Raw genomic sequence first — 57063 nt, 5'->3', positions numbered from 1 at the left:
CGGCGACCTACCGTAGGTCGTTTTTTGCCCCCCTCAGACTACCTATTATACAGGGCTGTGCTTCGGCTCTCCAACCGATCAGTCAGGACGAAGTAAATAAATGCTTATCTTTGGCTTGCCTTGTAGCTTAGGCTGCGGGATCACGGCCCATCCGTGAGCAGATTCATTATCATCAAGTACACATCAGAGATGAAGAAACTTATCGCTATCATGGCACTGGCGGGGATCACATCTTCCCTGTCTGCGCAGACCCCCAAGGAGACTAAGGACAGCATCCAGCCCAACGTCTTCACGACCGTCAAGGATGCTCGCATCACTTCGATCAAGAACCAAGCAAACTCCGGGACTTGCTGGGCATATTCGGCTCAGAGCTTCCTCGAAGACGAGCTCATCCGTATCGGTAAGGGCGAGTATGACCTCTCGGAAATGTTCGTCGTCAGCCACTCCTACAGAGACAAGGGTCGTAAGTATGTCCGCCTGCACGGCAAGCTGAACTTCGCTCAGGGTGGATCCTTCTACGATGTACTCTACGTACTGAAGAACTACGGAGCTGTCCCTCAGGCTATCCTCCCCGGGCTCAACTACGGCACGACGAAGAATCAGCACGGAGAGATGGAGACTGGTCTCAAGGCCTTCCTCGACGCTATCGTCAGCAACCCCAACGGCAAGCTCTCCTCAGCTTGGTATCCCGCCTACGAGTCGATCATCGACCAGTACCTCGGCAAGCTCCCCGAAAGCTTCACCTTCAACGGCAAGAAGTACACCCCTCAGAGCTATGCTAAGGAACTTGGCCTCAACGCCGACGACTATGTATCGCTGACCTCCTTCACGCACCACCCCTTCTACAGCAAGTTCGCCCTCGAGATCGAAGACAACTGGCGCTGGGCTGAATCCTACAACCTCCCCATCGACGAACTCATGCGCACGATGGAGTACGCTATCGACAAGGGCTACACCATCGCTTGGGGCTCTGATGTGAGCGAGAAGGGCTTCACCCGTGACGGGATCGCTGTCCTAGCCGACGTCGAAGAGATCGAAACGAAGGGCTCCGACCAGGCTCGCTGGATCGGTCTGAACTACTCCGACAAGCAGCGCCTGCTGACTCAGCTCATCCATTCGGCTAACGTACCTGAAGTCAATCCTACTCAGGAGTACCGCCAGAAGGGCTTTGACAACTACGAACTCACCGACGACCACGGTATGGTCATCTACGGGATCGCAAAGAATCAACTCGGCCGAAAGTTCTTCATGGTAAAGAACTCTTGGGGTGAGGCAGGTGCCTACAAGGGTATCTGGTACGCTTCGTACAACTTCGTCAAGGGTAAGACGATGAACATCGTACTCCACCGCTCGGCTCTCCCCGATGACATCGCCAAGAAGCTCGGCATCAAGAATAAGTAAGAGCTCCCTCGAGAGCGCTTAGCTCGATACAGCGAGAGGCCATCCGTACTACTACGGGTGGCCTCTCCTCGTCTTAGCCCCTTCGAGATAAGAACTTTATGGATATTCTTTGACGAGGGGATATACCGCATTCTACCTAGCTTCCATGGGGGTCCCCTAGGGAAAATAATTACAAACGTCAAAAAGTACTTGGTGGAGTAAAATAATTTAACGTATATTTGCAGTGTGTTTTTCATGGTATTAGATTTAAGGTTAACGAAGAGAATTGGCTGTCGGGAGACAGTCAATTCTTGTTTTATGCCCCTAGTACCATCTACCCAGCTGTAGCCGTAGATCTAGCCTTGACCCAACGAAGGCTAGGCTATCCGACGAAGCACCCACTTCCCCTTTAGGATATATCGGATAATGAGTAACTTTGCGCAAACCCTAGAGAAGACCTCCAAGCACGATCGCTCTTCTCTAGGGCGTATAAATACAGCACTAACGTAATGGCACAGAGTAACCAAAACCCATTAGTCGCTGAGGTATGCGCCTCCAAGCGACACGATAAAGCTCTCATCCTAGTCACCTTCGGTAGCACCTACGAAGGACCACACAAGACCTTCGCTACCCTGCGTCAAGCCTTCGCTGAGAACTTCCCCGACCGAGACATATATATGGCCTTCACCTCCAAGTTCTGCATCCGCCGATGGAAGGAGAAGACCGGTGAGGAATACTACACCACTGACAAGTGGCTCGAGGCTATAGGAGAAGCCGGCTATCGTGCTGTCAGTATCCAGTCGCTACACGTCATCCCAGGGCTAGAGTACTCGTTCATCGGTGACCGCTATGTCCCGCAGTTCCACCGACTCTACCCACACATCCCCACCACAATCGGCGTACCCCTTCTGTGGAGCCAAGCCGATATAGAGCGTGTCGGAGACTGCCTCTATTCCCTCTTCAGAGAGCGTCTCGAGCGTGGGGAAGCCCTCGTACTCATGGGGCATGGCAACAACACCGATAAGCACCCCGAAGCCAATGGTCGCTACCGCCGTCTCCATGACTATCTGCAGAAGCGCCACCCACGTATCCTCATCGGGACGGTAGACTTCGAGGATATGCTCTTCGAGGACGTCGCCGAGCGACTCCAAGAAGTGTGTCCCGAGGGAACGACGATCAATCTCCTCCCACTGATGTCTGTAGCTGGAGACCATGCACTCAATGACATGGCAGGCGACGAAGAGGAAGATACCCCTCTGGAGGAACAGAGCTGGAAGATACGCTTCCGTGCTCTTGGCTATCGTGTCGATGAGGAGCATTGCCACCTACATGGACTAGCAGACTTCGCCCCACTTCGCCAGATCTGGCTAGACCATCTGATGGCAGCAGAGCGGGAGCAGTAACCCCGCCTAAGCACGAGAAGTACGTATATCTGTGTATCCAATTCCCCTGACTATGAATAAGCGTCTCTATCTACTCCTCCTAGCTCTTACCCTGGGACTAGAGCCTGCTGGAGCCATGCACATCATGGAGGGATTTATTCCCATGAAGTGGTGCATCATCTGGTATCTGATCGCCCTACCCTTCGTAGTGCTTAGCTACCGCTTCGTAGCTCGTATCGTGAAGGCTTCTCCCCGTATGAAGAGCACCTTCGCCCTCTCAGCAGCCTACACCTTCATCCTATCTGCACTGAAGGTACCTTCGGTAGCAGGGAGTAGCTCACACCTGACGGGTACGACGCTCGGGACACTAGCTATCGGCCCGATGGCTATGCCCCTCGTCGGGACGATCGTCCTGCTCTTCCAGGCACTTCTCTTAGCCCATGGTGGGATCAGCACCCTAGGGGCGAATATCTTCTCTCTATCTATAGCAGGTCCCTTCGTAGCCTATGCACTCTACCGCATCTTCATGGGGCTGAGACTCCACAGAAATGTGGTGATCTTCGTCGCTACCTTCTGTGGCTCTATGGCTACCTATATAGTGACCTCCTTCCAGCTCGCCTTTGTCTATCCTGACGCCGTCTCAGGTATCATGGGAGCAGCGTGGAAGTTCCTCGGGATCTTCGCCATCACGCAGGTCCCTCTCTCGATCATCGAAGGGATCCTCACCGTCGTAGTCATCGGACTGCTGGACAAGAGTCAAGTCAATACCTCCGTCTACATGGGTGGAGTGAAGGAAGAGGCTCAGACGAAGAAGAGCCTTCGCCCTCAGGTCATCCTCCTCAGTATCCTCGGAGCTATCTGCCTAGCACTACCCATCCTAGCAGGGATCTTCGATATCGGTACAGGTACCGATGATCAGGCAGGGGACATGATCGGTCACCTTACCCCAGGCTTCAGCCCAACGCCCTTCTGGGAGAGCTTCGAGCCCTCGGAATTAGGCGAACCCCTCCTCTTCGCTCTACAGGTAGCCATAGGCATCGCCCTCTTCGCCTGGGGTTACTATCAGCTGGTCTATAAGAAGCGCCTCAAGAAGGAGCACGAAGAGCACATCTAATGTCGCATACACAGAGCTGCTCGCTACGGCCTAGTCTGCGTAGGGAGCAGGCATACTTTGTCCTTTGTCTCCTTGCCCTTGGAGTCGCCTTAGTGCTCCAGCATACGCTTCAGCTCCTCGCCTTCGCTGTCCTTATCTACGGGCTAGCCTTCCGCTACTATGGGGAGCGACGTAGGGGCTTAGTGCGCCGAGTCCTTATCCTCGCTGGCTTCATCTCACTCTCTATCCTACCTCTTGCTCTTGGTCGAGGAGACCCCTCCTCGCTCCTCCTTGATCTGGGGGGATGGGGCTTCACCCGTGACGGGCTTCATGTAGCGATCAAGACTTGGCTCAGATGCCTAGCATCCGTTGGGTCAATGATCCTTCTGCTCCAGCTCCTACCACTACATCGTCTCTATGCGGTACTACGTAGCCTGGGTATCCCCAAGCTCTTCATTGACCTCGTCGAACTGACCTATCGCTATATCTTCGTTCTTGAGGAGACGGCGGGACAGATCCGCCTAGCACAGACGAGCCGTCTGGGCTATCAAGGAGGGATACAGCGATGCATCCAGCACTTCGGGATGCTTCTCTCACGCACCTTCGTCCTCAGCCAAGTAGAGTCCGATAAGCTCTATCTCGGATTGGTCTCTCGGGGCTATGAAGATGAGCCCCTCCATCAGCCTGTAGAAGGTGGAGCTACTCTAGACAAGACTCCCGTGCTTCGCCTTGAAGGGATCTCCTTCGTCTACGAAGATGGATACGAGGCGCTACGCGCCCTCTCCCTCTCTATCCATAGAGGAGAGCGCATAGCTCTGATCGGACACAATGGGGCTGGGAAGTCCACCCTCTTCCTTCTCCTCTCGGGTCTACAGCAGAGCTGGCAAGGGGAACTCTATCTTCACGGGAAGCTCATCACCCCTCAGGAGCGAGTAGCCCTGCGCCGTCGTGTCGCTCTGGTTCTACAGAACTCCAACTATCAGCTCTTCACCCCTTCCGTCGAGGATGAACTATCCTTCGGACTAAAGAACATGGGTCTGGAGGGAGAAGCGCTCCACCTGCGCCTCGAGGAACTCCTCACCGAGTACCAGCTCCTTGACCTGCGCCACAAAGCTCCACATGAACTTAGCGAAGGGCAGAAGAAATGGGTAGCCCTAGCTGCCGTCCTTGCTACAGCCCCCGAGATCATCATCCTAGACGAACCGACAGCAGCACTTGATGCACTCTATACCGAGCGTGTACTGGAGCTCCTAGATCGTCTCCACGAGCGAGGGAAGACGGTCATCGTCTCCACGCACGACATGGATCTGGGGTATCAGTTCGCCGACCGTGTACTCCTCCTCGCTAAGGGGAAGCTCCTCGCTGACCGCCCTGCACTAGAGCTGTGGCAGGATAGAGAGCTACTTACCTCAGCACACATCCCTCAGCCTTGGGCGCTACGCTCTGCAAAGGCACCTCTGCATCACCCTGCTAGCTTCCCCCAGGGAGAGAAGCACTATCACCTACCCCTCTTCCTCTCAGCAGAAGAGCTCCCCATCCTATTCATCGGAGGGGGACGAGGTGTCTGGCGCAAGGCTCAGGGGCTTATCGACCGACACATCCCCTTCACCATACTCTCCCCCACCCTCTGCCCCGAGCTAGAGGCGTACGAAGGTAAGGGACTCTTCCGCTGGATACGACAGCGGTATACCGGCGTGGAGGATCTATCTCCAGCCCGCATCATTGTCCTCGGGATAGGTGATCCCGAAGAAGAGCGAGCGATCGCTGACCGACTTGCCTCGGAGGGCTACCTCTTCTCTCTGCTCAGTGATCCCCAGCGGGGGAACATCCAGTTCGGAGCCACAGCCCACCGAGAGGGCGTCACACTCTCAGTCCACAGCGACTACCGCTTGCCCGAGATCACCCAGAGCTTGAAGGAGGCTTGGGTCAAAGACCTACCAGCGGGTATCGGGGCACATCTAGAAGAGCTAGCCCAGCTAAGAGTCGCCCTACTCGAGGCACCAGAGGGAGAGGCGAAGGACCGCCTACGCAAAGCCTACACCGAAAAGAAAGAATCACTACTGCAAGATACGATCCATGATCGGACTCATTAGCATCAACCACAAGACCGCTTCACTATCCCGCCGAGAGCAATTCGCCCTCTGCGAAGAGGAGGCGGTACAGCTCATCGACCTATGGAAGAGCGAAGAGGGGCTCCTCGGCGGACTCGTACTCTCTACATGCAATCGTCTAGAGATCTACTATGAAGCTCCATCACGCATCACCTCGGAGCAAGAGACTCGACTCATCCGTAGCCTCTACCGCTTCAAGAAGGTGCGCCACCTCGGCGATGAATCCATCTTCGAGACACGCCAGCATCAGGAGGCGATCAAGCACCTCTTCCGTCTGGCCTGTGGGCTCGAGTCGATGGTCTTAGGAGAGACACAGATCCTGGGACAACTCAAGGAAGCCTTCCGCCTCGCTACAAGCCATAGTCAGAGCACCTCAGTCCTCTCCCGACTCTGTCACAAAGCCTTCGAGACAGCGAAGAAGGTACGTAGCGAATATCTACTCTCTGCCACCCCCATCTCCGCAGGTGCTGCAGCGGTAGACTACCTCCATCATAACGCCTCAGACTTCCTACAGCAGCCGGTGCTCATCCTCGGAGCAGGTCAGATGGCCGAAGCTATAGCTCAGCGCCTACAGGAGCTTCAGCACCCTGAGGTCAGCGTATACAATCGCACGGGCTCACGTGCCGAGCTCTTTGCCACGAAGCACCATATCGCTCAGGTCTTCTCTGAGGATAGGCTCTCCGAAGCACTCCGATCAGCGACCATCATCTTCGTAGCTACCTCTTCCCTCACCCCCATCATCACTGAGGAGGTCGTCCCTCACACCCCTCGGGAGACAAGGCACTTCTTCGACATGGCTGTCCCCCGCAATGTCGATCCGTCTCTAGAAGAGCTACCAAGCATCCGACTCTATACCATCGATGACCTCAGAGGCCAGCAGTACCTCTCTAAGGAGAAGGCTCATCAGGATGAAGAGATCCAGAGCTATCTCCAAGCGATGACCCAAGACTTCATCGCCTGGTGCGATGCAGCCGAAGTTCGTGAAGTCATCGGGCTAGTCCAGCAGGTCTCTCACCAGCTTCTCCAGAAGGAGCTCGCTCACCTGCCCCACGAACTGACGGAAAGGGAGCGAGAGCTCGTCACCCGATGGGATGAGCACTTGCGTACGACCTATACGACGGCTATCGTCTCTTCGCTACGTGAACTCAGCGAAGAGACAGGGCTCAAGATCTACTCCGAAGCTACCCTACAGCTATTCTCTCATATCCAAAGCAAACTACCTCAGCATGACGCATAGGACGCTCATCTTAGGCTCTCGAGGGAGCCAACTAGCCCTACGCCAAAGCGAGCTCGTACGAGAAGCTCTACTCAGTGCCCACCCCGATCTCCTGATCGAGATCAAGATCATCAAGACCAAGGGTGATAAGCTACAGCACCTCGCTCTGGATGCTTCTGGAGACAAGGGGCTCTTCACTGGGGAGCTAGAGGCCTCACTCCGTCGGGGAGAGATCGACCTAGCAGTGCATAGCCTCAAGGATCTCCCTGTAGATCCAGCCGAAGGTACGTGTCTCGCAGCTTACCTCCCTCGAGCAGTCACCCATGACACCCTCATCGGCCCCTGCCCCCTAGAGTCTCTACCCGAAGGGGCTGTCGTAGGCACCTCGAGTAAGCGTAGAGCCTACCAGATAGCTCTTCACTATCCACACCTACGCACCGAGCCCATCCGAGGCAATGTGGAGACCCGTATCGGGAAGGTCCACTCTGGACTCTTCGATGCCACGCTCCTTGCCGAAGCCGGGCTCTCTCGCCTAGGGATGGATGAGCTCGAGCGCTACCCCATCAAGGAGGCAGTCATCGTCCCTGCTCCAGGGCAAGCAGCCATCGCTGTACAGACCCGTATCGATGATACGGAGCTACACAGCCTCCTAGAGAGCATCCATGATGCCAAGACCGAGCGAGAGGTGACGATCGAGCGAAGCCTACTGAAGCGACTGGGTGGAGGCTGTGCCCTCCCTCTAGGCTGTGTCTGCCATATCACAGATGATCAAGCAGAGCTCCGAGTCTTCTATGCTAGTAGTTCGGGAGAGAAGCACTACAAGGCCAAGCACACCGTCCCTCTATCGGAGATCGATCGCCTCCTTGATCACCTCACCGACGAACTAAGAAGCATCACTACAGCATGAGCACCGTATACCTAGTAGGAGCAGGACCAGGTGATCCCAAGCTCCTCACCCGTAGAGCCCATGAGCTCATCACTACCGCCGAAGTCATCGTCTACGATGCCCTCGTCTCCCCCAGCATCCTCGCCCTCATTCCCGAGGGAACTAAGCTATACCATGTCGGTAAGCGCTATGGAGCTCATTCGCTCAAGCAGGCAGAGATCAACGACCTACTCATTGAACTAGGGACAGCTGACCTAGGTAGGGTCGTACGCCTCAAGGGTGGCGATCCCTTCGTCTTCGCTCATGGAGGAGAAGAGATGACAGCCCTTCGTGAAGCTGGCATACCCTACGAGATCGTACCCGGGATCACAGCAGGTCTTGCTGCCCCAGCCTACTTCGACATCCCCCTCACCCATCGAGGACTCAGTCGCTCCTTCACCTGCCTTACAGCGCACACTGAGGATGGAGAGCTACCTGACTTCGACTGGACTAGCCTAGCTCGACTCTCGGGGACGCTGGTCTTCTATATGGGGGTAAGGCAAGTGGCTCAGATCAGCCAGGCCCTCATCGCAGCAGGGATGTCCACCTCTACCCCTGCTGCTCTACTAAGCCGAGGTACGACACCCCAGCAAAGCCTACTAGTGCGCACCCTAGGGGCGTTCACCGATACGTCGGAGGACTTCTCTGCGTACGCTCCTGCGCTCTTCATGATCGGTGAAGTCCTACAATTCGCCGAAGGGCGCACCTCTCTCCCACTCTCGGGGAAGAAGGTCATCGTGACTCGAGCCCGACACCAAGCCTCTGTCCTTCAGGAAGCGCTGGAGGAGAAGGGCGCCGAGGCTTATCTCCTTCCCACGATCCAGCTTACCCCTAATGAGGAGGTCAAGACGGAGCTTGAGACGACCCTCGAGAGCTTACCGAGCTACGACTGGATCCTCTTCACCTCGCCCAATGCCGTAGAATTCTTCTTCTCAGCTCTTCGCCAGCGAGGGAAGGATCGCCGCCTCCTTGCTCCTTGCCAGATCGGAGCACTAGGCCCCATGACTGCTCAATCCCTTAGCGCGTATGGGATCACCGCCGACTTCGTCCCTCGGGAGTACTATGCCAAGGTCTTCGCCGAGGAATTCATCCAGCGGGCTAAGCTCACCCCTGTCCATCGTATTCTCCTACCCAACTCCGCCCTTGCGAGTGATGATCTCTCGGAGCTCCTCTCCGAAGCAGGAATCGCCTGCCACCGCCTCCCCCTCTACCAGAATACGCCTATCAGCTATACCGCTAGCGAACTGAAGGAAGCGCTCGACTCGGCTGATTACCTCACGGCCTGTAGTTCCTCTGCCATCCATCATCTAGTGAGCTTGCTACGAGTACACCAGCTAGAGCACCTGCTGAAGGCACTCCCGTTAGCTGTCCTCGGAGAGCAAACAGCCGAGGCCGCTCGGAGCTACGGTATCGAGCCGAAGCTCATCGCTACTCAGCCTCGGATCACCTGCCTAGTAGAAACTCTGGTGAAGGATGCTACGAATTAGAGGCGTCGCACTCATCATCTAAATTGCTCCTCATAGCCACCCCGAGGGGGTATCTGCTCGTCGGATACCCCCTCTTCTTATAGGTATACTGCAAGGATAGGAGCGCTCACTACCAAGGAAAGCTCATCACGCTTCCTCCCCCTCTTCGTAGCCTCCCTAGCCGAGGAAGTGTAGCACGCTTAGCCGACGAAATAGAGGGGAGTCTACGGTACAAATTGCCGAAATACGTATAGAAAAGAGTATATTTGTAGGTGCACGACTCGCATAGGCTTCTCCTCCAGAGCGATATACTCCCGAGGAGTGGCTTCCTAAGGGTCACATGCATGCCGAGAGATACATGCCTCGGCTCAAGCTGACAACAACACTACAGCAAATACACATACATACATGGAACAAGTCGATGTGCTCCTCGGCCTGCAATGGGGAGACGAAGGGAAGGGTAAGATCGTCGATGTCTTGACACCTTCGTACGATATCATAGCACGCTTCCAAGGGGGGCCTAACGCTGGGCACACCCTAGAGTTCGAGGGGAAGAAGTACATCCTACGATCGATCCCCTCTGGGATCTTCCAAGGTGACAAGGTCAATGTCATAGGCAACGGGGTCGTACTTGATCCCATCCTCTTCGCTGAAGAAGCTCGTGCCCTCTCTGAGAGCGGTCATGACCTACGCAAGCGTCTCGTGATCTCACGCAAGGCGCACCTCATCCTGCCTACACACCGCTTCATCGATGCCGCCCAGGAGGCGATCAAGGGTGGAGCGAAGATCGGCACCACGGGTAAGGGCATCGGCCCTACCTACACCGACAAGATCGCCCGCACAGGGCTACGTGTCGGAGACATCCATTCAGACTTTGCACGCAAGTATCAGGAGGCTAAGGAGCGTCATCTGACACTCCTCGAGGCCTACCGCTACCCTGTCGAAGGGCTTGCCGAGCTAGAGGCTAAGTGGATGGAGGCTATTAAGTACCTCGAGGAATTCACCTTTGTCGACAGCGAAGAGTACATCAACGACGCCCTCCGCTCCTCACGTCGTGTACTTGCCGAAGGGGCTCAAGGCTCACTCCTAGACATCGACTTCGGCTCCTACCCCTTCGTCACATCGAGCAACACGGTCTGTGCAGGATGCTGTACGGGGCTAGGTATCGCTCCACGCAGTATCGGTCAGGTCTATGGGATCTTCAAGGCCTACTGTACCCGTGTCGGTGCTGGTCCCTTCCCTACCGAGCTCTTTGATGAGACGGGCGAGAAGCTCTGCTCGCTAGGTCATGAATTTGGCTCTGTCACAGGCCGTCGTCGTCGCTGTGGCTGGCTCGATCTCGTAGCCCTTCGCTACACGGTGATGCTCAGCGGGGTCACTCGTCTGATCATGATGAAGAGCGATGTGCTCGACACCTTTGAGACCATCCGTGTCTGTACCGACTATGAGATCCGAGGCGAGAAGACACGTCACTTCCCCTACGAGCTGACGGAGGACGTCCATCCTGTATATCGTGAACTCAAGGGCTGGCAGTGCGATACCACCAAGCTCACTGATCCTAACGACTTCCCTCACGCTCTGAAGGACTACATCGCCTTCGTCGAAGGGGAGATCGGAGTACCTATCTCGATCGTCTCTGTCGGTCCTGATAGAGAGCAGACCATCGCCCTCCATCCTGAGCTCCTGCCCGAGGGGCACGCCTAAGAACACCGATGACCTATCAGGAAGCCATTGAGTATCTCTATGCTAAGACCCCTGTCTTTCAGAAAGTAGGAGGCGCGGCCTACAAGCCTGGTCTAGAGACGACTCATTACCTGGATACACACTACTGCCATCCTCATCACTCCTACCGTACCATCCATGTAGGAGGGACGAATGGCAAGGGCTCGACTTCACACACGATAGCTGCCGTCCTACAGGCGGCAGGCTATCGGGTGGGGCTCTTCACATCTCCTCATCTCCTCGACTTCCGTGAGCGTATCCGTGTGAACGGCGTGATGGTCTCGGAGGACTTCGTATGTCGCTTCGTCGAGGAGGCTGGGGGACTCGTAGAGGAGGTATCACCTTCGTTCTTCGAGCTGACGACCATGATGGCCCTCGTCTACTTCCGTGAGCAGGGAGTCGACTTCGCAGTCATCGAGGTCGGCATGGGTGGGCGACTCGACAGCACGAATATCATCCAGCCCATCCTCTCCGTCATCACGGGCATCAGCAAGGATCATACACAGTACCTCGGCGATACCCTCCCTGAGATCGCCTCGGAGAAAGCAGGCATCATCAAGCCCTCGACACCGATCGTCATCGGCCGAGCTGATGAGCCCGAGGTCCTCGAGGTCTTCAGAGATCGAGCCACTCAGCTATCGGCTCCCCTCACCCTCGCCAGCGAGGCAGTCCCTCTGGGGGCTATCCATAGCGAAGCAAGAGGACAGACCTTCGAAGTCTCCGATCCCAGCCTCATCACTCCCGAGCCCCTCTACTTCGAGCTCGGAGGACTAGTACAGGCAGATAATCTTAGGACGATCCTTTCGGCTCTCCGTCTGCTCCGTGAAGAGGGGATAGCGATCTCCGAGGAAGCACTCCGCAAGGGCTTTAGGGAGGTCACCCGCATGACGGGGCTACGTGGCCGCTGGGAGACCCTCTCTGAGCACCCCACTCTGATCTGTGACACGGCGCACAATGAGGATGGTATCCGCTATGTCGTCCGTCAGCTCATGGCACTAGGTCGCCCACTGCACCTCATCTTCGGGATGGTGAGTGACAAGGACGTTCGAGGTGTCCTCGCCCTACTTCCTCAGTCGGCTAAGTACTACTTCACCGCCGCCAGTGTGCCCCGTGCCTTAGCTCCCGAAGAGCTGAGGGAGCTGGCACAGCCCTACGGCCTCCATGGGGAAGTCTATCCCTCCATCCGAGAGGCACTAACTGCTGCCCAGAGCGCAGCACAGCCCGAGACGGATGTAATCTTCGTCGGGGGGAGCAACTTCCTCATCGCCGATCTTCTAGCAATTCAATCTACTAACAACGATAAGTAACACTATGGAACAAGCAAAGCTGTCACTGCGTGACAAGCCAGCCGCTCGCTGGGGTGCGCTGGCGATCATCTCGCTGACGATGTTCTTCGCCTACATGTTCGTCGACGTACTCTCCCCAGTGAAGACGCTCGTCGAGACCGAGCTCGGCTGGGACTCTACGGTCTTCGGACTCTACGGCGGGAGTGAATTCTTCCTCAACGTCTTCATTGGTTTCCTCATCCTGGCGGGGATCATCCTCGATAAGATGGGGGTACGCTTCACCGCCCTTCTTGCGGGTAGCATGATGGTCATCGGGGCACTCATCAAGGTCTATGCTCTGAGCGCTACCTTCCGCAATGGAGGCCCAGGCTACGATGCCATCAACAGCTTCAGTAGCTCCATCCAGGGCATCACAGGCTGGAATCTCCCTCCCACAGCACTCTGCGCCTGCCTCGGCTTCATGCTCTTCGGCTGTGGTACCGAGATGGCTGGTGTGACAGTCTCTCGTGCGATCGTCAAGTGGTTCAAGGGCAGGTCAATGGCACTCGCCATGGGTATCGAGATGGCTGTAGCACGTCTCGGGGTAGCTGGTGCCCTATGGATCTCTCCTTGGCTGTCTAAGAAGTTCGAGACGGTACAGGCTCCAGTCATCTTCTGCGCCCTACTCCTTTGCATCGGTCTGATGCTCTATGTCGTCTACTTCTTCATGGATAAGGCACTAGATAAGGATATCGAAGGTGAAGAAGAGGAAGAAGCCGAAGAACCCTTCAAGTTCTCCGACCTCGGTAAGGTCTTTGGGACAGGTGTCTTCTGGATTGTCGCTATCCTGTGTGCTCTCTACTACTCAGCCATCTTCCCCTTCCAGAAGTTCGCAACTGAGATGCTACAGTACAAGGTAGGCTTTGATAACGAATTTGCATCTCGTATCTTCAGTACCTTCCCCTTTGGAGCTGCGCTCGTGACACCTTTACTAGGCTACTATCTCGACCGCAAGGGTAAGGGTGCGACGATGCTCATCATCGGTTCTATTCTGATGATTGTCTGCCACCTGACCTTTGCTCTCTTCCCCTTCGTGTACGATAGTCTTGGCAGTTCGATTGTCGCTATGACTGCAATAGTCATCCTCGGGATCTCCTTCTCGCTCGTACCCGCTACGCTGTGGCCAGCTGTCCCTAAGCTCATCGACAACAAGGTCCTAGGCTCAGCTTACTCAGCTATCTTCTGGATCCAGAATATCGGTCTGATGTCTGTGCCCATCATCGTAGGTAGCGTCCTTGACTCCTCTAATAAGGGCATACCCGAAGGTCAGCCTAAGGACTACACGCTGGCTATGCTTGTCTTCGCTAGCTTTGGTGTCATCGCTCTACTAATGAGCCTACTTCTCAAGGCTATCGACAAGAAGAAGCAGTACGGACTCGAGCTCCCCAACGTCCAGAAGTAAGGACTAGACTCATCACTCATCCTGCCGAGGTGTTGATCCCTTCCGGGGATCAGCACCTCGCTCTTTTTACCCGCTCCCTCTACCCCTCTTCTGGGTAGGCACAGATAGCCCTCCCTACCACCCCATTCATGGGTCGCCTTGGTGACCCATGAATGGGGTACCCGACCGACCCATGCATGGGTCCCTCGAGGGTGGCATGAATGGCCCCAACTCTGTCCCGACCTTCGAGAGACAAGCGGTACCCTCACGGAGAATAGAGCATCCTAGAGAGGGAGAGCAGAAGCCCAGCATCCGAAGGGCGGGTTTATCTTGCTTAGGCTTGAGTCATTGTGGGGTGAGCTACCAAGCTGAGCTAAGCAAGAGCTTCATCTTTGAGGGCAATATCAAGCACAGACTCAAACCTTACTTTATGGAGCAGGGATACTTCTCATATTTTTTATATAGCTTTGTTGAACGAGTCTGGTATACCATTTTAGCATCTCTAATCCGTTAAAAGGGTAGTATCACATTCGCATGCGATACAGAAGCATCCAGTTGAGCACACTGGAATGGTCATAATAACAATTAATGAAATGTTTCAAGCATGAAGAAATTACTGTTGCTTTTAGTAGCTGTCATCGGGCTATCCTCCTGTAATAAGGATTCACAGGAGCCTCGCCCCGTAGTACCAGAAGGAGAAGGGCAGCCTATCTCGGTAAGCTTCACCGGTGAAGTCGAGGATGATAGCCCAAGGGCTCTAGAGGGTACAGTCAATGGCTCTCCAGCGGGGAAGCTCCTTTCCTTCCGTGGTAAGGGCGATGTCTACGGCTGGGTCTACGTCGTCGATAAGGATGGCGAGTTCGCCAAGGGCTATAAGAAACTCAAGGTATCCGAAGACGGTCGCAGTCTGAGCTACGAGGGGACCGTCCCTACCACTCGTTCAGGAGGGGGAACCATCGATAACGCTACGGCAAAGGTCTCGATCTATATCGGGCTGGATGCCTCTGGGGTCTTTACAAACAAGGGCTTTAAGTCCATCGAGAACGTTGGCCATGCCTCTGGCAGTTCACTCGGTGATGACTTCGCTATCCTCAAGAGTGAGAATAACGCCCTAACCTATGTCTCTAGAAGTATCAGTGGTAAATATCACGAGTACAAGGCCTCCAATGGTAAACTAAGCTTCAGTATGGCAGGTAGCCTCATTCTCATCCGCTTCAGGAATGAATTCCAGTCTCCCTCTCACAAAGTATTATGGAGAAAGATTTCTGGAGTATTGATAAAGGTAGCTGATGGAGCTCCTCTAACCCGTGATCCCGCTATCATCGACCAGATGCGCGTCATGAACCTGCACATCGATAAGATCAAGATCGCAGTGAAGGATGGTAATACCCAGCTCACGGGGACCAACGAGCCTTCCTCTGGCTTTATAGACAACAGCACGAGATATCCTAATGGCTATTTCTTCAATCTAGCTAAGACTGTGAGTATTCCTACTAACACGAATCGGGGAGTCAATAGTCCCTTTGACAATAGAGAGTCTGTTATCGCCTTCTATACTCCGATCTCTAAGCGTGTAGATGGGCGGGCAGGAGAACTAGCAGCCTTCAGCTTCCGTCTGCAGAATGAAGCACACTATAAGGAGGAAAGATTCGAAGACGGCCTTTTCAGCATGGCCTCCCACCGATCCGTAACCTTCCGCTCTGAGCTTGAGGAGGGTCGTGTCCACAGGGCACTGCTCAACATCACCTATCAACACGTAGAGGGTGGAGGGAAAAACTAATCTCCAAACGGAATAGCCTCCCATATACCTCATACCCTAAGAATCGAAAAGACATGAATAAGACCCATCATACGCCTACGCTAGGCAAGAAAGCCTACGAAGCACCATCGGCAACCCCCTTTTGCATAGAGACACGTGTCAACGTACTCCTCGGCTTCTCCCTCGAGGGAGATATTGAGGACCCCGAGTACGGAGGAGACTTCGACGACAACGGTCGCTCACACGATACATGGTTCTAAAGGGACTACAAGCAAGATAGACCACAGCAGCCCCACCCTCCATCCTGGAGCGTGGGACTGCTGGCATCTAGAGGGAGGGTAGCGTAAGTAGAGGCAATCAGTAGTGGTCACACCGGTCTCTGCCATCCACCTGAATACTCCGACTGCTCCCCTCCTTATCAAATATCATCTATGGTAATCCTAGGGCTCTAGTCTCGGTCCAAGATGTATAACTTCGAGCCCGTTCACATTCCACATATCCTGAGGTAGCTCCACTAGCCCTTTAGACCTCGATGACAGTAGAGGTGTCATTGGGCAGAGGAGGACAGAGGGATATACTTCCTGCACATAATCATCAGTTAGTTAAAAGCAATGAAATTAAGATTCGTACCACTAAGTGCCCTCGCTGTACTCCTACTGGCCACAGCCTGTACCAGCGAGCAGACTGCCCCATCAGTTCAGGAGACACCTAAGACACCTGAGCCCACAGAGCAAGAAGAAGGCTCCGATGAGTTCCGGTCCTTCCGTTCCACCCCTCCTGGGATGACCGCATTCTTTGGTAGGGCCACAGTCAGTAGCCGTGGGACGTTGCGCTCGACAGGTAGCTACGAAGGTGGTGACATCACCTTCTACTGGACGAAGGGTGACCACGTCTGGATCCAGCGTACCCCTGGAGCTTCCTATGAGCGCAACGCAGGGAGTGACATTGAGCAGCGCATCAAGAACGGGAAGAAGACCCGATACGCAGAGTTCTACTTCAATGGACCCTTCTCCGGTAGTACCTTCCCCATCCGCTACACGGGATCGATGAATGCCTATTCCGACCGTGTGACCATCGCTTCCCGCCAGGCTCAGCCCACCCCCAACGAAGCGATGCACCTAGGAGTCAGTGGGGACTGTGGTACAGCTGTAGCTACTCGTGAGGGGCGCCGCTTCGACTTCACCCTCGTACGCAAGGCTGCTTACATCACCTTCACCCCTTACAACAGCCAAGGAGAGATCGAAGGTGGTCGCCTGACACAGATCAAGGTCACGAGCGCTGACCAAGCTATCAATGGTACCTTTGGCTTCGATGACAATGGTCTACAGCTGAACACTCGCCCCAGCCATAATTCCGTCAATGGCTCGACGACCCTCATCCTAGGTAGCTTCACCGTACCAAGCAGAGCCAATGCCTACAAGACAGGAGCCATCGCCGTCATCGCCCCAGGCTCCTACCGTGACGTGACGATCGAATACACGCTAGAGGATAAAGGCACAGGAGTCACAGCGACAATCACTAAGCATATCCCCAGCATAAGCTTCGCAGCTGGACAGCGCCGCCTGATTAGCCACGACCTAGACGTGATGGTCTTCGATGACAGGTACTATATGTGGGATGCTCAGCAGGAGTACTGGTACGACTACAAGCGTAGCCAGCCCCGAGAGATCTATGGGCAGAATGACAACTATCCTAGGAGAGGACGCCGTAGAGATGCACAACGCATATACAGCACTGCTGACTTCCCAAGCCAAGGTAGTGCCTCCGCACGCAACAACCCCAACGTCAACGAAGCACACTGGTATGTAGAGGGTGGTAACGCTCACTGGGACGATCAGACCGTCTGGTCTGGTGTCGGTCACCTCTATCGTGGTGGTGTATGGATCCGCACCCAGCAGGCTATCCGAGAGAACTATCGCCCACGCCGCTACAGATTCAACTTCACGGGTGAGACCTACAACTACTATGACTTCACCTCAAGAGATGTCATCGCTAACCACAGCAAGCGCATCATCCGCTCAGGTAAGCCATCCTCGACGCACGAATACTTCTTCCTTCCAGCTCTCGGATACTATATAGATGGAAAGCTAAAGGATATCGGTTCGCAAGGTTACTACTGGACACGCTCATCCACGCATGGAAGTATCCATACGTCCTACGCACTGAACTTCCGTCGCGACTTCATCCAGCTCTACATGGTAGATCGTAAGTATGGACTCCGCTCTTGGGAGTCTAAGTAAAGTAGGCGTACCACTACTATTTCCTCGCTCCTGCCCCCATAGCACATGAGGAGGCACAGCGATCCATCTAGTATCGTCAGGGGCTACATCCATCGGGTGTAGCCCCTGACTCATATCCTCCCCTAGCTACATCGTCAGCGATCACGCTAAGGCTGTCCGTGAGGCTAGATAGCTCCAAGACTAGAGTATGAGGGGCTACCGAAGGAAGCTAGAGGAGAGCTTCATCTCACAGAGAGCATCATACGCTCAGTCTGCTAATATGCAGGGTATCTTAGCTTTTTGGAGTATCTTTGTGCACCATTGAATCAGCCCCTAGGGGCTATAGATACAACGATAGAAATATGGCAGTCGAAATAAGACAGATCACGGATAAAGCTGACCTGAGGAAGTTCGTCAAGTTCAACCTCAAGCTCTACAAAGGCAATCCGTATCACGTGCCTGGACTCGTAGAGGACGAACTCCTGACGCTAGATCCAGCACGCAATCCCGCCTTTAAGTTCTGCGAAGCCGCTTACTTCCTAGCCTATAGGGATGGACGCATCGTCGGGCGTATCGCTGGGATCATCAACCATCGAGCCAATGAGACGTGGAATCAGAATAATGTCCGCTTCGGCTTCGTCGACTTCATCAACGATAATGAAGTCGTCGACGCCCTCTTCAAAGCCGTCATCGACTGGGGTAAGGCTCGTGGCAAGGAGATGATCCAGGGCCCTATGGGCTTCTCTGACCTCGATCACGAGGGGATGCTCATCGAGGGCTTCGACCAGCTGGGTACCATGGCTACGATCTACAACTATGCCTACTATCCCAAGCAGATGCAGCGTATGGGCTTCGTCAAGGATCAGGACTGGCAGGAGTACAAGATCACCATCCCCGAAGATATCCCCGAGAAGCACAAGCGTATCGCAGAGATCGTCCGTACGAAGTATGGGCTGAAGACCCTGAAGTTCAAGAACCAGCAGGAGATCCTCCCCTACGCCCACCGCATCTTCGACACGCTGAATCAAGCCTACTCCGTCCTCTATGGTGTATCGGAGCTCTCCCGTGAGCAGATCGACTACTACGTGCGCATGTACATACCCATGCTACGCTATGACTATGTCACGGTCATCGTACGTGAGGAGGATGACAAGGTCGTAGGCTTCGGGATCACCCTCCCGAACCTCAGTAGAGCCCTTCAGAAGGCTAAGGGTCGCCTCTTCCCCTTCGGATGGGCACACCTACTGCGTGCACTGAAGATGAAGAACCCCATCGTAGACCTCTACCTCATCGGAGTCATCCCTGAGTATCAGAACAAGGGGGTCAATGCCCTCCTCTTCGATGACCTCATCCCCATCTTCCAGAAGAATGGGGTACGCTATGCCGAGAGCAATCCAGAGCTCGAGACCAACGCTGCCGTACAGATGCAGTGGAACTACTTCGAGCGCAAGCACCACAAGACACGTCGTGCCTGGATCAAGAAAATAGATTAAACCATGCTTGTCGAATTACTTAAGTCCAAGATTCATAGAGTCACCGTCACCGAGGCTAACCTCTCCTACGTGGGGAGCATCACCATCGATGAAGACCTGATCGAAGCAGCCAACATCCTGCCAGGAGAGAAGGTACAGATCGTCAATAACAACAATGGAGCTCGCCTAGAGACCTACGTCATCGCTGGAGAGCGTGGCTCAGGGGTCATCTGCCTCAATGGAGCTGCTGCACGCCTCGTACAGCCCGGTGATACCGTGATCATCATGGCCTATGCGTGGATGAGCTACGAAGAAGCACAGGGCTTCAAGCCTGCTGTCATCTTCCCCGATACCGAAACAAATAGACTTGTATAAGAGCCCCTATGTTCGAAAACCTAAGTGAACGCCTTGAGCGGTCCTTCAAGATCCTCAAGGGTGAAGGTAAGATCACCGAACTCAACGTCGCCGAGACCCTCAAGGATGTACGCCGTGCCCTCCTAGAGGCCGACGTCAACTACAATGTAGCTAAGAAATTCACTGAAGAGGTCAAGGAGAAGGCCCTAGGACAGAACGTGCTCACCGCCGTGCGTCCTGGAGAGCTGATGGTCAAGATCGTCCATGATGAGCTCGCTGAGCTCATGGGCGGGAAGGCCTCTAACCTCAATCTCACGGGCACCCCTGCCATCATCCTCATGTCTGGGCTTCAGGGCTCGGGTAAGACCACCTTCTCTGGGAAGCTGGCCAACCTACTGAAGACCAAGCAGGGCAAGAAGCCCCTACTCGTAGCCGGTGACGTATATCGTCCCGCTGCTATCGAGCAGCTACGTGTGCTGGCTGGGCAGCTAGATGTCCCCGTCTTCTTCGACCTTGAGAGCAAGGACCCCGTGAGCATCGCTCGCCGTGGGGTCGCTGAAGCTATGGGCAAGGGCTGTGATGTCGTCATCATCGACACCGCAGGGCGACTAGCCGTAGACGAGGAGATGATGCGTGAGATCGAGGAGATCAAGCGTGCTATCCGTCCCTCAGAGACGCTCTTCGTCGTCGACTCCATGACGGGGCAGGATGCTGTGAATACGGCTAAGACCTTCAACGAGCGTCTAGACTTCGATGGGGTCGTCCTCACCAAGCTCGATGGGGATACCCGTGGTGGTGCTGCCCTCTCGATCCGTACCGTCGTCGACAAGCCTATTAAGTTCGTCGGGATGGGTGAGAAGATGGATGCTCTGGATGTCTTCCACCCCGAGCGTATGGCTGACCGTATCCTGGGCATGGGTGATATCGTCTCCCTCGTCGAGCGTGCACAGCAGCTCTATGACGAGCGTGAAGCTAAGCGCCTCGAGGAGCGTATCGCCAAGGATCAGTTCGACTTCAATGACTTCCTAGCCCAGATCCATCAGATCAAGAAGATGGGTAACATCAAGGACCTTGCAGCGATGATCCCAGGCGTAGGTAAGGCTCTGAAGGATATCGATATCAAGGATGATGCCTTCAAGAGCATCGAAGCTATCATCTACTCAATGACCCCCGAGGAGCGCTCCAAGCCACATATCCTCGACGGTCACCGCCGTAAGCGTATCGCTCTAGGTAGCGGTACGAGCGTGCAGGATGTCAATAAGCTCCTCACACAGTTCGCTCAGACGCGCAAGATGATGAAGACCCTCCAAGGCTTCAAGGGCGGTAAGATGCCCAAGATGCCTAAGATGCCTCTCATGGGTGGTGGTAAGTTCCGCTAGTCTTTCATTCCTCTCGGCCTCATGATGAGGCTTATATGAGATCATCCCTTGGATAATCATCATCCACGCTCCTCGGAGTCGTCCATGATCCTTATCCAAGGGATGAGCTTTTTACCTACTATACCCTTATACAGATACACGATATGAAGCTAACAAAGCTACCACTGCTCGCTACCCTATCGCTCCTGACACTCACCTCAGTGAGCGTATCATGGGCGCAGAGTACCAAGCGACTCATCGATGAGGTCAACCCCTTCATCGGCACATCTAACTTCGGTACGACCAATCCAGGAGCCGTCGTACCTAACGGCTTGATGAGCATCACCCCATTCAACGTCTCGGGCTCACCTGAGCTCAATAAGTTCGACAAGGACAAGCGTTGGTGGAGTACTCCCTACACAGCTGACAACAAGTTCTTCTCGGGCTTCAGCCATGTCAACCTTAGTGGTGTAGGTTGCCCAGAGCTGGGGAGTATCATCGTATCAGCTTCTTCCGGAGATCTCGATGTTGACTACACACACTACGGCTCTGCCATGAGCCATGAGCAGGCACACCCTGGCTACTACAGCGTCGAGCTCGACAAACATAAGATCAAGGCCGAGGTGACCGCTACGCAGCGTACAGCGATCTCTGCCTTCACCTTCGAGCGTGGAGGTAAGAGCAATATCCTCGTGAACCTTGGTCTGGGGTTGACTAACGAGAGTGGAGCTACCGTACGCTTCCTCAATGACTCGACCATTGTCGGGAGTAAGCTCATGGGTACCTTCTGCTACGCTCCTCAAGCAGTCTTCAACCAGTACTTCACCATCCGCATCAGTCGCCGAGCTCCAGCCTCAGGTTACTGGAAGAAGCAGCCTCCTATGGAGGGTGTAGAGGCCGAGTGGGATAAGGACCAAGGGAAATACAAGATCTATCCTACCTACCGCAAGGCGATCAGCGGAAATGATGTCGGGGTATGGTTCTCCTTCGATACCAAGCCAGGTGAGACACTCTATGTACAGACGGGTGTCTCCTTCGTCAGCGAAGAGAATGCCCTGCTGAACCTCACTACCGAGCAACCTACGCTTGACTTTGCCGCCGTCCGTCGTGCTGCAGAGGACAGCTGGGAGAAGGCACTCCGTGTCGTCGAGGTAGAGGGCGGTACCGCTGATGAGCGTACCATCTTCTACACGGCTCTCTACCACCTTTTGATCCACCCCAATATCCTGCAGGATGTCAATGGTCAGTACCCCATGATGGGTTCGCTCGAGACAGGCACCACCAAGCACGATAGATATACCGTCTATTCGCTGTGGGATACCTACCGTAATGTCCATCCCCTACTCTCCATCCTCTACCCTCGCAAACAGCTGGCCATGGTAGAGACCATGCTCGATATGTACAAGGAAGGTGGCTGGCTCCCCAAGTGGGAGCTCTATGGGCAGGAGACCTTCACCATGGAGGGCGATCCCTCGATCATCGTCATCAACGACACGTGGCAGCGTGGTATCCGTGATTTCGACACCAAGCTCGCCTACGAAGCTATGCTCAAGGGAGCTACGACTCCCGGTAAGGACAACAAGCTCCGCCCCGACTTCGATGACTACGCCAGCCGTGGCTATGTCCCCTTGAGAGAGCAGTTCGACAACTCCGTCTCTCATGCCCTAGAGTACTACATCGCCGACTGGAATCTCAGCCAGTTCGCCTCTGCTATGGGCAACAAGAAGGATGCTCAGCTCTTCGCTCGCCGTGCCCAAGGCTACAAGCACTACTATGACAAGGAGACGGGGCTTCTCCGCCCCATCCTTCCCAATGGGAAGTTCCTCACCCCCTTCCACCCCACCCTCGGTCGTGACTTCGAGCCTAACCCTGGCTTCCATGAAGGGAACTCTTGGAACTATAGCTTCTATGTCCCCCATGATATCCGTGGGCTCGCTAAGCTCATGGGTGGAGAACGGAAGTTCGTAGACAAGCTACAGAGCGTCTTTGATAAGGAGAACTACGATCCTGCTAACGAACCCGATATCGCCTACCCCTATCTCTTCACCTACTTCCCCAAGGAAGCATGGCGTACCCAGCGTATCACGAGCAAGCTCCTCGGGAAGTACTACCTAAACGATGTCAGCGGTATCCCAGGCAATGACGACACGGGTGCGATGAGTGCCTGGGCCATCTTCACGATGCTTGGCTTCTATCCAGACTGCCCAGGATCGATGAGTTATGCCCTCACGACGCCTGTATTTGATAAAGTTACCCTCCATCTTGATACGAAGTATTACAAGAACCCAACGCTTGTCATCGAGACGACACCCGTAGACTCTGAGAGTAGCCGAAGAGGGATCTACTTCGACACCTTTAAGGTAGGTAACAAGCTCTATAAGAATGTCTATCGCATCAATCATGATGAGCTGATGAATGCTGGCAAGGTGACCTTCTATACCAAAGTGACAGGGGGTACACCTGAGATCGTAGCATGCCAATAGGGGTGAGGCTATCAAATGTTTTTTGCACGAAAGGCCTTAGGGCCTTTATATAAGCAAAAAAATCTGTACATTTGGACAAGAATCAAGGAGAGATCACACCTTCTGATCACCACTGATCAAAGCCTATGCTCCTGAGTTCTCAGATTAGCACATTGTACAACCCATATAACAAAGCTCATGAACAAGACAGATTTCATCGCACGTGTAGCAGAGAAGGCAGGCCTCACTAAGGTAGATGCTCGTGCTGCTGTAGAAGCCTTCGCTACCGTCGTAGCTGAAGAACTCAAGAAGGGAGAAAAGATTGCTCTCCTTGGTTTCGGTACTTTCTCTGTAGCTGACAAGCCAGCTCGTGAAGGGATCAACCCACAGACCAAGAAGAAGATTCACATCCCCGCTCGCAAGGCCGTTAAGTTTAAGGCTGGTGCAGCGCTTGATCTGAACGTTGCTCCTGCTAAGAAGGGCAAGAAGTAATCTCCTCCCTCTTTGAGAAATTGAACAAAGAGAGGTCACTTCACCATCGGATGGAGTGACCTCTCTTCTTGTCTAGGTAGCTCTCGCCTCCCCTCCTTTCCTCGACCTAAGAAGAGGAAGATGCTACCTATATGGAGTGAAGTAGCTACCTCTTGACCATAACTATCCCTATCATCCATACCCTACGTCTCCTATGACACAAATCTCCACTTCCCCTAAGATCCAGACCTCAATCAGCGCTACAGACGGGCGTATCGCTCTAATAGCGGGCGATGAAGAGCTGGGCTATCTCACCTTCAGAGTCACCCCTACAGGAGTTGCTCTCGCTGAGCATACTTTCGTTCAGCCTGAGCACGAAGGCAAGGGCTATGCTGGGCTCTTGGCAAAAGCCTTCTTCGAGCTATGTGCTCAGCGAGGGCTCCGAGTACGCCCCATCTGCCCCTACATCAAGGCATACATACATCGTCACCCTGAGCTGGAGTCTTTCCTCGAGGGATAGCCTAGTCCAGGGCAGAGCAAGAGCAAGGGCTCATCCATCTACTCTGAGGGTAGATGGATGAGCCCTTTGCCGCTCTACGTGACTCTAGAGCCCCTAGAGGGCTATAGACGACGGAGAGAAGGCTTGGACCTTACTTAGTCTTCAGGACGAAGCTCAGCTCAATCTCATCGTTGATGAACTTGTCCCCTAGCCCCTTGAAGAAGCTCTTCGAGCCATACTTCACATTCCAGTCGGTACGGTTGATCGTGAAGGTCTTACTCTTGATGGTATAGGCGCCCGTAGCATCGTCAAGCGATACGGACTCGATGGGGATCGTGATGTTCTTCGTCACGTCCTTGAGGGTAAGGTTGCCCTTCAGCTCTTGTGCCTCACTGAGGCGAATACCCTCGGCGGGGATATCCGTGAGTTCAAACTTCACCTCGGGGTACTTAGCTACGTCGAAGAAGTCTTCGCTAAGGAGGTGTGCCTTGAGCTTATCACCGCCTTCTCCAGGCTTCATATCTTCGACCGTCAGTGACCACCCAAGATGGATCGTGACGGAGCCAGCCCGTAGGATACCATCCTTGAGGTCTAGAGCACCCTCGCTTACGGGTAGCTTGCCGTAGTGCTCTCCGCCAGGCTTGAAGCCCTTCCACGAGAGCATAGAGGCGGTAGTATCCACTGCGACGGCCCGTGAGGCATCCATAGCACTAGCAGCGACCGAATCAGTAGCTGCCACACCATTCTGCCCCTTAGAGCCGGAGCAGGAGGCGATAAAGAGCCCCGAAGCAAGTACTCCTGCTAGGGCCAAGGTCATATTCTTCTTCATTTCCTTTGTTTGATTAACGTTATAAATTGGGACTTACCCTACTAACCTGTGTGGAGGGAGATTGTTTCGCAGGATCTACAGACCGATCGACACAAAAGAAGCCGTGCCCTGGTGTCACTAGGATGGACACCAAGGCACGGCTTGCTTTATGCTTGACTTCGAGGGAGGAGCCTCTAGCTAAGTTAGGCTAGGAAGCTCAGGAGGATACCAGCTGCGACAGCTGATCCGATGACCCCTGCGACATTCGGACCCATGGCGTGCATGAGCAGGTAATTAGTAGGGTCATACTCCAGCCCTAGAGTCTGGGAGATACGAGCAGAGTCAGGCACAGCTGACACCCCAGCATTCCCGATGAGCGGATTGATCTTGTTCTCTTTCTTGAGGAAGAGGTTGAAGAACTTGACGAAGCATATCCCTGTCACTGTAGCGACAATGAAGGAGAAAGCGCCCAAGCCGAAGATCAGGACAGAGTTCCCAGTAAGGAATTCCGTAGCCTGCGTAGAAGCTCCGACTGTGACCCCGAGAAGGATGGTCACCGTATCGATGAGTGGACCCTTAGCTGTGTCAGCCAAACGCTTGGTGACACCACTCTCACGCAGGAGGTTGCCGAAGAAGAGCATCCCGAGGAGAGGCAGAGCAGGGGGTACAAGCATCGTCGTCAGTAGTAGCCCAGCGATAGGGAATATGATCTTCTCTGTCTGAGATACCTGACGAGGACGTTTCATGCGCATCACACGCTCCTTCTTCGTCGTCAAGAGACGCATGAAGGGAGGCTGGATCACAGGTACCAGTGCCATGTACGAATAGGCCGACACAGCGATAGCACCTAGCAGGTGAGGAGCTAGACGGTTGGAGAGGAAGATAGCCGTAGGACCATCTGCCCCACCGATGATACCGATAGCACCAGCTTCAGGAGGCGTGAAGCCCAGCTGCAAGGCTGTCATGTAGGCGGCGAAGATACCGAACTGAGCAGCAGCCCCGACGAGCATGAGCTTGGGGTTAGAGATCAGAGCCGTGAAGTCCGTCATAGCCCCGATTCCAAGGAAGATCAAGGGTGGGTACCACCCTTGACGCACTCCCTGGTAGAGGATATTCAGTACGGATCCTTCTTCGTAGATACCTACCTGCAGACCGTTCATCATCGGGATATTGCCTATGAGCATACCGAATCCGATCGGGATCAGCAGGAGGGGCTCAAACTCATATTTGATAGCTAAGAAGATGAAGAGTAGCCCCACCAAGATCATGATGAGGTGCCCTGGTGTAGCATTCGCCATTCCGGTAAAGGAATAGAACGTCTGCAGGTTCTCAGCTAAGAAGCCCCAGAAGGAGGACATAAGATTATCCGATGATTACGATATCCGAGCCTTCGAGGATGTTGTCTCCCTTAGCGACCTTGATCGCTGTGATGACCCCATCACACTCAGCGTTGATGTTGTTCTCCATCTTCATAGCTTCGAGGATGGCGACGGTCTGACCAGCCTTCACCTGATCCCCTACTGCTACCTTGATGTCGAGGATGACCCCAGGCAGAGGAGACTGCACGGCGGTACCCTTGCCAGCAGGAGCTGCAGGCTCAGCAGCAGGAGCTGCAGGGGCGATGGGCTGTGGAGCTACAGGAGCTGCGGCAGGGGCTGGTGCTGCGGGAGCAGGCTGTGGGGCTGCTGCAGGCTTAGCGGCAGGGCGAGGAGCGGGAGCGGTATAGCCCTCGGTGAGGATATCTACCTGGTAGGAGACACCATTTACTTCTACGGCAGCCTTGTCGCCTTCGAGATCGATGATAGCGACGCTGTACTCGTTGCCATTGATCTTATACTTGTACTCTTTCATTGTGGATATGGAGTTGTTTGTGATTGCTTATAGTCGAGTGATAGTAGGAAGCTGACGCATCGTCAGACACTTGAGCGCCCAGGGTGATGGAGCGCTACGCTTGAAGGTAAGCACCAGTGACTCCTGGTCGTGGAGGTGCTTGCCTAGCTCTTCATGCAGTGCATAAGAGATAGCGACGAAGACTTCCTTGAGATTCGTTTCCTGCGACATAGTGTGAGGATATCAATATTAGTGTTTGTATGCCCGTGTCCGAGTCTCCTGGATACGTGCATTCCACTGGGTGGGGCGACGGCGGATCGTCAGGACATAGCTCTCGTGATCATGCTGTGTCTCGAGCTCTGCACGGAGGGCAAGAGAGATAGCAGCAGCGACTTCGTCGGGTCTCCCTGCTGCGCTCTGTAGAGCCAGAGAGATAGCGACCAAGGCTTCATCCGAAGGCTTCCCTGAGACGCTCGGTGCGGCGGTCTTCACTACAGTAGGCTGGATGGCCTTGGGAGCCGACCTCTTCTGGAAGAGGTTGCCTATGAACTGGAAGATGAAGACCAGCATCAGGAGAGCGAGGAAGACGACAAGTACGGCCGTGAGGGTCATGATCCCCCCTGCGGGGTCTCGCTCAGCGAGCTTCTGCACCTTCTCAGAGAGCTGGGGTGCATCCTGAGCCCATGCCCCCATCGGTACTGCCATGAGGGGCAGACCGAGGAGAAGCATGCGTAGTTGGCGAGCGGTATTCATAGCATCGAGTATGAATGACTGTGCACGGCTAAGGATAGACGCTTAGAGAGGCAGATTATCGTGCTTCTTGGCGGGATTGATCTGCTTCTTCGTGCGGAGCTGTTCCAGAGCGCGGATGATACGGAAGCGGGTGTTGCGAGGCTCGATGACGTCATCCATATAGCCGTAGGAAGCGGCGTTGTATGGATTAGCGAAGGCCTTGCGGTATTCTTCTTCCTTCTCAGCGGCAGCAGCAGCTGGATCTTCGGCAGCAGCTACATCCTTAGCGAAGATCACTTCTACAGCACCTGCAGGGCCCATGACAGCGATCTCAGCCGAAGGCCAAGCTAGGTTGACATCGGAGCGTAGGTGCTTGGAGCTCATCACGATGTAGGCACCACCATAGGACTTACGTAGCGTGACGGTGATCTTAGGTACAGTAGCTTCCCCGTAAGCATAGAGGAGCTTAGCACCATGGACGATGACACCGTTGTATTCCTGACCCGTACCTGGGAGGAAGCCTGGGACGTCTACGAGGGTCACGAGAGGGATATTGAAGGCATCACAGAAGCGGACGAAGCGAGCAGCCTTACGAGAAGCATTGCTGTCGAGGGCACCTGCCATGACCATAGGCTGGTTAGCTACGATACCGACGCTCTGACCATTGAAGCGAGCGAAGCCGATGATGATGTTCTTAGCCCAGTCACGGTGGATCTCGAGGAACTCACCATTGTCGACGATGGTACCGATGACATCATACATATTGTAGCTCTTGTTGGGCTGATCAGGGATGATGGTGTTGAGTACATCATCGACACGATCGACGGCATCCGTAGGCTCGACACAAGGAGCATCCTCCATATTGTTCTGGGGGATGAAGGAGAGGAGGTGACGAATGAGGCGGATACCTTCCTCTTCATTGTCTACTGCGAAGTGAGCGACACCACTCTTAGAGGCGTGTACGCTAGCACCACCGAGCTGCTCCTGAGTCACATCTTCGCCCGTGACGGTCTTGACGACCTTAGGACCGGTGAGGAACATGTAGCTCGTGCCCTTGCTCATGATGTTGAAGTCCGTCAGAGCTGGAGAGTAAACAGCACCACCAGCACAAGGACCGAAGATAGCAGAGATCTGAGGGATGACACCAGAGGCTAGGATGTTGTTCTGGAAGATGTCACCATAGCCACTCAGAGCGTTGATCCCTTCCTGGATACGTGCACCACCGGAGTCATTGAGCCCGATGACAGGAGCACCCATCTCCATAGCCAGCTTCATGACCTTACAGATCTTAGAGGCAAGCATCTCGGAGAGAGCACCACCGAAGACGGTGAAGTCCTGTGCGAAGACGTAGACCAGACGACCATCGATCGTACCCGAGCCGGTGACTACACCATCACCGAGGAACTTAGTCTTGTCGATACCGAAGTTCGTCGAGCGGTGCAGGACGAAGGTATCGATCTCATCGAAGCTCCCTTCGTCGAGGAGGAGGGCGATACGTTCACGAGCGGTGAACTTACCCTTCTGATGCTGGCTGTCGATACGCTTCTGACCACCACCAAGGTGCGCCTTGGCACGAAGCTCTATGAGCTCCTTAATTTTCTCTAGTTGAACACTCATATTGGTTGCTGTTTAGTAGATACTATCTTTTCCTGTGTTTGCTATTAAGAAGTCCGAATGGGATAACAGAGGAGCTTCCTTCGTCCGACACCTTACGGGTCGAGGGCTCTTCTATTATCCCATTCATACGTCACTTTACTTGACGTCTCTGTGGTCGCACAGCTCAGTGAGGACTCCGATCGTGCTCTTGGGGTGAAGGAAACCGATGTTGAGACCTTCTGCGCCCTTACGAGACTGTTTGTCGATCAGCTGGACGCCCTTGTCAGCGAGCTCCTGAAGTGCTTCGTCTGCATTAGGTACAGCGAAGGCGATGTGATGGATACCTTCCCCACGCTTTTCGATGAACTTAGCGATGGTGCTTTCGGGAGAGGTAGCTTCGAGAAGCTCGATCTTGGTCTGCCCGATCTTGAAGAAGGCTGTCTTCACCTTCTGGTCTGCTACTTCTTCGATGTTGTAGCACTTCAGTCCGAGGATGCCTTCATAATAAGGCAGAGATGCTTCGATACTCTTTACGGCGATCCCAAGATGCTCGATGTGTGAGAGGTTCATAGCTTTTCTTACTTGCTTGAGTTGATATGATAGGGGCTGCAGGACGCTCCTCCACCCCATGATTTCTGTACTGCAAATGTAAGAATAATCGCCTTCATTCCCTAACTATCCCCAAGTCCTAGGAAATAAACGGCTTTCGAAGGTGTCTCCAGCCCCACGGGCTCCGATCGAAGGAGCTCATCTAGGAGGCTCTCTACCCCGCTATCCTTCCTCAGAATATCTAGCCCTGTCACCTCGGGGAAGCTCCTCACCCCACTCCCCTCCTCCACGGAGTACCATTCATGCCTCCCAGAAGTACCCCATTCATGGGTCACCCGAGGACCCCATGAATGGGTGACCACAGCGACCCATGAATGGGTCACTAGGGGCGGGTATATTCCTCTCTCTTGATGCCAAAAGAAAACGAGGCCACACCGCCCAAGGTAAGCGGTGTGGCCTCGTCTATTATACAGGGAGCTTCGGTCGGGCAAGCACTAAATCTCTTCCCCAGCCTCTTTGCCTAGAGCTTCACGTCGGTATAGAGCTCCACGTCGGAGCGATGGCGGAAGATATAGGTCGCAGGATAGCGGTCGGCCTCGGGCGCTGACCTAGCGATCGCTCGTAGGATCGGAGCCTTCTTCTGTCCCGTAGCATGGAAGAGGAGCTTCTTCGCCGCCAGGATCGTGGGTCCTGTCATCGCCACACGCTTCTGTCCCCGAGGGCTTACCCCGACAGCGTAGGGCTGGTCGGTCTCTAGGAGCTCCATCTGATGGGGGAAGATCGAGGAGGTATGTCCGTCGTCTCCCAGCCCAAGGATCACCACGTCGAAGATGGGATACTCGCCATCGAAGGGAAGCTCCGAGCCGACAAGCCACGAGTAATCCTTAGCCTCACGCTCGGGGTCCTTCTCCCCTGCGATGCGATGGACCTGCCCCTCGGGGATGGGGACGTGGCGAAGGAGGGTCTCCTCGGTCATCCCATAGTTGCTCTCGACATCCGTCGGGGGCACGCACCGCTCATCCACCCAGTAGAGATGCACACGATCCCACTGGACAGAGCTGACTAGTGGCTCCGAAGCTAGGAGTTCGAAGAGAAGTCGGGGGGTTGAGCCACCCGACACGGCGATATGCACCCAGCCCTCACGGGAGGGGCGGACGAAGGCTTCTTCGGCGACAGCCCGAGCTACAGCTTCGGGGGTCGCATAGTGACGGTAGATCATAGTTCGCAGTAGAGCTCAGAGTTAGTTAGGTTGCGACAGGGGTTGGTCCAGCTATGCTCCCGATCGATGATCGTGTCACTTTGCTTCGGGCCCCAGGTCCCTGCTGGGTAGCCGTAGAGGGGGAAGTCCTCCTCCTGCCACGAAGAGAGGATGGGGTCGAAGAAGCGCCAACTCATCTCGACAGCATCGCTACGAGTGAAGAGCGTCGGATCGCCCAGCATGCAGTCCTCGAGGAGACGGGAGTAGGCATCGCCCGAGGCGATCCCTCCGAGCTGATCGTAGGTGAAGTTCATCGACACTCGCTTCACCTCAAAGCCCGAGCCGGGGACCTTAGCAGCGAACTTCAGCGAGATCCCCTCATTGGGCTGGATACGGATGATGAGCTGATTGGGGATCGTCTCACCATCGATCGTGGTGAACATACGATGGGGCGTAGGCTTGAAGTGGACAACGATCTCCGTGACCTTGGTAGGCATCATCTTCCCCGTACGTATATAAAAGGGGACACCCTGCCAGCGCCAGTTGTCGACGAAGAGCTTCATCGCTACGAAGGTCTCCGTACGGCTATCAGCGGGGATCTTGTCCTCCTCTCGGTAAGCTCGGTGATGCTCCCCCTTCCACTGGCTCTCGGTGTACTGACCACGGACGACGCTCCCACGGATCTCCTCCTTCGTCATGGGACGGAAGGACTGGTAGACCTTCACGACCTCGTTGCGGAAGAGATCAGCATTGAACTGCACGGGGGGCTCCATCGCCGTCAGGGCGACGAGCTGAGCCAGGTGATTCTGCACCATATCTCGCAGAGCGCCTGTCTGGTCATAGAAGCCTCCTCGGCTCTCGATACCCATGTTCTCCACAGCGGTGATCTCGACCCGCTCGATGTAGTTGCGATTCCAGAGGGGCTCGAAGATCCCATTAGCAAAGCGGAGCGCCATGATGTCCTGCACCGTCTCCTTGCCGAGGAAGTGGTCGATACGGTAGAGCTGATGCTCGTGGAAGGCCGATCGGTAGATCTCGTTCAGCTCTAGGGCAGAGGCCAGATCGTAGCCAAAGGGCTTCTCGATGACGATGCGACGGATGGCCTGCGTCTCCCCGTCAGGGCCTACTGTCTCCTCCTTATTCAGGCCGACCTCGGCCAGATGCTGAGGGATGACCCCGTAGAGCGAGGGTGGCGTGGAGAGATAGTAGATGTAGTTCCCAGGGTTGGCAATACGCTCATCCAGACGAGCGAGGCTCTCCTTGAGCTTCGGGTAGTCTGCTACCTCCGAGGGGTCCATCGAGAGGTAGTGCACGCCTGAGAGGAACTGCTCCGCTAGCGACGCATCATACTCCCCCTCCGCTAGATAGCGCTGGAGGGACTCATCCAGATGGGGTCGGTAGGTCTCGTCGGTGTAGTCCGTACGCCCGAGGGCGAGGACAGCGAAGCGCTCGGGGAGCTTCCCCGGCTTGAAGAGCTGATAGAGCGAAGGGATGAGCTTGCGCTTAGTCAAGTCCCCCGAGCCCCCGAAGATCACGAGGATGAGGCTCTGGGGTAAGCTATGTGCTGGTGTCTGCTGCATATCTAGGGATGCTCTAAGCATTGTATGAGGTAGAAGAGGTATCACTACCTCGGCCGGTCCAGTTCTCATGGAAGAACTGCCCTCGGGGCTGATCTACACGCTCGAAGGTATGTGCCCCGAAGAAGTCACGCTGTGCCTGCACGAGGTTGGCTGGCAGACGACGAGTCGTCAGCGAGGAGAAGTAGCTCAGCGCCGAGGCGAAGGCGGGCACAGAGCATTCCTGGAGGAAGGCATTAGCCACCGTCTGACGCCAGTCACGGCGAGCCTCTTCGACTTCCCTGTGGAAGTAAGGGGCCAGCAGAAGGTTCTTCAGCTCGGGCTCAGCTTGGTAGGCTGCAGCAATGTCATTGAGGAAGGAGGAGCGGATGATACATCCATTGCGCCAGATACGAGCGATAGAAGCCAGATCAAGCTCCCAGCCGTTCGCACGAGAGGCCTCCGAGAGGAGGGAGAAGCCCTGGGCATAGGAGACGATCTTCGAGGCGTAGAGTGTACGCTCCAGCGCAAGTACATCGGCTTCGGTGAAGTCGGACTGCTGGCGAGCTTCACGTGGGTAGAGCTCAGAGGCCTCGCGACGAAGGTCCACGCCCGAGGATAGGCTACGCTCGTAGACAGCGGTAGCGATCAGACCCAGAGGCTCTCCATACTCTAGAGAATTGATGACCGACCACTTCCCAGTCCCCTTCTGCCCTGCAGCATCGAGGATCTTGTCGATGAGGTAGTCGCCCGAGGACTCCCGATGACGGAGGATCTCCGAGGTGATCTCTATGAGGTAGCTACTGAGCTTGCCTGCCCCCCAGCTGGAGAAGATGGTGGCCATCTCTTCGTTCGACTTACCAGCGATCTGGCTGAGGACTGCATAGGCATCAGCGATGAGCTGCATGTCACCGTACTCGATCCCGTTGTGCACCATCTTGACGAAGTGCCCTGAGCCTCCAGCTCCGATCCATGCACAGCAGGGAGAGCCATCCTCTGCCTTAGCAGCGATCTTCGTGAAGATAGGCTCCAGCGTAGGCCAAGCCTCACGTGCTCCACCCGGCATGATCGCAGGGCCATTGAGCGCTCCCTCTTCGCCACCAGAGATACCACAGCCGACGAAGTAGACGCCTCGTGCTCGGAGCGTAGCCTCTCGACGCTCAGAGTCCTCCCAGTTAGAGTTACCCCCGTCGATGATGATGTCTCCTTCCTCTAGGTGAGGGAGGAGTGCATCGATCACAGAGTCTACGGGCTTACCCGCACGGATCATCATCATGATCTTGCGGGGACGCTCGATACTCTCGACGAAGGGCTTGAGGTCAGTGAAGCCTAGGAAGTGCTTCCCTTCGGCACGCCCCGAGAGGAAATGCTCGACGACGTGTGCCTCTGCACCTTCGGCACGGTTGTATACGGATACTTGGAAGCCATTGCGCTCCATGTTCAGAGCGAGGTTCTCGCCCATGACAGCAAGACCGATGAGGCCAATGTCAGATTTTCTAGTCATTGATATAGATGGATAGATGAGCGCATGCGAGGAGCTGGGGATCTCAATAGCTGAGGCTACCCAGCCCTGCAGTACTCAGATGAGAATTAGCTAAGGAGAAGGGCTAGAAGGGCTAGGATAGCGGGTAACCCTTGCTTGAGGAGGATGCTCCGACTTGAGCGCATAGCCCCGTAGGTAGCAGCCGTCACGACACAGAGGAGGAAGAAGAGCTGCACACGGAGGCTCCAGAGGGGATCAGCGATCGTCAGCCCCCAGATCAGCCCCGCAGCGAGGAAGCCATTATATAGGCCTTGGTTGGCAGCCAAGCCTCGGGTGCGCTCGAAGAGCTCATCGGGGAGTACTCCCTTGAAGACCTCTCTCCCCTTCGTCGTCCATGCGAACATCTCGATCCAGAGGATATACAGATGCTCCAGCGCCACTAATGCGACAAGGATCGTTGCTACTATAGTCATTTCTTTTGCTTGATGATACTCCACCCCTCAAGTCCTACTTACGCAAGACCATCAGAGCGAGTATGATATGTATCCGAAACAGACCGATCTGCCAAAAGGTTTGCTTTCATCCCTCCCTAAGACGCCCCTTTAGCTGGGAGAGACCGAGGGTAATGAGGAGTAAAGGAGCTCCCTATCGGCACCAACCTTAGATGAAGGAAGTAGCTACTTACTCGGAGGCTAACCCACCTCCATCCTCTCTATCTTTAGAGCCAAGCTGAAAGGCATATATCTGTCAACTATACCCACCCAAATCACCCGAAGACAAAAAATATTTGTGGGGACAAAATACAATCTATATCTACCACGTTGTAGGGATAGAAATAATCTCAATTCATAGACTAAGAAAGTCAGGATGGCCAATTTATCACAACTTATCGACGCACGTCGTACCCTGGAAGCACAAGGGATATCCATCGCTAACGATGTAGACAAACAAATCAAGAAGGAGGAAGATCGCCTCATCCAGGAGGAGCTCTATCGAGCTATGCGCAATGCGCTACGAGATACGCTCTCCGTCCTTGATCAACCCATCACCTTCACCCTCCACTACGATCCAGCTAATCCCAGCACCTACACGATCGAGCACCGTCGTGCAGGAGAGCTCAGCTCAGAAGAAGTAGTAGCTCAGAGAGAGGCTCGCGAAGCACGTCGCCTCAAGCGCAAGGCTAGCGCTCTGGAGCAAGCCCTCTCATCCTCCTCGATCACTCGCCTACGTATCGTCTACGCTGACGGCACCAGCCTCGAAGAGAAAAGCGCAGCAGATACCTTCAGAGCCTTCGTACAGAAGTCGGGTGTAGCTCAGGTACGTGACCTCGGGCTGAAGCTCAACAAGGAGCCCCTCATCATCGAATCAGACGGTAAGGAACTAGCCTCTTCGTTCAAGCATCTGGAGAAGAACTATTACCTCCAGACAGGCTCACCCACGGGGATCAAGCAGAAGTTCATCCAGCGCATCATCGACGGGCTAGGTATCGATGCTCACATCGAGATCGTCCCCATCGTCAAGCCTGCGAAGAAGGAGCGTGCTCGACGCCGTAAGAAGTAAGGTACACCTCCTATAGCTCCTGGGCCTCTCCTCCCTATGAGGGTGCGCCCCATGAGCCTAAGATATACCTCCATCTCACACCCTCTCCCCACCCTCGGTTGGGGAGAGGGTGTGTCGCATGAAGGAGGGAGCTATATTTTTCGTACATTCGCTAAGGAGACGAGCGACAAGCATTCGTCCACATACTCCCTCGTCACTAGAAGAATTGCTTCATGGAACAGACCTTCACCATACCCTATAAGACGCTCCTCAGGAGCGAGCTCACCCCCGAAGACCGCCGGCTCGAGGAGCTAGCCGTAGAGGCTGCTCAGAAGGCCTATGCGCCCTACAGCCACTTCCACGTCGGAGCGGCTGTGCTCCTAGCCAACGGGGAGATCATCACGGGATCGAACCAAGAGAATGCCGCCTACCCTTCGGGAACTTGCGCCGAGCGTACGGCGCTCTTCTGGGCGGGAGCTCAGTGTCCTGACGTCCCTGTAGAGAAGCTCCTCATCGTGGCCTTCAATGCCTCGGGGAGAGTCCCCTTCATCTCCCCCTGCGGAGGCTGTCGTCAGGTCATCATGGAGGCAGCTACCCGCTTCCACCCCTTCCCCATCCTACTGGCAGGGGACGAGAAGACCGTCGTCCTAGAGGACTGCCGCTATCTACTGCCCTTCGGCTTCGATGGGAGTAGCCTCTAGACTCCACCCCCTAGATATATCCATAGCTTATGCCTCATAGCCACCACCGAGGACGCCTCCCCTATATCGAGCGAGATGAGAGCTGGATGTACTTCAATAAGCGCATCCTCTTCGAGGCTGCACGCACAGATCTACCTCTGCTGGAGCGCTTCAATTACCTCGGGATCTACTCCAACAACCTCGACGAATTCTTCCGTGTGCGTGTTGCCTCCCTGAGGCGCATCGTAGGCTCTCTCGAACCTATACCCACGCATGAGCGTAGGAAGGCTAAGGAGACGCTCCGTACCATCATACGGCTCAACCACGAGTACTCAGCCCTCTTCGACCGCACCTTCGCCGACCTCCTGCAGAGCCTTAACGAAGCTCACATCCATATCATCAATGAGCAGGAGCTGACGACCGACCAGGAGGATGAGGTCCTCTCCTTCTTCATGGACAAGATCAATGGGATCACCAACCCGATCTTCATCAATAGTCCGACCTTCCGCCCCGAGCAGCACCTCAAGGAGTCCCTCTATCTCGTCGTCGTCCTCTGGCATGAGCAGGGCGAAGAGGAGCTGGCTCATGATGTAGCTCTACTCGAAGTGCCGACGAAGGAGCTAGGACGCTTCTTGCGCCTTCGGGACAAGGATGGGGAGAGCTACCTGATGTTCCTCGACGACGTACTCCGCTACTGTCTCCCTTATATCTTCATTGGACGAGAGTATGCCCAGTACGAGGCCTATACCTTCAAGTTCACCAAAGATGCAGAGTTTGAGCTCGAGCAGGACCTTCGCTCTAGTGTCATCGAGATGGTATCCAGAGGGGTCAAGCGACGTGGGCGAGGTGAGGCGGTACGTGTCGTCTACGACGAAGCCCTCTCGCCTGAGATCCTACGCCGCCTGAGTGATATGGCCGAGCTCAACTACCGAGATATGCGTATCGGTGGCGGGCGCTATCACAACATGCGTGACTTGATGACGCTCCCCGACTGCGGACGACCAGGACTGCGCTTCCCGAAGCAAGAGCCCCTGCAGATGGATGAGTTCCACTACGCTCAGAGCATCATCAGTCAGGTACTCCGCCGAGATCGGTGTATCCACTTCCCCTACTACAGCTTTGACCACTTCCTACGCCTACTGCAAGAGGCTGCCATCAGCGAAGATGTCACCGAGATACGTATCTCACTCTACCGTGTCGCTCAGAACTCTAAGGTCGTCAAGGCTCTGATGACCGCTGCGCAGAATGGGAAGCGTGTCACGGCCGTCGTTGAGCTCCTAGCTCGCTTCGACGAGCAGTCCAATATCAGCTGGGGGAAGAAGATGCAGGACTCAGGGATCAATGTCGTACTAGGACACGAGAAGCTCAAGGTACACTCCAAGCTCGTCTACATCGGCACGAAGCGGGGAGACATCGCCTGTATCGGCTCGGGTAACCTCCACGAGGGCACAGCCCGCCTCTACACCGACCTCATGCTGATGACCGCTCACAAGGGCATCGTCCGAGATGTAGCACAGGTCTTCGACTTCATCGAGCGTCCCTTCATCAACACGCACTTCCATCATCTCCTAGTTGCCCCCAACGATATGCGCCAGCCTCTCTATCAGATGATCAACAAGGAGATCCGTCTGGCACGAGCAGGCAAAGATGCCTTCATCCGCCTCAAGCTCAATCATGTCGTCGACGAGAAGATGGTAGCTAAGCTCTATGAGGCTTGCACGGCAGGGGTGCGTGTGGAGCTATGCCTGAGAGGCAACTGCTCCCTCATCCCAGGAGTACCGGGCTACAGCGAAGGGCTCTTCATCAACGCCATCATCTCCCGCTACCTCGAGCATTCACGCATCTATATCTTCGGCAATGATGGCGAGCCTAAGTACTACATAGGCTCGACCGACTGGATGACACGCAACCTCGATCGACGCATCGAGGTGATGACCCCCGTCTATGATCCTGACATCCAGCGGGAGCTCGACTTCGTCATCTCGGCGGGCCTCAGGGACACCGAGCAGGGCTACTATACCAACGGCGAGGAGGTACGCCCTCGTCGGGAGGATATAGATGACAAGACGGAGCTCTTCAACTCACAGCAAACACTCTACCAATACTACGTAGCAAAGAAGAAAGAAGAAAATCATGGGTAAATCACACTACGCCGGTATAGATATAGGCTCCAACGCCGTACGCCTCCTCATCAAGTGCCTCAATGAGCCAGGGAGCACCGAGCCCCTATCCAAGGTACAGCTCGTACGTGTACCCCTCCGCCTCGGGGAGGATGCCTTCGTCGATGGGCGTATCTCTAAGAAGAAGTCCAAGCAACTCATCAGCCTCATGAAGGCCTACCATGAACTGATGGAGATCTACGAGGTAGAAGCCTTCAGAGCCTGTGCTACCTCGGCGATGCGAGATGCAGAGAATGGGATGGAACTGGTAGAGAAGATCTATGAGAAGACGGGGATCAAGATCGAGATCATCGACGGCCGAGAGGAGGCTCAGCTCATCTCCTCTGATCTCATCCGAGCACTCTCTGGGCAGGAGGAGGAGGAGACCTTCCTCTACATCGACGTCGGGGGCGGTAGTACAGAGCTCAACCTCGTACGAGGCTCTGACCTCATCGAGTCCCGCTCCTTCGATATAGGTACGATCCGTCAGCTCAGCGGGAAGGTACGGGACGAAGAGCGGGAGTCCTTCGGTACGTATGTCCAGCAACTCAAGGAGACCTACGGTACGCTCCGCCTCGTAGGTACTGGGGGCAATATCAATAAGCTCCTTCGCCTAGGAGCTCCTTCGGAGCGAGCGAATATCTGTAACCTCCCCGTAGCTAACCTTCGTGCTGTCGCCGATGAGCTACGCCAATATACGCCCGTGGAACGTATGCTTATCTTCCGCCTCAAGCCTGACCGTGCCGAGGTCATCGTCCCTGCTGCAGATATCTTCCTGCTGGTGGCAGAGATCACCGAGGCCACCGAGATCATCGTCCCTACCAAGGGCCTAGCGGACGGTATCGTCGACTCCGTCTGTCCGCTCTAGCGCCCTCAACTTATACTCCTAGGCAGGCTATTGCCTAGAGCCCAGGAGCTAACTGAAAAGCCCCCTTATCTGCTCTCAGATAAGGGGGCTTAATGTATGTGAAGGATGAGGCAGGGAGTCTCCTCTCTAGGCTAGGAGCCCTTCTCTAGGGCACGACGGATCTTAGCGGTGAATTCGTGGTTCTTCCAGCCCCATCGAGGAGCGAGGAGAAGCGCTGGGGGAGACTGAGAGACAAAGCGCTCAAGGACGATATCGGAGCGTAGTCGATGTACGAAGTCCACGATGAGCTCGATATACTCCTCTTCGGTAAAGAGGTGGAAGTCCTCGGGATGGCGTAGATACTCGCCTGCCATGATCGTACCACGGATGATCTGTAGCTGATGGATCTTGAGTGTCGTGATCGGGAGCGACGAGAGACGATCGGCATGCTGGAGCATCTCCTCCCTACTCTCCCCTGGGAGGCCTAAGATGAGATGGGCTCCTACGAGGATGCCTGCTTCGTGGGTGCGGTGGATCGTATCGACACTACACTGCCAGGAGTGTCCCCGCTGGATACGCTCTAGACTCCTATCGCAGGTACTCTCCACTCCATACTCGACGAGGAGGAAGGTACGCCTGGCGAGCTCACTGAGATAATCCAGCAGAGGCTGGGGCATGCAGTCGGGGCGTGTACCGATAATGAGCCCCACGACATCGGGGTGACTCAGCGCCTCTTCGTACTTAGCGATGCAGTCTGCCACCTCTCCATACGTATTCGTGTAGGACTGGAAGTAGGCTAGGTAGCGCATCTCAGGGTACTTGCGACGGAAGAAGGCTATCCCTTCGTCGATCTGCTCGGTGATACTCTTGAGCTTGACGGCATAGTTAGGGCTGAAGCTCTTGTTATTGCAGTACGTACAGCCCCCCTTACCTATAGAGCCATCTCTCGTAGGACATGAGAAGCCTGCGGTGAGGGTGATCTTCTGTACCTTCTGCTCTGGGAAGTAGCGTCTAAGGAAGGTACCAAAGTCGATGTAGGGAAGGGATACTTCTGGTTCGTTCATCGTCCTTCTTTTGCCTTGCCAATGGGTGAATGGATCCAGTCCAGATGCTCGAAGTGCTCGGCTCGCTCCCGACGGATATACTCTTCGACAGAGGAGTTGAACTGGAGGGGGAAGAGCCCCTCATGCTCCTCGGCTAGGGCACTCAGTATATCCTCCTGAAGATCAGCGATCGTGTAACCAGCGGGGAGTGCAGGTCGGAGGTTCGTGACCTGGGAGCGTACCGAGGCGACACGAGAGCCCACTGTGACCGAAGGATCTACAGTGAGGATACGCTCCAGCTCCTCTAGATCGGCGTCGAAGAGCAGACAGATATGGTAGAGCATGCGGGAGCGGTTCACCGCCTCAGCTGCTCCCCCTACCTTGAGTCCATCCAGACGAAGGTCTCCCCGAGGGGAGCGCTCTACCGCCACCCCATGACGGGCTAAGGCTCGCTGCACAGGCTGAGGGAAGGCCTTCAGGTCGAAGCCCAGTCCCGAGTGATCATTCTTGATCGCGGTGAAGTTCAGATTCCCTAGATCATGATAGACCGTACCTCCCCCAGAGGTACGCCGAAGCAGGGCTATCCCCTTCTCCTCGAGATACTGCATGTCCAGCTCAGCATCTGCCCACTGGTAGCGCCCCATGAAGACCGAAGGGCGGTTCACCCAGAGGAAGTAGATCGTATCTAGGGGGCGTAGCTGGCGATAGAGGTAGTCCTCCAGAGCAATGTTGTAGTAGGGATCGGTCGAAGGACTGATATAGTAGTAAGCGTTCGTCTTAGCTTGATCTTGTGTCATAGCAAGGAGAGGAGAAGGCTATCCCCTGCGGCACATCCATGCCGTGAGGATAGCCTTCGCTTATGTAAGGGATGTCTAGTGGCTATGCGTCGATACGAGCGTAGGTAGCATTCGCCTCGATGAACTCACGGCGAGGAGCTACATCGTCCCCCATGAGCATGGAGAAGATCGCATCAGCCTCGGCAGCATTTTCGATCGTGATCTTGCGAAGGGTACGATTCTCGGGATTCATCGTTGTCTCCCAGAGCTGCTCTTCGTTCATCTCCCCAAGACCCTTGTAGCGCTGGACACGTACACGGTTCTCATCACCACCACCGACACGGTCGATGAAGGCCTGACGCTGCTGCTCCGTCCAGCAGTACTCACGCTCCTTACCTCGGGTACAGAGGTAGAGAGGAGGTGTAGCGATGTAGACGTAGCCATTCTCGATGAGCGAACGCATATTGCGGAAGAAGAAGGTCAGGATGAGCGTGGCGATATGGCTACCGTCCACGTCAGCATCGGTCATGATGATCACCTTGTGGTAGCGGAGCTTGGTCAGGTTGAGCGCCATGCTATCTTCCTCAGTACCGATGGTCACCCCTAGGGCGGTGTAGATATTTCGGATCTCTTCGCTCTCGAGGACCTTGTGCTGCATAGCCTTCTCTACGTTGAGGATCTTACCACGTAGAGGCAGGATAGCTTGGAACTCTCGGTCACGGCCCTGCTTGGCCGTACCGCCTGCAGAGTCACCCTCGACGAGGAAGAGCTCCGAGAGGACAGGATCCTTAGAGGAGCAGTCGGCGAGCTTGCCAGGCAGGCCACCACCCGAGAGGGGAGACTTACGCTGGACCATCTCACGAGCCTTGCGGGCAGCCTGGCGTGCCGTAGCAGCGAGGATGACCTTGTCGACGATGATCTTCGCCTCCTTGGGATGCTCTTCGAGGTAGATCTCGAGGGCTTCGCTGACAGCGATATCGACGGCCCCCATCACTTCGTTGTTCCCGAGCTTTGTCTTGGTCTGTCCCTCGAACTGAGGCTCTGCGACCTTGATGCTCACGACAGCGGTCAAGCCTTCACGGAAGTCGTCCCCCGTGATCTCGACCTTCACCTTGTCCAGGAGCTTGGAGTCAGTAGCGTACTTCTTCAGCGTACGAGTAAGCCCACGACGGAAGCCCGCCAGGTGCGTACCGCCCTCGATGGTGTTGATGTTGTTGACGTAGCTGTAGACATTCTCGTTGTAGGAGGTATTGTAGGTCATCGCCACCTCTACGGGGACGCCCTGCTTCTCGGTGACGATATGGATGACGTCATCGATGAGGTGCTCCTTGGAGCGGTCGATGTACTTGACGAATTCCTCCAGACCCTTCTCCGAATAGTACGACTCGACGAGGGGCTCACCAGCCTCATTGCGCTGGCGCTCATCGATGAGGGAGAGGGTGATGCCGGCGTTGAGGAAGGCGAGCTCACGCAGGCGAGTAGAGAGGATCTTGAACTGATACTCGGTGACGGAGAAGATCGTGTCGTCGGGCTTGAAGATGACGGTCGTACCGGTACGATCCGTCTGGCCGATAGTCAGCAGTTCGGTCGTAGGTACGCCACGGCTGAACTCCTGAGAGTACACCTTGCCGTCACGCTGTACGATGGCCTTGAGGTAGGTAGAGAGGGCGTTGACACAGGAGACCCCCACCCCGTGGAGCCCCCCAGAGACCTTGTAGGAGCCTTTGTCGAACTTACCCCCAGCGTGCAGGACGGTCAGTACGACTTCCAGCGCACTCTTACCTTCCTTCTCATGGATATCTACGGGGATACCGCGACCATTGTCTCGGACTTCGATGGAGTTGTCTTCGTGGATGAAGACCTTGATGTCATTACAATAGCCAGCTAAGGCTTCGTCGATCGAGTTATCTACGACTTCGTAGACCAAGTGGTGCAATCCCTTCTCACCGATGTCACCGATGTACATGGCAGGGCGCTTACGTACGGCCTCTAGACCCTCTAGGACCTGTATACTACTGGCTGAGTATTCCTTTTCGCTTGCTTGGGCTTGGTCGAATAGCTCTTCGCTCATTATTGTCGCAATATGAAGTTAATAGATAGACAAAGATACGAAAAATGCGCATCCCTTGTACCTTCTTCGGCTCTCTGGTGAGGGAAAATCTCATCCATCTTCGGGGCCCAGAATCCTTCATTTTCGTCAAGGTGCAAGACTCGTCAGAAAGTCGCTTCACCAGCGGGCTGGAGCGCCTTGCTCCGAAGGGGCAAAAAACGACCCACGGTAGGTCGTCGAAAAAACCCACTGTAGGTCGTCTCGACGACCTACAGTGGGTCGCAAAGGCGACCTACCGTAGGTTCCCCTGAGGGGGTGCAAATGAGCCTCCCGAGAAGGCTCTCCTAATTAGTATCAGGTAGGAGGCTGCGAGCAAATCACTACTATAGGGGATAGCGTCCGTGAAGGGATACCTGTATCTTTGCTCCACTTTGTCACTTCCCTCATCGTAGTATCCTATTGATCAATGATCTACCGCCCCCTACTGATCTTCTCCACCCTCGTCTGGAGCTTCACCCCACGCCTTAGTGCTCAGAGCAAGACACCCGATAGCCTCGCCCACGAACGCACCCTCGAGGGCGTCGTCGTCACAAGGACACAGACACCTCGCTCGCTGAAGAAGCTCCCGATCATCACTCAGGTGATCTCTCGCAAGGATCTGGAGCGCCTCAACCCTCGCTCCGCTACAGATGCCTTGCAGATGAGCATGCCGGGGATCAATGTCACCACCCACGGCGCCCAGTCCCGTGTGACGGTGCAGGGCTTCTCGGGAGACCATATCCTCTTCCTCGTCGATGGCGAACGTCTGACATCGGAGGGCAACGGGGTCGTCGACCTCAGCCGTATCGATCTCTCCAGCATCGAGCGTATAGAAGTGGTACGAGGAGCAGCGTCCGCCCTCTACGGGTCGAACGCTATCGGGGGAGTCATCAACTTCATCACCAAGCGAGCCCAAGCCCCGCACGAATACACCCTCAGCTACGACTACAGTGGCGAAGGGACAAACAGATACAACGGCTCGGCTCAGTTTAGGCGAGGAGGCTTCAGCGCACTGACGTCGGCCAGCTACATCGACCAGTCCGCCTACCGTATCGGCACCTCGAGTCTCCGACAAGAGTCTACGCCCGTCCTAGGGAGTAAGTCTCTGAATCTCATGCAGACCCTACGCTACCGATCGAGTGATCTAAGCAACGAGCTCTATGGCTACCTGCGCTACGGTCACAGAGATCAGGATGGGAATGATGTGAGTCGCAATCAGTATCGGAGTCACTCCTTCGGTGGTAGGGCTTACCATGCCTTCAGCGACCTGCATAACCTTCGCCTTGACTACAACCATGAGCTTTACCACCGCTATCGAGACAGCATCTACTCGGGGCAGAGGGTACCGATCTTCGACTTCACAGGGCAGACGATACGCCTGCAGTACAACTACGGAGCAGAGGGACGCTCTCCCGTCCTCGTCAATACCGGCGTGGAGGTTCTCCTAGAGGAATTGAGGGGGGATAAGTTCAGCTCTGCTGAGACACGACATAGGGCTCAGTTCTACACGCTCTATGGTCAAGGAGAGTGGCACATACTGCCTCAGCTCTCCGCCGTCGGGGGCTTCCGTATGGATGTACACTCGGTCTTCGGAGGGCACTTCTCTCCAAGAGCCTCCCTACTCTACAGTCTGAAGAACGTCCGTCTACGAGCCTCCTACTCCGAAGGCTTCCGTTCGCCCTCGATCAAGGAGCAGTACATGGACTGGGATCACCTCGGTATGTTCTTCATCAAGGGGACGAAGGGACTGCGCCCCGAAGTCAGTCGTATGATCAGCCTCTCCCCCGAGTGGCAGACCACCCACTTCAACCTCACAGGGATCGCGTCCTACAGCGTGATCTACCACCAGATAGGCTCAGTCTATGTACAGGACGAGAATGCCTACCACTACACGAATGTCAGTAAGGCTACCCGCCTGGTGAACCTACAGACGAGCCTGCGTGCACAGCTCCCCTGGGGCTTCTCCTTCAATGGTGACTACAGCTACATACACGACTTCTCTAAGGCGGAGGACCGAGCTAACGGACAGCCCTTTGCCCCGCTTCGTCCCCACAACTACACAGCCAACCTCAGCTACGAGCACAAGGCTGGCTCCAGCCTTCGTCTACAGGCGACCTACAGCTTGAGAGGGGCGGGAGGAGTGACACTCAGCGAGTATAACGGCCTCTCCCAAGCCTACACCTATGTCTACCATGAAGGGTACGCCCTCTCCCGAATCAGCCTCGCTGCCCAGTACAAAGCACGCCTACGTCTTACTCTGGGGCTAGACAACCTCTTCGATCATCACCCCGACCAAGTCAACATCACAGGAAGCCTATCGCCAGGGAGGACCTTCTTCGGCTCCCTCAGCTGCACCCTCTAGGGGCAAGCGATCCTGTCTAGAGTGAGAAGTGACCTTTATCTCTATCTTTGCTCCTGATATGATCACCTATACCGCCTCTACCCCTCGCCTCTGGGTCTTCAATCCCGGCCACGAGGAAGCCCTTAGCTTCCCCCAGCACCAGCACCTCACCCTCTCCAAGGAGATCCGATGGATGCGCTACGAGCTAGCACCCCTCTTGCGCCTCTTGGCCTCGGGCGAAGATCTTATCTATGCCCCCGCCTCTCCTGAAGGGGCTCCTGCCCGCCTGCTCAACGCTGAAGGCGAGACCCTACCCAAGGATGCCATCCTCCCACCCGAACTCCTCGTCACCATCTGGGGTGTAGAAGCTCATATCCTACGAGAACTGAAGAATAGCCCGCTTCTGAGTCGTACCACCCTACACCTACCGAAGTTCACCGAAGCCTATCTCCAGCTCAGCCACCGCAGAGCCAGCGCAGAGCTCCTCCAGTACTTAGCCGAAGAACTGGGTTACCCCTCCGGTATCCTTCCCCTCTGGATAGAAGCAGCGGAGACGAAGGAGGAGACCCAGCGACTCCTCCTCGACGCCATTAGCAAAGTCACCCAGCGAGCCCTTGGTTCGCCTCGGGAGCTCATCGTCAAGCGCCCCTACAGTTCCTCGGGTAGAGGTGTCCAGCCCCTACCCCTGCCCGTACAGGAGAAGCACTTAGAAGCCCTCGTCGGGAGCTGTATGCGTAGTGGGAGCTTGAGCCTAGAACCCTATCTCGAAGTCATCGATAACTGGGCCATCGAATACACACGTGATGAATCGGGGAAGGTCCGCTTCTTCGACCTCTCTCACTTCGATACCCTCCCCTCGGGAAGAGCCTACCGAGGTAATACCCTCGCTTCTCCCATGATGCTCTGGGAAGGGCTCACTCGACTCATCGGCGAGGAGTCCCTGGAGCGACTCATCGAGGCACATACCAGATGGCTTGAGGAGCGCCTCCGTAGCTCCGAATATATTGGCTACATCGGGGTAGACCTCTTCCTCTACCGGGAGAAGGGTCAACTCTGCCTCCACCCCTGCGTCGAGATCAACCTACGGACGACAATGGGTGTCCTAGCCCACTTCGCCTACGAGCAGTATGTCCCCGAAGGCAAGACGGGGATCTTCCGCCTAGAGCGAGGCCGAGGCTCGGCTACAGGCGAGCGGGTCATCCCGCTCCTACTGACGGGAGAGGATTCCCGTTTCACCGCCTTCGTAGAGCTCGATAAGTAAGGGCTCCTACCCATAAGCAAGATCCCCCTTGATCGTCCGTGTACGATCAAGGGGGATCTTCTTATTCCTTCGCCTCTAGGGCCAGTAGCAGAGGCTAGTAGTCGACCTCGACAGCTGCGGGGAAGAGACGCAAGGGATCGAAGAAGAGCGCACAGCTCGACGTGAGGTGCTTCCAGTCGGCTCTGACAGCCCCTGAGTAGACCTCCCGCCCATTGACTCGTATGCGTACGGGTCTGGAGAGATCGACGAGTTCGGGACTGAGGTAGACGCGTAGCTTCCCTCCCGTAGCATCGGTGTAGATCTTGTCGTAGAGCAGTACTAGACGGAAGCTCGTATAGTAGGAGCTGACCTGACTGTCCTGATACTTGACCGAGCGGATCTTTAGATCTACGGTGTTGTCCTTGATTTCCTCTTCGTAGTAGATACGGTCTGTCCCCTGAGGGCGGATCAGTGGTACGAGGTTGTAGAAGCCCTTGCGATAGAGGCCATCGACAGGGAAGTCCTCCCAGTGGACACTCTTAGGAAGGGCGGTACGCTGGTGCTGGGCCAGATAAGGCGTCGTCGGTCCATAAGGGATCGCATGACCATACTTAGGGATGATGTCGATGAAGTGCTTGTAGTAGCCAGGATGCGCTACTACCATCCTCTGGAGCGCCTCACGCGTGTACTTCGTCAGTTCGCTTCGATGGAACTGGGTATCATTGGCACCCGTACGCAGGGAGAAGGCGATGTGCTGGAGATTCTCCACGGGCGCATTGATCAGCGGTTCACCGCCAGCCATAGGCCCTGCCCCAGCCAGATAGTCTGCATAGTACGAGGCTAAGCGCTGGGAGCCATACCCACCCTCAGAGATCCCGAAGAAGTAGATACGCTTGGGATCAATAGAGCCCGAGAGGAAGGAGAGACGAAGGAGCTTCTCCCAAGCCTCCAGCTTCGAGCGCTGCCACCAACGGTAGAGCTGGCCATCAGCCGCCTCTCCTCCATTGGGGATCTGAGGGATGAAGTATACAGAAGGGGAGTCTTGGAAGGAGAGGGATAGAGCTAGGCCTGTCTTCCACTCAAGCTCCTTGGGCCCCGACCCGTGCAGGTAGAGGAAGAGCGGGTAGCCAGCACTGGGCTTGTCTCCCTTCGCACCGTAGTAGTAGGGCATGATCGCTGGGATACGGTCTCTCCCGTAGCTCTCGGGGCTGAGTACCCAGCTACGAGGTGAAGAGTTAGTGGTCAGCGGGGAGAGCGCAGGCAGACCGGTCTCGTTCGGATCATTGGACTGAGCCCACAGAGACCAGACCTCCTTGCGTGCTTGATCCAGGGAGTTGAGCTCAAGAGGCTTCTCCAGGAGTGCTGGAGCTTTCCCACCAGAGAGACTAGCCTTGAAGTAGGAGACCACCGCTTGGCGCTCGGGGGCAGCTAGTTCCTTCTCTGGTTCGACGGGCTTATTATCGGGGCGGTCAGGCTTCTGCTCCGTCCCATTAGGTTTCTTGGGCGCTGCTTGGCAACTCGTGATGGAGACTGCACCGAGGAGGGCAAGGGAGATGAGGTACTTCATCGAGGATAAGGATAGGATATGTAGATGGAGAATAGGATCAGTAGACCCCTTTGGAGCGACAGGGGGTAAGACGCTTGTCGTAGAACCACAGCTGTAGGTCGATGAGATCGATCTGCAGGCGAGGGCGGGCAGAGGGAGTGAGCTGAGCGAGTCCCTCCCGAGCCTTAGAGGTCGGGGCATAGAGCGCTACGGCTAGCTGAGGCGAAGCAGTAGAGGCTCGCTGGAGGAGCTCCTCAAGTAGCGAAGGTGTAGGTATCGCCTCGAGGAGGATGAAGTCGTAGATAGCGGAGGGGGTGAGCCCTGTGAGCTGAGGGTCGGTAAGCGTGATCTCCTCGGTGTAGCCCGTACGCTCCAGATAGGCAGGGAGCAGGCTCTCCTCGGGCTCAGGAGTCACGATGAGGAGGCGCCGTGCCTCGAGCTGATGGGCGGTACGGAAGAGGAGCTCCAGCGCCTTAGTCCGATGGATCGGGGGCAGACATCGCCCCGTGCGCTTACGCTCCTCGAGTTCGGCTCTAAGCCCCTCGAAGCAGTAGTAAGGCCTCCGATTGCGCACGACACGGGAGATGAAGTGGAAGGCAAAGGGTGAGTGAACACCATCGCCACGTCGGTTGATGATGAGGCGCTTCGAGTACTGGAGACGGCGCAAAGCTCCGTGCAGGGATACCAAGGTCTTCATCGCCTAGCGTCGGGGGAGTGTCTCCTGAGGGATCTCTAGTAGATAGCGGTAGAGGATACAGAGATAGAGCATCCCTAAGGGGAGCAGAGGGATGAGCCCCAGCCCAAGTGTCACGACGACACCTACAGTGAAGAGTAGAGCAAAGCCCCACATCGGCAGGAGCACGTAGAAGTGCCTTGCGGTACGCTGCCACGAGAGCTTGAAGGACCCCCAGAAGCCTGCCTTCCCATCGAGATACAGCCAAGGCGTCAGGGAGAGGCGGGTGGCGAGGTAGAAGCCAGGGATCAGGATGAAGAGGGAGCCGAGACCTGTGATGAGGGTGAGCAGGAGCGCTTGGAGCAGGCTGAGGACAAACTTGAGTACACTCCTCCCGAGAGGCTGTACTTCGGGCTCCTCTTCAGCGAAGAGACGGAGGATCTGCCCCCCCAGCAGAAGGCAAAGGCCGAGGCTCAGTAGCGACTGCCTGAGGACAAGCCCAAGGGTGTGCTGAACCTGATGGATAGCCAAGGTGGGATCTGCCTCAGGCGTCGCTCCAGCGACGATCGTCCCTCGTACTGGCCAGAAGTAGACAGCAAGGGCCAAGGAGAGTAGAGCGATGAGGGTGGGATAGATGAAGAGACGAGGGTGCGAACGAAGGATCGTCCAGGCATGGCTCAGAGCTCCTCTATGTCGGAAGCGAGGGAGTGGATACTGCATAGATAGTAGGTGCTGACGGGGTGCTCCAGCGCTGGTCTCCCCCTATCGGCGAAGTCAATATTTGGAAGACAAATATACATATTCTACAGGGATGAGCGAGCTCCCTGCTTTGCTCCGTGCTCACCGCACTCCAGAGAGGAGGCGAAGTGCCTCAAAGAGGGTGCTAGAGAGGCATGAGCGAGGGCCTTCCTCTCCCCTACTTTTCGGGAGCGGGTACGACCCGAGGGAAGCACTACTAGCGCCTCCGAGGAGGTGCCAGTAGTGCCACCGAAGAGGTAGCAGTAGCGCCTCTAGGGAAATAAAATAGTGCTTCTCGTGAACTTTTTCGCTAGCCCACCTTTTACTTACCCTGAGGAGAGAATCTCTGAGACACCCCGCCTTGTAAGGCTCTTTCACTAGCTTTACTGCTCGGGAGTCCCGTCTTTCACCCTCAGGATAACAATATTAACAACCTAACAAAAACAATCATGAAGAGATTCATTTTCGCCGTAGCATGCCTCTTTGCCCTCGGCGTAAGCGCTTCGGCACAAACCCCAGAGAAGCAGGACGCGGTCAAGAAGGAAGCCCAGGCGAAGACCGATACTACTAAGAAGGCAACATGTTGCTCGGGTAAGACGAAGGAGTGCGACTGCAAGGAAGGTTCGCTCTGCTCTACCCCCGAAGGAGCAAAGAAGTGCAAGGGTAAGCAGGTAGCTTGCTCCAAGGATGCAGCTAAGACTTGTGCCTCTATGGATGCCAAGTGCTGTGACAAGAAGGACGGTAAGGCATGCGACAAGGACGCTAAGAGCTGCGACAAGAAGGACGGCAAGAGCTGCTGCTCCAAGGATGGCAAGGCTTGCGACAAGAAGGATGCTAAGGCCACTGAAGCCTGCAAGAAGGGCGCCTCTGAGTGTGGTCAAGGTATGAAGTGCGCTGACTCCACCGCTAAGAAGGACTGCGCTAAGCAGGGTGACTGCAAGGAGCAGGCAGCGAAGAAGGAATGCTGCAAGGCTAAGAAGAAGTAAGCCCCTAGCCCTAGGAGCTATCACCTAGCAAAAGAGGCCCCTCCGTAAGATCAGACTTACGGCGGGGCCTCTTTTCTTGTAGTGGGGCGATGGAAGCACCCTTGGCGAGGGCTATTCGTCGACGACGAGGTTGTCGATGATGAAGCTCTGGCGCTCGGGGGTATTCTTCCCCATGTAGAACATCAGGAGACTACTCAGATTGTCCTCCTTGCGTAGGCGTATCGGGTCGAGCTTGATATTCTCTTCGCTGATCCAGTCCTTGAACTGCTCGGGAGAGATCTCCCCCAGCCCCTTGAATCGAGTGACCAGTGCTCGCTTGCCGAGCTTGCGAAGGGCCTCCTGCTTCTGTGCCTCGTTGTAGCAGTAGATATTCGTCACTAGTTCCTCAGCGGGCTCAGCCTCGTCCTTCTCCTTCTTCTTGCCTCGGCCCTTCTTCTTAGCTGTCGGTGAGGAGGTCATGAAGTTATCAGACTTCTTATGCTCCTTGGGCAAGAAGACACGGAAGAGGGGCGTCTCTAGGATGAAGACGTGACCTCTACGCACCAGCTCGGGGAAGAACTGCAGGAAGAAGGTGATCAGCAGTAGGCGGATGTGCATCCCGTCATCATCGGCATCGGTAGCGATGATGATACGGTTGTAGCGGAGTCCGTCTAGGCCATCCTCGATATTAAGTGCAGCTTGTAGGAGGTTGAATTCCTCATTCTCATAGACCACCTTCTTGCTCTGTCCGTAGCAGTTCAGAGGCTTACCACGAAGGCTGAAGACAGCTTGATACTTGGGGTCACGACAAGTGGTGATCGATCCGCTTGCAGAGTTTCCCTCGGTGATGAAGAGACTGGTACGCTCGGGCTCTTTGGCTTTGGGGTCATTGAAGTGAATAGTGCAGTCACGGAGCTTCTTGTTATGCAGACTCGCCTTCTTCGCCCGTTCACGAGCGAGCTTAGCGACACCGCTGAGGCTCTTGCGCTCCCGTTCGCTCTCCTGGATCTTCTGAAGCATGATCCCAGCGTCTTCTGGGTGGATATGCAGATAGTTATCCAGTTCTTTTCCGAGGAAGTCATTGAGGAACTTCTGGATGCTTCGCCCGTCGGGCTCCATATCCTTCGACCCTAGCTTCGTCTTGGTCTGACTCTCGAAGACGGGCTCCTCGATCTTAATGCTAATGGCTGCCGCCATCCCGTATCGAATGTCCCTATAATCGAAGTTCTTACCGAAGAAGTCCTTAATGACACGGGCTACTGCTTCCTTAAATGCCGAGAGGTGAGTACCACCTTGGGTGGTGTTCTGTCCATTGACGAAACTGTAGAAGTCTTCCCCTACCTGTGTGGTATGGGTAAGCACGATCTCGACATCGTCTTCCTTGAGGTGAATGAGGGGATAGAGCGCTTCTTCGGTCATGTTCTCCTCGAGGAGATCGGCTAGACCTCGCTTGGAGAGGTAGCGCCTGCCATTATAGGTAAGGGTAAGGCCTGCATTGAGGAAGGAGTAGTTCTTCACCATCGTCTCGACGAACTCATCCTTGTACTCGTAGCCTCGGAAAAGCTCGCTGTCGGGACGGAAGACTACTCGTGTCCCCGAGGGCTCTGTAGTAGGTACGGCCTCCGTCTCCTCTAGGAGCTTGGCATGCGAATAGCGTACTGTCTTGGTCAGACCTTCACGCCAGACGGTGATCTCGCAGTGTATGGAGAGGGCATTGACCGCCTTAATCCCCACCCCGTTGAGACCAACGGACTTCTTGAAGGCTTTAGAGTCGATCTTCCCCCCTGTATTCATCTTGCTCGTGGCGTCGATGAGCTTACCCAAGGGGATACCTCGCCCGTAGTCACGGACCGTCACTTCTCCTTCATGGATCGTGATCTCGACCTTCTTGCCAGCACCCATGACATACTCGTCGATGGAGTTGTCAAGTACTTCTTTGAGCAGGACATATATACCGTCGTCAGCATGGGTACCATCACCGAGCTTACCGATGTACATCCCCGGGCGACGGCGGATATGTTCATCCCATTCTAGGGTCTTGATATCACTATCGCTATAGTCTACTGTCTTCTGTTCTAAAAGATCCATGAATAGTACGTCCTTCTTGTTTTTGTGCACCAAAGATAATGAAAAGCACAGAGGCTACCTCAGTCTACGTAGCATAATAAGCTCTAAAATAGAGCTATCCTCCCCGCCTTCACTTCCCCACTCCTCCCTCCAGGGTCTACCCATGGGAGCGAGGAGCGAGTGCACAGAGCTAATAAAAAAGGTAGAGCACGATCGCTCGTGCTCTACCTCTATCAGTAAGCGGTATGGACGGGACTCGAACCCGCGACCCCCTGCGTGACAGGCAGGTATTCTAACCAGCTGAACTACCACACCGTTTTGTTCACTGCAAAGGTAGTACAAGTTTCATTACGCTCCAAATAGAAGCACTAGAGAATACCCTAGGTCTCCCCCATAGAAAGGGGTATTTAGGTAGGGTAAGCGCCCTCACCCTAGTAGCCTAGAACAAGGGGAAAAGTATTGATGTATATTTGCATAGCTCCACCTAGGGGAAGGGGCCAGCCCCACGACTACGGGCACCCTCTCCCCACCCATAGAGCCGACCGACACGAACTATATATAAGTATGAAGCGACTATTCTTCTTGCTCCTCTGCCTCGCCCCTATCCTCGGGATCCAAGCACAGAGCCTCTTCGTAGGGAGCTACAATATCCGCTACGACAATCCTGAAGATGCTAAGCGAGGCAATGGCTGGGCGCAACGCTGTCCCCTCATCTGTGATCTCATCAACTTCGAAGAACCGGACATCTTCGGCACGCAGGAGGCTAAGGTGCATCAGCTTAACGACCTCACGAAGGGACTTCCCGAGTATGACTACATCGGCGTGGGGCGTGATGACGGCAGGGAGGGAGGCGAGTACTCGGCGATCTTCTACCATAGAGACCGCCTCACCAAGATCCGTAGTGGCAACTTCTGGCTCAGCGAGACCCCTGACCGCCCTCAGCTGGGGTGGGATGCTGCCTGCATCCGTATCTGCTCCTGGGGAGAGTTCGTAGACAAGCGTACCCAGCTCCGATTCTACTTCTTCAACCTCCACCTTGATCACGTGGGTCGGGTAGCACGCCGTGAGTCAGCCAGGCTCGTACTCAAGAAGATCCAAGAGATCGCTGGTCCCTCCAGCCCCGTGATACTGACAGGGGACTTCAACGTAGACCAGACGGACGAGGTCTTCACCATCCTCTCCTCCTCGGGACTCCAAGATGCCTTCACCTACGCTGAGCGACGCTTAGCCCCCAATGGGACCTTCAATGACTTCGACACGGAGCTGAAGACAGAGAGCCGTATTGACCATATCTTCGTCTCCCAAGGCTTCCGTGTACGACGCTACGCCATCCTAACGGATAGCTACTGGACGGAGAAACCTCAGGCCACAACTCAAGGCAGTGGTAATGCCCCCGAGGAACTGAAGCTCAAGAAGCACATCCGCCGTGCTCCCTCCGACCACTACCCCGTGCTGGCTAAGCTCGTCTACCAAGGGAAGTAACCTCTCTCTTCCCTCTCTCATACTAAGATCCACCTAGATATACCTCAAGCTATGAACTACTGCAATGACGACGTCCGGCGACGAGATCGTCTCCTCGACGAAGCACGTGCCCTCGAGCTCCTCCAGCAAGCTGAATACGGAGTCCTCTCCATGATCGACGAGGAGGGAGCGCCCTATGGCATCCCCATCAATCACATCTGGGACGGAGCAAGCTGTATCTATATCCATTGCGCCCCCGAAGGCAAGAAGCTCCGAGCTCTGGCCAAGCACAGCCAGGTCTCCCTCTGTATCGTCGGGCGGGTGCACCTGCTACCGAGCAAGTTCACCACCGAGTACGAGAGCGTGATCCTCCGAGGCACTGCTCATATAGACCTCTCCGAAGAGGAGCGACGTCATGCCCTCCACCTTCTTCTGGAGAAGCTCTGCCCTGATGACCTCGAGCTAGGGAAGGTATATGTCGAGAAGTCCTTCCACCGCACCGCCATCATCCGCATCGACGTAGAGAGCTTCAGCGGAAAACGCAAGTACGTCCCCCACGGGCACTAGTCCCCGCCCCAAGGGAGCAAGAATACCTAGCCCCCTCCGATAAAGCAGGTGGCATCTACGGAGTAAGGCAAGTGGTACCTACCGAGCAAGACAAGTCACACTCACAGAGCAAGACAAGTGCCACCCACAGAGCAAGGCTAGTAGCATCCGCCAAGGAGGCTAAGTAGCATCCATCGACAAAGCCCCCGCCCTCCCATCCTGCGAGATGAGGGGGCGGGGGCTTTACTTATTGAAGAACCTCTCCTCTAAAGGCTCGAGAATTCCTCACAGCAAGGGAGCTCAGCACTCTTCTCCCTCGTGCTATAAACGAACGTTGCTTTCATTCAATATCCTAATCTCAGAAACAAGCAAGTTTAGCTATCTTTGTGGAGAAATCTAGAATTAAGACTTGGGAACTTGCCCCTATAGGCTTTTCTTGTATTGCCCGTTTCTGCTAGTTTCCATATGATAGTATTATCAGCACCTCTGATTTTCCCTCTCAATAACAAGTCCTCACCTATATCCTCCTCTAACCTCCGATTAAAAGAATCATGGAACAACGGAAAGTGAAACTACGGGCCTTCCTTGTGTTATCTACTTGCCTTACATCCTCTACTGACTCCTTTCTCAAGGAACTACAGGAAGCACTAAAGAGCAAACCAACAATAAGAGACCGAAAGCGACAAATTAATGACATTGATTCAGAGGTCCTATCTGCCTTCATTTGGGGGCCATCAAATCGCTACCTTTTTGGTACTCTTGTACGCATTCGACGAGATGATTTACGAAACCCTCTGTCAGATCAGATCCTAGATAGAAACACCTTCGACATACGAGAGCTAAGTGACCGTCATGAGGGTGAGACCTATAAAGATCACTTCTACTTCCTCACTGATGGAAAATTCTTAGTGACAAATCTTCCTGGAACCTCCTCGAAAGGACGGATAACCGTATACCTAAACTGGCTAGTTGACGACACAAGAGATGACCAACTATATGATCTCCAACCTGCGGTTCGCCCCCCAAAAGCCTTACCATTCAAAGAACTTAAAGCTATTGAGTTAGGTAATGGAGGTACCACTTTTTCCATTCAGCAAAAACGTTCTATCTTCGCACTCAACTCAAGTATTCTTCAGGATTTACTTCCTAGCCTACCAGGCATTGGAGATGCACAAAAAATCATCGACCATGGGCTCATAGGTGCTAAACTCGTCCTAAACTTTAAGGGAAAACCTCGTGATATGGATCCGGAAACCTACCAAAATCTGGTTGGAGGAATTGCAGCTCTTGGTAACGAAGAATTAGGTATAACAATCGTAGACAAGAAAGGACATAAGTATAGTGGATGTGATGTACGTATCACGACCGAAGTTGGAGTGCCGTTTATCTCTCACCAGGTCGATGAAGAAGCCTTAAAGCAGAAAATGGAGGATTTCCACAATAGAATTCCTGAACTCATAGATGGAAAAGTATGCTTATGAATACAATAGCGAAGCGACTAATCCAACAGATGTTAGTGGCAGGAGCTCTCACTATGCTACTATCATCCGAAACTTCATTTTCTCCTTCGACATCGGTTATTAATGCTTTATATACAGTTGTCGGCGTAGCTTCCTCCCTGTCCATCAGCATGACAATCTCACTAGATTTTAAAGAAGTGATAGAACCAAGAGCTAGAGATAAGTTAAAAGGAAATATTCGTCTACTCTTAAATAGCTTGGTATGTGACTTTGGGATAGCCTCTTTAGCACTACTTATTGCAACAATTAAAATTCCACCTTTATCGATAAACCTACCTAGACTAGTCTTGCCATTCAACATAGGTGTATTATCCTTTATACTTATAGCACAATCACTAGTTTACAATATACGTAGTATCTATGCGATATATAAGTTTAAAACAGACCTTGAGGATCAGATCATAAATAAGCGATAACTTTCACTACTATAAGGCTTATCTTTAAGCTGAGACTAAAGTAAAGCCCCCGCCCCCTCATCTCGCAGGA

48 protein-coding genes and 1 tRNA gene are annotated in these 57063 nt (G+C 54.8%); 29 read left to right on the top strand and 20 right to left on the bottom strand.

Annotated elements, in window-relative coordinates:
* The first annotated feature begins 189 nt into the window (after positions 1-189).
* From HMPREF1556_RS00250 to HMPREF1556_RS00160, 19 genes are all read left to right on the top strand, one after another.
* Positions 190-1401, top strand: a complete 1212-nt coding sequence (locus tag HMPREF1556_RS00250; RefSeq protein ID WP_044125015.1) for an aminopeptidase C — start codon at positions 190-192, stop codon at positions 1399-1401.
* A 488-nt stretch (positions 1402-1889) separates the two neighbouring features.
* Entirely contained in the window at positions 1890-2783 is an 894-nt protein-coding gene (locus HMPREF1556_RS00245; protein WP_021666145.1) for a sirohydrochlorin cobaltochelatase, read from the top strand.
* A 52-nt stretch (positions 2784-2835) separates the two neighbouring features.
* Positions 2836-3876, top strand: a complete 1041-nt coding sequence (locus tag HMPREF1556_RS00240; RefSeq protein ID WP_021666144.1) for an energy-coupling factor ABC transporter permease — start codon at positions 2836-2838, stop codon at positions 3874-3876.
* Positions 3876-5948, top strand: coding sequence for an ATP-binding cassette domain-containing protein (locus HMPREF1556_RS00235; RefSeq protein ID WP_021666143.1), 2073 nt, complete (start codon positions 3876-3878; stop codon positions 5946-5948). The genes HMPREF1556_RS00240 and HMPREF1556_RS00235 overlap by 1 nt, the downstream gene beginning before the upstream one ends.
* Positions 5932-7203 carry a glutamyl-tRNA reductase gene (hemA, locus tag HMPREF1556_RS00230; RefSeq protein ID WP_021666142.1) on the top strand — a complete coding sequence of 424 codons (1272 nt, stop codon included), beginning with the start codon at positions 5932-5934 and terminating at the stop codon, positions 7201-7203. The genes HMPREF1556_RS00235 and hemA overlap by 17 nt, the downstream gene beginning before the upstream one ends.
* A complete protein-coding gene (gene hemC, locus HMPREF1556_RS00225; RefSeq protein ID WP_021666141.1) occupies positions 7193-8089 on the top strand; it encodes a hydroxymethylbilane synthase in 897 nt (298 codons plus the stop codon). Before hemA ends, hemC begins: the two co-directional genes overlap by 11 nt.
* Complete coding sequence (gene cobA / locus HMPREF1556_RS00220) at positions 8086-9594, top strand: uroporphyrinogen-III C-methyltransferase (protein WP_021666140.1); 1509 nt, start codon at positions 8086-8088, stop codon at positions 9592-9594. The genes hemC and cobA overlap by 4 nt, the downstream gene beginning before the upstream one ends.
* 387 nt (positions 9595-9981) lie before the next feature.
* A complete protein-coding gene (locus HMPREF1556_RS00215) occupies positions 9982-11277 on the top strand; it encodes an adenylosuccinate synthase (protein WP_021666139.1) in 1296 nt (431 codons plus the stop codon).
* Positions 11278-11285: 8 nt separating this feature from the next.
* Positions 11286-12602 carry a folylpolyglutamate synthase/dihydrofolate synthase family protein gene (locus HMPREF1556_RS00210; protein WP_021666138.1) on the top strand — a complete coding sequence of 439 codons (1317 nt, stop codon included), beginning with the start codon at positions 11286-11288 and terminating at the stop codon, positions 12600-12602.
* A gap of 4 nt (positions 12603-12606) precedes the next feature.
* Positions 12607-14022, top strand: a complete 1416-nt coding sequence (locus tag HMPREF1556_RS00205) for an MFS transporter (RefSeq protein WP_021666137.1) — start codon at positions 12607-12609, stop codon at positions 14020-14022.
* Positions 14023-14605: 583 nt separating this feature from the next.
* Entirely contained in the window at positions 14606-15781 is a 1176-nt protein-coding gene (locus HMPREF1556_RS00200) for a hypothetical protein (protein ID WP_021666135.1), read from the top strand.
* A gap of 53 nt (positions 15782-15834) precedes the next feature.
* Positions 15835-16020 (top strand): hypothetical protein, encoded by a 186-nt coding sequence (locus tag HMPREF1556_RS00195; protein ID WP_021666134.1) that lies wholly within the window; start codon positions 15835-15837, stop codon positions 16018-16020.
* A 351-nt stretch (positions 16021-16371) separates the two neighbouring features.
* On the top strand, positions 16372-18000 hold the full coding sequence (locus HMPREF1556_RS00190; protein WP_021666133.1) for a hypothetical protein: 1629 nt from the start codon (positions 16372-16374) through the stop codon (positions 17998-18000).
* Between the two features lie 341 nt (positions 18001-18341).
* Positions 18342-19472 carry a GNAT family N-acetyltransferase gene (locus HMPREF1556_RS00185; RefSeq protein WP_021666132.1) on the top strand — a complete coding sequence of 377 codons (1131 nt, stop codon included), beginning with the start codon at positions 18342-18344 and terminating at the stop codon, positions 19470-19472.
* Positions 19473-19475: 3 nt separating this feature from the next.
* Positions 19476-19826 (top strand): aspartate 1-decarboxylase, encoded by a 351-nt coding sequence (gene panD / locus HMPREF1556_RS00180; protein WP_021666131.1) that lies wholly within the window; start codon positions 19476-19478, stop codon positions 19824-19826.
* An 8-nt stretch (positions 19827-19834) separates the two neighbouring features.
* Positions 19835-21184, top strand: a complete 1350-nt coding sequence (gene ffh / locus HMPREF1556_RS00175) for a signal recognition particle protein (protein WP_021666130.1) — start codon at positions 19835-19837, stop codon at positions 21182-21184.
* A gap of 143 nt (positions 21185-21327) precedes the next feature.
* Positions 21328-23646, top strand: coding sequence for a GH92 family glycosyl hydrolase (locus tag HMPREF1556_RS00170; protein WP_021666129.1), 2319 nt, complete (start codon positions 21328-21330; stop codon positions 23644-23646).
* A gap of 165 nt (positions 23647-23811) precedes the next feature.
* Positions 23812-24117, top strand: a complete 306-nt coding sequence (locus HMPREF1556_RS00165; RefSeq protein ID WP_255352104.1) for an HU family DNA-binding protein — start codon at positions 23812-23814, stop codon at positions 24115-24117.
* A gap of 193 nt (positions 24118-24310) precedes the next feature.
* Complete coding sequence (locus HMPREF1556_RS00160) at positions 24311-24616, top strand: GNAT family N-acetyltransferase (RefSeq protein WP_021666126.1); 306 nt, start codon at positions 24311-24313, stop codon at positions 24614-24616.
* 130 nt (positions 24617-24746) lie between these two features.
* On the opposite strand, the gene HMPREF1556_RS00155 is transcribed toward HMPREF1556_RS00160, so the two are convergent.
* From HMPREF1556_RS00155 to HMPREF1556_RS00105, 11 genes are all read right to left on the bottom strand, one after another.
* The gene (locus HMPREF1556_RS00155) at positions 24747-25424 is read right to left on the bottom strand and encodes a YceI family protein (RefSeq protein ID WP_021666125.1); all 678 of its coding nucleotides are present in this window, start codon (positions 25422-25424) and stop codon (positions 24747-24749) included.
* Between the two features lie 182 nt (positions 25425-25606).
* Positions 25607-26761, bottom strand: a complete 1155-nt coding sequence (locus tag HMPREF1556_RS00150) for a sodium ion-translocating decarboxylase subunit beta (protein WP_021666124.1) — start codon at positions 26759-26761, stop codon at positions 25607-25609.
* A 4-nt stretch (positions 26762-26765) separates the two neighbouring features.
* The gene (locus HMPREF1556_RS00145; protein ID WP_021666123.1) at positions 26766-27254 is read right to left on the bottom strand and encodes a biotin/lipoyl-containing protein; all 489 of its coding nucleotides are present in this window, start codon (positions 27252-27254) and stop codon (positions 26766-26768) included.
* Positions 27255-27281: 27 nt separating this feature from the next.
* Complete coding sequence (locus tag HMPREF1556_RS00140; RefSeq protein ID WP_021666122.1) at positions 27282-27464, bottom strand: hypothetical protein; 183 nt, start codon at positions 27462-27464, stop codon at positions 27282-27284.
* Between the two features lie 18 nt (positions 27465-27482).
* Entirely contained in the window at positions 27483-27986 is a 504-nt protein-coding gene (locus HMPREF1556_RS00135) for an OadG family protein (protein ID WP_021666121.1), read from the bottom strand.
* A 42-nt stretch (positions 27987-28028) separates the two neighbouring features.
* Positions 28029-29582: an acyl-CoA carboxylase subunit beta gene (locus HMPREF1556_RS00130; protein WP_021666120.1), complete on the bottom strand. Its 1554-nt coding sequence runs from the start codon at positions 29580-29582 to the stop codon at positions 28029-28031.
* Positions 29583-29717: 135 nt separating this feature from the next.
* Positions 29718-30131, bottom strand: coding sequence for a methylmalonyl-CoA epimerase (gene mce / locus HMPREF1556_RS00125; RefSeq protein WP_044125011.1), 414 nt, complete (start codon positions 30129-30131; stop codon positions 29718-29720).
* Between the two features lie 499 nt (positions 30132-30630).
* The gene (gene pgl, locus HMPREF1556_RS00120; RefSeq protein WP_021666117.1) at positions 30631-31329 is read right to left on the bottom strand and encodes a 6-phosphogluconolactonase; all 699 of its coding nucleotides are present in this window, start codon (positions 31327-31329) and stop codon (positions 30631-30633) included.
* Positions 31326-32888, bottom strand: coding sequence for a glucose-6-phosphate dehydrogenase (zwf, locus tag HMPREF1556_RS00115; RefSeq protein WP_044125010.1), 1563 nt, complete (start codon positions 32886-32888; stop codon positions 31326-31328). Before zwf ends, pgl begins: the two co-directional genes overlap by 4 nt.
* Before the next feature lie 13 nt (positions 32889-32901).
* A complete protein-coding gene (gene gnd, locus HMPREF1556_RS00110; RefSeq protein WP_021666115.1) occupies positions 32902-34368 on the bottom strand; it encodes a decarboxylating NADP(+)-dependent phosphogluconate dehydrogenase in 1467 nt (488 codons plus the stop codon).
* An 86-nt stretch (positions 34369-34454) separates the two neighbouring features.
* Positions 34455-34820, bottom strand: coding sequence for a DUF1304 domain-containing protein (locus tag HMPREF1556_RS00105; protein ID WP_021666114.1), 366 nt, complete (start codon positions 34818-34820; stop codon positions 34455-34457).
* Positions 34821-35214: 394 nt separating this feature from the next.
* Here HMPREF1556_RS00105 and HMPREF1556_RS00100 point away from each other — a divergent pair, with 394 nt between their 5' ends.
* The 4 genes from HMPREF1556_RS00100 to HMPREF1556_RS00085 all read left to right on the top strand — a co-directional run bounded on the left by HMPREF1556_RS00100 (position 35215) and on the right by HMPREF1556_RS00085 (position 39593).
* Positions 35215-35907 (top strand): hypothetical protein, encoded by a 693-nt coding sequence (locus HMPREF1556_RS00100; protein WP_021666113.1) that lies wholly within the window; start codon positions 35215-35217, stop codon positions 35905-35907.
* A gap of 212 nt (positions 35908-36119) precedes the next feature.
* Positions 36120-36587 carry a cytidine deaminase gene (gene cdd, locus HMPREF1556_RS00095; RefSeq protein ID WP_021666112.1) on the top strand — a complete coding sequence of 156 codons (468 nt, stop codon included), beginning with the start codon at positions 36120-36122 and terminating at the stop codon, positions 36585-36587.
* Positions 36588-36616: 29 nt separating this feature from the next.
* A complete protein-coding gene (locus tag HMPREF1556_RS00090) occupies positions 36617-38707 on the top strand; it encodes an RNA degradosome polyphosphate kinase (RefSeq protein ID WP_044125006.1) in 2091 nt (696 codons plus the stop codon).
* Positions 38700-39593 carry a Ppx/GppA phosphatase gene (locus tag HMPREF1556_RS00085; RefSeq protein WP_021666110.1) on the top strand — a complete coding sequence of 298 codons (894 nt, stop codon included), beginning with the start codon at positions 38700-38702 and terminating at the stop codon, positions 39591-39593. Before HMPREF1556_RS00090 ends, HMPREF1556_RS00085 begins: the two co-directional genes overlap by 8 nt.
* Before the next feature lie 131 nt (positions 39594-39724).
* Here HMPREF1556_RS00085 and HMPREF1556_RS00080 read toward each other — a convergent pair whose 3' ends face one another.
* From HMPREF1556_RS00080 to gyrB, 3 genes are all read right to left on the bottom strand, one after another.
* Entirely contained in the window at positions 39725-40636 is a 912-nt protein-coding gene (locus tag HMPREF1556_RS00080; protein ID WP_021666109.1) for a TIGR01212 family radical SAM protein, read from the bottom strand.
* Positions 40633-41412, bottom strand: a complete 780-nt coding sequence (locus tag HMPREF1556_RS00075; protein WP_021666108.1) for a lipoate--protein ligase family protein — start codon at positions 41410-41412, stop codon at positions 40633-40635. The genes HMPREF1556_RS00080 and HMPREF1556_RS00075 overlap by 4 nt, the downstream gene beginning before the upstream one ends.
* Before the next feature lie 82 nt (positions 41413-41494).
* A complete protein-coding gene (gene gyrB / locus HMPREF1556_RS00070) occupies positions 41495-43462 on the bottom strand; it encodes a DNA topoisomerase (ATP-hydrolyzing) subunit B (RefSeq protein WP_021666107.1) in 1968 nt (655 codons plus the stop codon).
* Between the two features lie 445 nt (positions 43463-43907).
* On the opposite strand from gyrB, the gene HMPREF1556_RS00060 reads away from it, so the two are divergent.
* Both HMPREF1556_RS00060 and HMPREF1556_RS00055 read left to right on the top strand, forming a co-directional pair.
* Complete coding sequence (locus HMPREF1556_RS00060; RefSeq protein WP_021666104.1) at positions 43908-45842, top strand: TonB-dependent siderophore receptor; 1935 nt, start codon at positions 43908-43910, stop codon at positions 45840-45842.
* A gap of 28 nt (positions 45843-45870) precedes the next feature.
* Positions 45871-47082 carry a hypothetical protein gene (locus HMPREF1556_RS00055; protein ID WP_044125005.1) on the top strand — a complete coding sequence of 404 codons (1212 nt, stop codon included), beginning with the start codon at positions 45871-45873 and terminating at the stop codon, positions 47080-47082.
* 94 nt (positions 47083-47176) lie between these two features.
* On the opposite strand, the gene HMPREF1556_RS00050 is transcribed toward HMPREF1556_RS00055, so the two are convergent.
* The 3 genes from HMPREF1556_RS00050 to HMPREF1556_RS00040 are packed head-to-tail and all read right to left on the bottom strand — an operon-like array spanning position 47177 to position 50000.
* A complete protein-coding gene (locus HMPREF1556_RS00050) occupies positions 47177-48628 on the bottom strand; it encodes a hypothetical protein (RefSeq protein WP_021666102.1) in 1452 nt (483 codons plus the stop codon).
* A 37-nt stretch (positions 48629-48665) separates the two neighbouring features.
* Entirely contained in the window at positions 48666-49304 is a 639-nt protein-coding gene (locus tag HMPREF1556_RS00045; RefSeq protein WP_021666101.1) for a hypothetical protein, read from the bottom strand.
* Between the two features lie 3 nt (positions 49305-49307).
* Positions 49308-50000, bottom strand: a complete 693-nt coding sequence (locus HMPREF1556_RS00040; RefSeq protein ID WP_021666100.1) for a hypothetical protein — start codon at positions 49998-50000, stop codon at positions 49308-49310.
* Between the two features lie 467 nt (positions 50001-50467).
* Here HMPREF1556_RS00040 and HMPREF1556_RS00035 point away from each other — a divergent pair, with 467 nt between their 5' ends.
* A complete protein-coding gene (locus HMPREF1556_RS00035; protein ID WP_021666098.1) occupies positions 50468-51004 on the top strand; it encodes a hypothetical protein in 537 nt (178 codons plus the stop codon).
* Positions 51005-51115: 111 nt separating this feature from the next.
* On the opposite strand, the gene HMPREF1556_RS00030 is transcribed toward HMPREF1556_RS00035, so the two are convergent.
* Entirely contained in the window at positions 51116-53071 is a 1956-nt protein-coding gene (locus HMPREF1556_RS00030) for a DNA topoisomerase IV subunit B (protein ID WP_044125003.1), read from the bottom strand.
* 220 nt (positions 53072-53291) lie between these two features.
* Positions 53292-53365, bottom strand: a tRNA-Asp gene (locus HMPREF1556_RS00025).
* A gap of 249 nt (positions 53366-53614) precedes the next feature.
* On the opposite strand from HMPREF1556_RS00025, the gene HMPREF1556_RS00020 reads away from it, so the two are divergent.
* The 3 genes from HMPREF1556_RS00020 (at position 53615) to HMPREF1556_RS00010 (ending at position 56538) form a co-directional block, all read left to right on the top strand.
* Positions 53615-54532, top strand: a complete 918-nt coding sequence (locus tag HMPREF1556_RS00020; protein ID WP_021666096.1) for an endonuclease/exonuclease/phosphatase family protein — start codon at positions 53615-53617, stop codon at positions 54530-54532.
* A gap of 51 nt (positions 54533-54583) precedes the next feature.
* Positions 54584-55078 (top strand): pyridoxamine 5'-phosphate oxidase family protein, encoded by a 495-nt coding sequence (locus tag HMPREF1556_RS00015; protein ID WP_021666095.1) that lies wholly within the window; start codon positions 54584-54586, stop codon positions 55076-55078.
* 530 nt (positions 55079-55608) lie between these two features.
* Complete coding sequence (locus tag HMPREF1556_RS00010; protein WP_021666094.1) at positions 55609-56538, top strand: hypothetical protein; 930 nt, start codon at positions 55609-55611, stop codon at positions 56536-56538.
* Here HMPREF1556_RS00010 and HMPREF1556_RS08770 read toward each other — a convergent pair.
* A complete protein-coding gene (locus tag HMPREF1556_RS08770) occupies positions 56513-56878 on the bottom strand; it encodes a hypothetical protein (protein WP_157047493.1) in 366 nt (121 codons plus the stop codon). The two genes, HMPREF1556_RS00010 and HMPREF1556_RS08770, sit on opposite strands and share 26 nt — an antisense overlap.
* Between the last annotated feature and the right edge of the window lie 185 nt (positions 56879-57063).

The organism is Porphyromonas sp. oral taxon 278 str. W7784 (assembly GCF_000467855.2).
Lineage (GTDB): Bacteria > Bacteroidota > Bacteroidia > Bacteroidales > Porphyromonadaceae > Porphyromonas.
This window is presented reverse-complemented; position numbering and strand designations above follow the sequence as displayed.

Excerpts from the sequence above, each read along its gene's own strand:
- HMPREF1556_RS00250 (WP_044125015.1), top strand. The coding sequence starts at position 190 with ATGAAGAAACTTATCGCTATCATGGCACTGGCGGGGATCACATCTTCC.
- HMPREF1556_RS00245 (WP_021666145.1), top strand. The coding sequence starts at position 1,890 with ATGGCACAGAGTAACCAAAACCCATTAGTCGCTGAGGTATGCGCCTCC.
- HMPREF1556_RS00240 (WP_021666144.1), top strand. The coding sequence starts at position 2,836 with ATGAATAAGCGTCTCTATCTACTCCTCCTAGCTCTTACCCTGGGACTA.
- HMPREF1556_RS00235 (WP_021666143.1), top strand. The coding sequence starts at position 3,876 with ATGTCGCATACACAGAGCTGCTCGCTACGGCCTAGTCTGCGTAGGGAG.
- hemA (WP_021666142.1), top strand. The coding sequence starts at position 5,932 with ATGATCGGACTCATTAGCATCAACCACAAGACCGCTTCACTATCCCGC.
- hemC (WP_021666141.1), top strand. The coding sequence starts at position 7,193 with ATGACGCATAGGACGCTCATCTTAGGCTCTCGAGGGAGCCAACTAGCC.
- cobA (WP_021666140.1), top strand. The coding sequence starts at position 8,086 with ATGAGCACCGTATACCTAGTAGGAGCAGGACCAGGTGATCCCAAGCTC.
- HMPREF1556_RS00215 (WP_021666139.1), top strand. The coding sequence starts at position 9,982 with ATGGAACAAGTCGATGTGCTCCTCGGCCTGCAATGGGGAGACGAAGGG.
- HMPREF1556_RS00210 (WP_021666138.1), top strand. The coding sequence starts at position 11,286 with ATGACCTATCAGGAAGCCATTGAGTATCTCTATGCTAAGACCCCTGTC.
- HMPREF1556_RS00205 (WP_021666137.1), top strand. The coding sequence starts at position 12,607 with ATGGAACAAGCAAAGCTGTCACTGCGTGACAAGCCAGCCGCTCGCTGG.
- HMPREF1556_RS00200 (WP_021666135.1), top strand. The coding sequence starts at position 14,606 with ATGAAGAAATTACTGTTGCTTTTAGTAGCTGTCATCGGGCTATCCTCC.
- HMPREF1556_RS00195 (WP_021666134.1), top strand. The coding sequence starts at position 15,835 with ATGAATAAGACCCATCATACGCCTACGCTAGGCAAGAAAGCCTACGAA.
- HMPREF1556_RS00190 (WP_021666133.1), top strand. The coding sequence starts at position 16,372 with ATGAAATTAAGATTCGTACCACTAAGTGCCCTCGCTGTACTCCTACTG.
- HMPREF1556_RS00185 (WP_021666132.1), top strand. The coding sequence starts at position 18,342 with ATGGCAGTCGAAATAAGACAGATCACGGATAAAGCTGACCTGAGGAAG.
- panD (WP_021666131.1), top strand. The coding sequence starts at position 19,476 with ATGCTTGTCGAATTACTTAAGTCCAAGATTCATAGAGTCACCGTCACC.
- ffh (WP_021666130.1), top strand. The coding sequence starts at position 19,835 with ATGTTCGAAAACCTAAGTGAACGCCTTGAGCGGTCCTTCAAGATCCTC.
- HMPREF1556_RS00170 (WP_021666129.1), top strand. The coding sequence starts at position 21,328 with ATGAAGCTAACAAAGCTACCACTGCTCGCTACCCTATCGCTCCTGACA.
- HMPREF1556_RS00160 (WP_021666126.1), top strand. The coding sequence starts at position 24,311 with ATGACACAAATCTCCACTTCCCCTAAGATCCAGACCTCAATCAGCGCT.
- HMPREF1556_RS00155 (WP_021666125.1), bottom strand. The coding sequence starts at position 25,424 with ATGAAGAAGAATATGACCTTGGCCCTAGCAGGAGTACTTGCTTCGGGG.
- HMPREF1556_RS00150 (WP_021666124.1), bottom strand. The coding sequence starts at position 26,761 with ATGTCCTCCTTCTGGGGCTTCTTAGCTGAGAACCTGCAGACGTTCTAT.
- HMPREF1556_RS00145 (WP_021666123.1), bottom strand. The coding sequence starts at position 27,254 with ATGAAAGAGTACAAGTATAAGATCAATGGCAACGAGTACAGCGTCGCT.
- HMPREF1556_RS00140 (WP_021666122.1), bottom strand. The coding sequence starts at position 27,464 with ATGTCGCAGGAAACGAATCTCAAGGAAGTCTTCGTCGCTATCTCTTAT.
- HMPREF1556_RS00135 (WP_021666121.1), bottom strand. The coding sequence starts at position 27,986 with ATGAATACCGCTCGCCAACTACGCATGCTTCTCCTCGGTCTGCCCCTC.
- HMPREF1556_RS00130 (WP_021666120.1), bottom strand. The coding sequence starts at position 29,582 with ATGAGTGTTCAACTAGAGAAAATTAAGGAGCTCATAGAGCTTCGTGCC.
- mce (WP_044125011.1), bottom strand. The coding sequence starts at position 30,131 with ATGAACCTCTCACACATCGAGCATCTTGGGATCGCCGTAAAGAGTATC.
- pgl (WP_021666117.1), bottom strand. The coding sequence starts at position 31,329 with ATGATCTACCGTCACTATGCGACCCCCGAAGCTGTAGCTCGGGCTGTC.
- zwf (WP_044125010.1), bottom strand. The coding sequence starts at position 32,888 with ATGCAGCAGACACCAGCACATAGCTTACCCCAGAGCCTCATCCTCGTG.
- gnd (WP_021666115.1), bottom strand. The coding sequence starts at position 34,368 with ATGACTAGAAAATCTGACATTGGCCTCATCGGTCTTGCTGTCATGGGC.
- HMPREF1556_RS00105 (WP_021666114.1), bottom strand. The coding sequence starts at position 34,820 with ATGACTATAGTAGCAACGATCCTTGTCGCATTAGTGGCGCTGGAGCAT.
- HMPREF1556_RS00100 (WP_021666113.1), top strand. The coding sequence starts at position 35,215 with ATGGCCAATTTATCACAACTTATCGACGCACGTCGTACCCTGGAAGCA.
- cdd (WP_021666112.1), top strand. The coding sequence starts at position 36,120 with ATGGAACAGACCTTCACCATACCCTATAAGACGCTCCTCAGGAGCGAG.
- HMPREF1556_RS00090 (WP_044125006.1), top strand. The coding sequence starts at position 36,617 with ATGCCTCATAGCCACCACCGAGGACGCCTCCCCTATATCGAGCGAGAT.
- HMPREF1556_RS00085 (WP_021666110.1), top strand. The coding sequence starts at position 38,700 with ATGGGTAAATCACACTACGCCGGTATAGATATAGGCTCCAACGCCGTA.
- HMPREF1556_RS00080 (WP_021666109.1), bottom strand. The coding sequence starts at position 40,636 with ATGAACGAACCAGAAGTATCCCTTCCCTACATCGACTTTGGTACCTTC.
- HMPREF1556_RS00075 (WP_021666108.1), bottom strand. The coding sequence starts at position 41,412 with ATGACACAAGATCAAGCTAAGACGAACGCTTACTACTATATCAGTCCT.
- gyrB (WP_021666107.1), bottom strand. The coding sequence starts at position 43,462 with ATGAGCGAAGAGCTATTCGACCAAGCCCAAGCAAGCGAAAAGGAATAC.
- HMPREF1556_RS00060 (WP_021666104.1), top strand. The coding sequence starts at position 43,908 with ATGATCTACCGCCCCCTACTGATCTTCTCCACCCTCGTCTGGAGCTTC.
- HMPREF1556_RS00050 (WP_021666102.1), bottom strand. The coding sequence starts at position 48,628 with ATGAAGTACCTCATCTCCCTTGCCCTCCTCGGTGCAGTCTCCATCACG.
- HMPREF1556_RS00045 (WP_021666101.1), bottom strand. The coding sequence starts at position 49,304 with ATGAAGACCTTGGTATCCCTGCACGGAGCTTTGCGCCGTCTCCAGTAC.
- HMPREF1556_RS00040 (WP_021666100.1), bottom strand. The coding sequence starts at position 50,000 with ATGCAGTATCCACTCCCTCGCTTCCGACATAGAGGAGCTCTGAGCCAT.
- HMPREF1556_RS00035 (WP_021666098.1), top strand. The coding sequence starts at position 50,468 with ATGAAGAGATTCATTTTCGCCGTAGCATGCCTCTTTGCCCTCGGCGTA.
- HMPREF1556_RS00030 (WP_044125003.1), bottom strand. The coding sequence starts at position 53,071 with ATGGATCTTTTAGAACAGAAGACAGTAGACTATAGCGATAGTGATATC.
- HMPREF1556_RS00020 (WP_021666096.1), top strand. The coding sequence starts at position 53,615 with ATGAAGCGACTATTCTTCTTGCTCCTCTGCCTCGCCCCTATCCTCGGG.
- HMPREF1556_RS00015 (WP_021666095.1), top strand. The coding sequence starts at position 54,584 with ATGAACTACTGCAATGACGACGTCCGGCGACGAGATCGTCTCCTCGAC.
- HMPREF1556_RS00010 (WP_021666094.1), top strand. The coding sequence starts at position 55,609 with ATGGAACAACGGAAAGTGAAACTACGGGCCTTCCTTGTGTTATCTACT.
- HMPREF1556_RS08770 (WP_157047493.1), bottom strand. The coding sequence starts at position 56,878 with ATGTTGAATGGCAAGACTAGTCTAGGTAGGTTTATCGATAAAGGTGGA.